Source organism: Mycobacterium sp. 134, assembly GCF_048282715.1.
Lineage (GTDB): Bacteria > Actinomycetota > Actinomycetes > Mycobacteriales > Mycobacteriaceae > Mycobacterium > Mycobacterium septicum.
In genome coordinates this window covers 2,092,934-2,150,413 of record NZ_JBLVUN010000008.1, presented here as the reverse complement: position 1 = coordinate 2,150,413, position 57,480 = coordinate 2,092,934, and the positions used below count along the sequence as shown (strand labels likewise).

The following is a 57,480-nucleotide window of genomic DNA, read 5'->3' as shown; positions in this document are numbered from 1 at the left end:
TCGGGTTCTGACGTCGTGTTCAAGCATGTTTCGCACGGTACGCAGCTGCAATGACCAGGGAAAGTACCTGTAAATGCGTATTTTTGTGTCCTTTGGCGGCCTCTTTTGCGAATGTTGTGAAACCCGACAGGGGTAGCCTCGTCAGCGGTGACCAAGACATTCGCCGGCGCCCGTCTGCGACGGCTGCGCGACGAGAGAGGCCTCACGCAGGTCGCGCTGGCACGTGCCCTGGGACTGTCGACGAGCTACGTCAACCAACTCGAGAACGACCAGCGTCCGATCACGGTCCCGGTGTTGTTGGCCCTGTCCGACCGATTCGATCTGCCCACCCAATACTTCGCCCCGGACGCCGACGCACGACTGGTCTCGGATCTGCGCGAGATTCTGGCCGACAGCCCGGCCACTACCGCACAGATCGAAGAGCTTGTCGCTCGGATGCCCGAAGTCGGCCAGACCATGGTGAGCATGCACCGCCGCCTGCACGACGCCACCGCCGAATTGGAGGCCGTGCACGGGCGGGCCAACCTGGATGCTCAGGCCGGTACCCAGCAGCCAATGCCGTTCGAGGAAGTGCGCGACTTCTTCTACGACCGCCGCAACTACATCGACCCACTCGACAGAGCGGCCGAGGACCTGTTCAACCGCCACCGACTGCAGATCGGCGGTCTGGACCGACAGCTGGCCGACCTGCTTTCCACCGAATTCGGCATATCGGTGATCGTGGACGACGGTGATGTGCTGGGTTCCAGCGTCAAGCGTCGTTACCAGCCCGAGGCCGGGACGCTGCACGTGGCACGGTGGTTGTTGCCCGGACAGCGTGCGTTTCAGCTCGCCACCCAGATCGCCCTGTTGCTGCACTCCGAGCTGATCAATTCCATCGTCGCCACCGACGATCAATTGAGTACGGAGGCACGGGATGTGGCCCGCATCGGGTTGGCCAACTACTTCGCCGGCGCCCTTCTGCTCCCCTACCGGATGTTCCTGGCCGCAGCCGAGGATCTGCGGTACGACATCGATCAGCTGGCCCGGCGCTTCGAGATGGGATTCGAAACCGTCTGCCACCGACTCTCCACCCTGCAGCGCCCGGACGCCCGCGGGGTTCCGTTCATCTTCGTCCGCACCGACAGCGCGGGAAACATCTCGAAACGCCAGTCCGCCACGGCCTTTCACTTCTCCCGGGTCGGCGGGAACTGCCCATTGTGGGTGGTACACCAGGCGTTCTCCCGTCCCGGCGAGTTCCTGACCCAAGTCGCTCAGATGCCCGATGGCCGCAGCTACTTCTGGGTCGCGAGAACCTCGTCCTCGGCACCGAGCCGGTACCTGGGCACACCCAAGAGTTTCGCCATCGGTCTGGGATGCGACCTCGCTTACGCCGACAAGCTCATCTATTCCGTGGGCATCGACCTCAGCGATCCCGAAGCCACGGTGCCCATCGGAGCGGGTTGCCGGATCTGTGACCGCCCGGCCTGTCCGCAACGTGCCTTCCCGTATGTGGGCAGGCCCGTGCACGTCGACCCGCAGACCAGCAGCAATCTGCCCTACTCACCGACAACCTGAGCAGGTGTGCAATCCACGAGGTCAATGCGGGAGAATGGGCCGGTGGAATGCGTGGTGGCACGGGAGGCGCTTTCGGCGCGCCTGGATGGGGAGCGTGAGCCGGTCCCCTCTGCGCGCGTCGACGAGCATCTGCGTGAATGCCGGGACTGCGCCGCCTGGTACGACAAGGCCGGATCCTTGGCCCTGCAACTGCGCGATCTGGCCAACACCGGACTGATCAGCACTGTGAGTGGACGCCCGAACCGCAGGACCCGTGCGCTGAGCGAATTCCGGCACCGGCTGAGCCCGCACCTGCTGACCACAGCAATCGTCGTCATCGGGATCGCCCAGGTGGGTTTGGCGATCGCGCAAGCGGCCGGCATCAATTTCGGGATGGTTGCCGCACATCACGGGTCGGCCAGCGGAGCCCACTTGCTGAACGAGTCCACGGCGTGGTCGGCGGCGCTGGGAATCGCGACCATTGCGATGGCCTTCCGACGCCAGATCGCGCCCGGTCTCGCCTGCGTGCTGGTGGTCTACTGCGCCTTCCTCGGCTATTACGTCGTGTCCGACGCGCTGGCGGGACTCGTGACCCCGGTCCGGATACTGAGCCATGTGCCGGTGGCGTTGGCAGCAATCGTGTCGATCTGGGCGTCGCGCACCAAGCGCCCGCACGATCCGTCACCCAAGGCGCGTGGTGACGACGACGAATCGGGCCCGGCCGCGCCGGCCCGTCGTCATCTCCGCGCAGCCGATGACCCCGCCGCCTGAGCCGCTACAACATCACCCCGAACATGATCGCCATGCCTGCAGCCATCATCGCCCGGCACAGCGTGCCGAAATGCGAGAACGGCGGCGTTCCGGCCTGCTGACGTGCCGCGAAGTAGCGGTGCAGCCACACGGCGGCGGCGATCACGAAACCGATGGTCAACAGCCAGTTGATGGCGGGGATCCAGAGCGGCTGCACCGAGGCGGGTTCCATGGCCATCGCCGTTCCGCCGCCGGGATGCCCGGCCATGTGCATCGCATGCATGTCGTGGCCACCCGCGGCGACCGTTTCTTCCTGGCGCGCAAGCACATTGCCGTTCATGGCGGCATACATCCAGGCCATCGCCAACATCATCGTGGCGTGATAACCGTCGACCACCCGTCCTTGGGTCGTCGCGGACCTGAGCAATCCGGCCAGGAACCAGACGGCGGCGGCAAGGAAGAAGTACATCGGGCCGAGTGTGGGCAGCTCGGCCCCACGCGGCCAGGCCATCACGATCATCGCGATGGCCATCGCCAGGTGGAGCAACAGGCTCACAGCAGCGCCCGGGCGGCCACGAGAGCCCAGCAGGGCATAGGTGCACTCAACCGCACTCAAGGCGAACAACACCGTTACCACCCAGCGGAGCGCGAGATCGGCGATCATTCGGGGTCCTGTCTTCAAGAGTGTCGGGCGCGGTCGTCCTCTGTCGTTGGTCGCGGATGCCGGCACCGAAGTTCCCGCACCCGTCAGCACTACGACGCATTGTCGTAGAATCGCATGGCCGCGACGTTTTGTTCGTTTCCGCGGCGGAAGGCCGGTTCGACTATGGCGCGTGTGCGCATGTCCACTGCGGCCGGGGTGTGGCGGGGACGCCTGACACTGCTCGGCATCGTCGCAGGTTGCACTGTGGTGCTGTTCATGAGCGCCGTGCAGCTGGGCGCACAGCGACTGGCCGCGGCGGGGATCGCCGACCCGGGAACGGCCACCAGCGCAGCTCGGCTGCTCGGACACTGGGCCGGCACCTTGGCGGGTGCGCTCTGCGTGGGAGCGCTCATCTGGATTGTGACGACCGCGACACCTCGCGACGACGGGCGAATCGACGCGGCGTCCTTCTCGGCGCATCTGCTCGTCGAGCGCATCGCCATCATCTGGGCCTGCTGCGCCACCGCGATGGTCGTGGTCTCGGCGTCCGCCGACGCCGGCATTCCCATCGGCCGGCTTGTCGCCGGTCCCGGCCTCGGCAGCACCATCGCGGCGTCAGAGGTCGCTCGCGGCTGGTGCGTGGCAGCGGTGTGCGCGCTGGTGTTGGCCGTCGGCGTGCGTTTCACTCTCCGCTGGATGGGTCATTGCGTGGCACTGCTGCCGGCGTTGATCGGCGTGGTCGCAGTACCGGTGACGGGCAATGCCGGGCAGGGCCCCGACCATGACATCGCCACCAGCGCCGTGATCGTCTTCGCAGTGGCCGTCGCGGTTCTGGCCGGAACGAAAATCGCTTCAACCGGGCTGCGAGACGTCGTGTTTCGACGCCGGGTCCAGGTGCTGCAGCTGACGTGCGGGGCGGTCGCCATCGTCTACGGCGCCGTGCTGGCCACGCTGATGTTGCGCGGCTTGCCGATCCTGGGGTCCGCCTACGGGCGGGCCGTGGTGGTCGCGGGGGTTCTGCTGGTACTGGTGTGGGCCGGAGACCTGGCGCTTCTTCTGACGCGCCGTACTCCGTCGCGGTTGATCGACACCGTGTCTGCGGGCGCGATGGTCGTTGTCACCGCCGCGTTGGCGCTCGCTGCGAACAGCGTTCCGCCCCGGTTCACCGTTCACGAGTTCTCCACGTGGGACATCTTTTTGGGCTATCAGCTCGACGAACCCCCGAGCCCGGTCACCCTGATCACCGAATGGCGGTTCGATCCGCTTATCGGGACGGCGGCCATCGTGCTCGGGCTGGGTTATCTCGTCGCGGTGGCGCGGCTGCGGCGACGCGGTGACCAGTGGCCGGTGGGACGCACGATCGCCTGGTCCCTGGGTTGCGCGGCCTTGCTGATCACCACGAGTTCCGGAGTGCGTGCCTACGGATCGGCGATGTTCAGCGTGCACATGGGTGAGCACATGGCGCTGAACATGTTCGTCCCGGTGCTGCTGGTCCTCGGCGCACCCGTCACCCTCGCTCTACGGGTCCTGCCCGCCGCGCCGAAAGGCGGAGCACCGGGGCCGCGCGAATGGTTGGTCTGGTTCGTACATGCGCCGGTGACACGGTTCCTGTCGCACCCGGTGACGGCCTTCCTCTTGTTCGTCGGGTCGCTGTACCTCGTCTACTTCACGCCCTTGTTCGACACCTTGATCAGGTACCACTGGGGCCACGAGTTCATGAGCGTGCACTTCCTGCTCACCGGCTACCTGTACTACTGGGGCATCATCGGCATCGACCCCGGACCGCGGCGACTCCCGTTCCTGGGGCGGCTCGGGCTCCTGTTCGCCGTGATGCCCTTCCATGCATTCTTCGGTATCGCCACCATGACGATGACGTCATCGCTGGGTGAGAGCTTCTACCGGTCTGTCAATCTGCCTTGGTTGCAGAGCATTTCGGATGACCAACACCTGGGCGGCGCCATCGCGTGGGGTTCCAGTGAGCTGCCGGTAGTCATCGTGGTGATCGCGCTGGTGGCCCAGTGGGCACGCCAGGATCGCCGGGCGGGAGCGCGTGAGGACCGCCACAGCGACCGCGGGTACGACGACGAACTCGATGCCTACAACGCGATGCTGCACGAACTGTCCCGCACCCGTCGCTGAACCGGCCCCGGGAACTAGTCGGCGGCGTCAGAACCGCAGGTGCAGTTGCTCCCGCAGGTGCAGTTTTCGCACGTACAGTTCGGGTTGTCGCACTTGGTCGACTCGACTGTTTCATTGCTGGTCATGCATATGAGGCTACGCCCGGTAGGTCTCGATCAGGCCGCAAAAGGAACTAATCTCGCTGTGCTCCCGACCAATCACCGGGGCCATCGAGATCCCACCGCACAACCATCCGTCGATCCCCCAGGTCGCCGGTCGGCAGTACCACGAGAGGTAGATGGATGCACTGCTCCCCCATGGTCAATGTCAGCCGGTCAAATGCGTTGATGAACGGGGTATCTCGATGACTTCGAGCAAGATCACCGCCACTGTCGAAACCGAGTTGCGGGCCATCGAGCGCCGGGTCTTCGAGGATGTGTGGATCAGCTCCGCACGGGCCCGGGTGCTGGGAGCACTTGCCACCGGCTTGGCGGCGACGGCCGTGACATTGCGCGTGACCGGCGACGTTTCCGCCGGCGCGACCCGCAACGGGTACTGGATATCCATGGTGGCGATCGCCCTGTTCACCCTGGCGGCTTCGGTGTCGGCTTTCGCCCTGGTGCGGCGCCGATTTCGGTGGTGCTGTCTGGCGACGTGCGCGTCAGCGCTGGCCACTGTGGACGGCGCGGGCGCGTTCTGGTGGCATCACACCACCCACACCGCCTCCTGGGTTCCGGCGGCACTGGGCACCCTGTGCGCTGCCGCATTGACCGCCACCTGGCTGGGTGTCTGCCTGGCCCCGCTGAACTCGTCTCAGCCGGACATGCGCGCCGCAGGCGCCGACGGCTGAGCATCCGAATCCCTCAACGAGTTCGCTTGCACTGTGCCGTAATTGCGCAGCCGCAGGCTGTTCGACACCACCAGGAAAGATGACACCGCCATCGCCCCACCGGCGATCAGCGGGTTCAGCAGACCTGCCGCGGCGATCGGGATCGCCGCGATGTTGTACCCGAAGGCCCAGATCATGTTGACCCTGATGGTCCGCATCGTCGCGCGGGCCAGACCCAACGCCTGCGGTACCGAATCGAGGTTGTCCCGGACCAGGATGATGTCGGCCGCGCCGATCGCCACGTCTGTTCCCCGGCCGATGGCCAGGCCCAGGTCGGCACAGGCCAACGCCGGGCCGTCATTGATCCCGTCGCCGACCATGGCCACCACCCGGCCCTGGTCGCGCAGCCTCTCGATCGCGCCGACCTTGTCCTCGGGCAGCACCTCGGCGACCACGTCGTCGATGCCCACCGCCGCGCCGATCGCGGCAGCCGTGGCAGCGTTGTCACCCGTCAGCAGCATGGTCTTCATGCCCTCGGCATGAAGGTGAGCGATGGCACCGGCCGCCGAGGGCTTGACGGCGTCGGCGACGCAGATGGCACCGCAGACGGTGTCGCCGGCGGCGACGAACACGACGGTCTGGCCCTGTGCCTCGCCCGACCTGCGGGCAGCCGCAAGATTGGCGGGCACCACGCGGTCCCGGGTCACCCAGGTGGGACGCCCGACGACCACGGCCACGCCGTCCACCGAACCGGCCACACCGTGGCCGGCGAACGCCTGGAAGTCCTCCACCGCGGCGATGTCACGGTCCGCGCAGGCGGTGACGATCGCATGGGCCACGGGATGTTCGGACGCCGACTCGACGGCCGCCGCATACCCGAGAACCTCGTCCTCGCTGCATCCGTCGGCCGCGACGACGGTGATGACCTGAGGTTGTCCGGTGGTCAGCGTGCCGGTCTTGTCGAACACGACCGTGTCGACGGCGCGAATCGCCTCCAAGGCGCGGTGGCCCTTGAGGAAGATCCCCAGCTGAGCGCCGCGGCCCGATGCCACCATCATCGCGGTCGGAGTCGCCAGCCCGAGCGCACAGGGACAGGCGATCACCAGGACGGCCAGCGCGGCCGATACCGCCCGGTTGACATCGCCGTCGGCCAACAGCCAGCCGATGGCGGTGGCCGCGGCGATCACGAGCACACACGGTACGAACACCGCGGCGATGCGGTCCGCCAGCCTCTGCGCGTCGGCTTTCTGCGCCTGTGCCTGCTCCACCAGGCGGACCATCCCGGCGAACCGGGTGTCGGGTCCCACGGCGGCGGCCTCGACGATGAGTCGGCCGTCGAGGACCACGGTGCCACCCACGACACTCGAACCTTCGTGTGTCTGCACCGGTTTCGACTCGCCGGTCATCGCGCTGACGTCGACCGCGGCCGCCCCGCTCACCACCAGACCGTCCGCGGCGATGGCCTCACCGGGACGGACGACGAAGCGCTGGCCTTCTTTGAGCTCGTCTGCGGGCAGCACCAGCTCGCCGCCGTCGGCAAGCAGCACCGTCACCGATTTGGCGCCGAGCGCCGCGAGTGCACGCAGGGCTCCCCCGGCGCGGGAGCGGGCCCGGGCCTCGAAGTAGCGGCCGGCGAGCACGAAAACCGTTACCCCCGCGGCGACCTCGAGGTAGATGGCGTCGCTACCGAGCAGCGCCTGCCATACGCCTGCGGCGTGGTAGGTCTGGTGGTCGAAGAAGATCGTGTACATCGACCACACGGTGGCGGCCGTGACGCCGATGGAGATCAAGGTCTCCATCGTCGAGGTGCCGTGCCGGGCGTTGCGAAGCGCACTCCGATGGAACGGCCACGCGGCCCACGTCACAATCGGTGCCGCCAACGCTGTGAGCACCCACTGCCACCCGGTGAATCTGGTGTCGGGCACCACGGCAAACATCACCGACAGATCCGCCAGCGGGATGAACAGCACGGCGGCTATCGCCAGGCGCCGGAGCAGGCTGCGGGCATGATCGGCATCGGGGTCGACGTCGGCCGTGGAACGCTCGACACGGGGGGCGGCCTGATAGCCGGCCCGCTCGATGACCGCGCACAGCTGCTCGACGCCGACGTCCGCGGTGGCTTCGACAGTGGCGACGCGTGTGGCGAAGTTCACTGACGCGCGCACGCCGTCGACCTTGTTGAGTTTGTTCTCCACGCGTGCAGCGCAGGCCCCGCACGACATTCCCGTGACGTCCAGCGCAATGCGCTGGGCCGCCTCTTTGTCGGGGACAGTTGCTGTCGTCACCACCACTCCCAATTGCTCACTCACCACACCGGTGGCATACGTCACCGATCAGATAGTCGCTTGGGCCCGATGCCGAGTTCCCGGGCGTCATCGAATAATGTCGATGGCTGTGACTACCGAACGCGGCGAGGACCACGTTACGCGGCTGGCCTTCGCCGCCGGCCGCGGTGACTCGGCGGCGCTCGAGCAGTTCATCCGGGCAACCCAGACCGACGTCTGGCGAACCGTCGCCTACTTGGGCGATTCAGGGTCGGCCGACGACCTGACGCAAGAAACCTTCATGCGCGCCATCACCGCGCTCCCCCGGTTCAGTGGCCGGTCGTCCGCCCGTACCTGGCTGCTGTCGATCGCCCGGCGCGTGGTGGTCGACCAGATTCGGCACAAGCAGAGCCGGCCGCGTACCCAGCACGGCGTGGACGTCGAACAGGTCCTCGAGAACTACCGCCCGGTCGGTGGCTTCGAGAAGATGGTGGAGATCCGCCTCCTGCTGGACGGACTGGACCCCGACCGGCGGCATGCGCTGCTGCTCACCCAGGTCCTCGGGTTGTCCTATGCGGAAGCCGCCGAGGTGTGTGGCTGCCCGGTGGGCACCATCCGTTCCCGCGTGGCGCGCGCCCGCGAGGATCTGATCGCGGCCGCCGAGCGGGACGACCTGACCGGCTAGCTCACCCGGGCAGGTTCTCAGCCGCCCATGTGCCCGACGGTCACCCAGCGGATGGCCTTGGCGACCATCGAGGGGCGCTTCTGGGGGGCTCCATCAGGCGTGGACTCCACGTCGTCGTCGACGGCGGTACGCTCCTCGGCGCGGTAACCGGCCTGCTCAACTGCGTCACAGAGGTCGGCGACGCTGATGTCGTGGCGGGCGTCGATGGTCGCGATCTTGGTGGAGATGTCCACCGAGGCATGTACTCCGTCGATCTTGTTCAGCTTGTTCTCGACCCGGCGCGAGCACGCTCCGCAGGACATGCCGGTCACGTCGAGCCGGATCCGTCTGGCGCGTGCTGCCTCGTCACTGTGTGCGGCTACGTCTGTCACTGCCATCCCTCACTGTCTGGTGGTGTCTGGTTGATAAGTCGTTGGACAATCGCGATGAGTTCCCGACCATGTCCGGGCGAGCAGTGCCCCCACGGGCGGCGGTGTCGCCACGAGCTCACGGACGGTATCGATTCCCAGCGGGAGAGCAGGATATGCGGCCAGGTACTCCGCATACGAGCGTCCACCGAGCCTCATACCCAAGCTGATCCAGGCGTCGATCACCGACCAGCGACGCGGATCGGCCTTCGCCCAATCACTTTCATCGAGCCGTCGCTTCCATTCGTGACTGTCGAGAGCCTCGGTGGCCACGGTGCCGAGCAACTCCCGGTACCCCACCGCCTGTCCGCGCAGCACATCGATCCCGCGGCCCAGCTCGTCGGGTCCGCCGAACTCCGGCAACCTGCCGAGAATGCTTGTCGCCGCCGCGCGGCCGGTCGTCACTTCTTCGGTCAATTCGACTGCCGGATAAGCCTGTAGGGCATGGCAGGCATCGGCGACCGACACCAGGATGTCGGCGGACCTGCGCAGCTGTGCCGGTGTCCCCAGGACCCGGGGCAGGCGCACGATTGTGAAGTCGAGCTCTCCGCCCATCCCGTCCACCGCCAACTCCCCGAGCGCTTTCGAGGCTGCGTACGGGTATGGCGCCTGACGCGGATCGACCACCTGCGGCGCGGCGGCATCCCCATTGACGACATACGTCGACAGGTGCACCAGCCTCGTACCGGAGGCCGCGCACGTCTGCGCCATGGCTGCCACCAATTCCACATTGGCGGAACGAAGTTCGCGATACGGGACCACCACGTTTGTGTTCCCGATGCAGTTGACGAGAGTCCGGGCTCCGGTCTCCCGGATCAGCGCTGCCAACCCGGCCGGACCGAACCCGGAGGCGAGGTGCTCGATCCGCACACCCGGCGTATCCCGGAGTTCTGTCCAGACCCGGTCGACGGGGGGTGCTGACCTCATGGCGAGCACCACATCGGGCCATGGCACGGCCGAGCGTGTCAGCTCCAGAATCGCCTCCGCGAAACCGGATCCCAGAATTCCGGACGCGCCCACAACCAGGATCGGTCCGTCGTCTCGACGGGCTGAGGATCGCCGTGGGCTCGACACCGCACGAGAGTCCCGCGCCGGTAATCCGGTGAAGTCGCGTTCGATCTCCTCGGCGGTGGCGCCGTCCATCCAGCCGTCGATCATCGACGCGTCATCCACCAGGTTGGCCGCGGTATCGGCGCTGATCAGATCCAGAATGGACACCTGCCGACCGAGATATCTGCGTGTGTCGGGCAGGATGCGGACCAGGTCCAGCGACCCGATGCCCTCGTACAGCAGCGACGTCCCGGGCATGATCGGGCGGCCCAGGTGAGCACTCCACATTCCGGCGAGACCCGCCGCCCGCTCGCCGGCGTCGGCGCACCCGCCCGGACCATCGGGTGACGTTGGCAGCCTTGCGGTGTCGATCTTCCCGTTGGATTTCCTGGGGATGCTCGCGACGCCGGAAATGACGAACGACGGGACCCGCGAATCCACCAGGATGCTGCGGATACTTGCTGCCGCAGCGGGGTCTTCGTCACCGACACGGGTCCGCCGTGTCTCGAACCAGACTCCCAGGCCCCCGTTGTGAAGCTCCACGGCGACGTCGACCACCGCCGGGTCCGCCGCAATCCGTCGGGTGAGCGCGGCGGTGTCGACGCGCTTGCCCGAGATCTTGACGAGTGCGTCCCTACGGCCTGCGAACACCGGGTACCCGGTGCCGTCCATCGCCACCCGGTCTGCAGTCGCAAAGGCGCGCTGCCGCCGGCCGTCGGCTGTGGTGACCAACCCGAAACCGGCACCGTCCACGCCGAGATAGCCGTCGGCAACCAGGTCCCCCACCACCACGACCTCACCGAAGGCGATCACCACCGTGTTCGGAACGATCGGCCGCCCCAGCCGAAGGCGTGCGTCGTGTCCGACCACCCGGCCGTGATCGATGATCGGCAGGTGGGTCACCACGACCGTGGTCTCTGTCGGGCCATAGCTCGACACCAGCGAGACATTCTCAGCGGCAGCGGTATCGACCCACTTGTCGACCGCGCTCGGGCGGACGGGCTCACCGCCGATCACAATCTGCCGTAGCCGAGAGTGGCCGATGCCGGTGATGGTGTCGACGTCCTCGCACCACAGATGCCACAACGCGGTGGGCAGATCCACGACGGTCGCGTCGCATGCCACCAGATCCTTGGCAAGCGCCTGCAGATCACCGGCTTTCACCGCCGCCGAACGGATGAGTGCCGCTCCGCTGACAGCGGCACCGAAGACCTCTTCGACGCTGATATCCGATGTCAGCGAGGCACATTGGAGGAGGGTGTCGCCCGGTCCCCAGCCATAGGCCCGAACCATCCCGACGCAGAACATCGCGAGCGAACCATGATTGACGTGCACGAGTTTGGGTTCGCCGGTCGATCCGGACGTGGGCATCACGTAGGCGGTTTTGGTGGAAAGATGCGGGTCCGTTTCGGTCTGCTCGACGCGGGCCTCGACCAGACGCCGACGCTCCCCGCCGATGCTTGTCGGGACGTTCGTCGACTCGACGTCGACGATGTGCGCTGAGATCCCGTTGCCGTATTCGTTGATTCGTTCGGCCCGCGCCACCACCTGATCGTCGCGGTCACAGACGGTGTAACCGCAGCCCGCCAGGTGACACGCGATCATGAGGTCAATCGTCTTGTCGGTGTCGTCGTCCGTGAACACCACCACATCGCCTGGTGCCACATTGTTTTCAATCAGCCAGGCGATCCAGGGATCGACGTGGGCGCGACGTTCGCGGCACTCGGCGACGGGCTCAGGTCGATGGAGAAACCAGGCGGGTACCACCGGCTCCGCGGGTTCGGGTGCCTGCGAATCCGAATGCAGTGTTCCGTCGGCGGCGACCACATGCCACTCGCCGACGGTCTCCGCGATCGGGGAATCCCACATCGTCGTCATGGATTTCAGGGCGGTAGCGACCCGGCCGGCCATACCTGCGCCGTTCTGCCGTGGCAGATCGGGTCTGTTCCAGATGTTGAGGGTGAGCGTGTGCCGTTGCTCGTCGAGCACAGCCGCGACGGTCATGCCCTCGATCGGGCCGATGTCCGACGTCACGGGCGCCTCAGCCAGGAACGGCGCCAGTTCGGGCGCACAGGGCTCCCGCAGAAAATTGAGCGTCAAGGTATCCACGGAGGTTGTCCGATTGATCGCCAGATACATTCGGCGGTATCGCTCTTCACGCAACCAGCGGCGCCGGCCGGCCCTGACATAGCCCCGATCCACCGCGCGCACGACGTCGGCCACCGATGCATACGGCACGAACCGGACTTGCTGCGCCATCGAGTTGACCAGACACGTGGCGACATCGAGGTCAGGGTCGCCGAAGCGGTTGTCGACCGCATGCACCAGAAGGCGTTCGGTGGCGTGATGAATACTCGCATCCACCGCCGTGGCCGCCGCCGCGACCAGAACGTTGAGCGGGACGCTCTCACGGTCTGCCAGGGCAAGGATCTGGTCGTAGTCGTCCCCGTGGATCACCGCGGATTCGGTCAGCACTCCCCTGGCCGCCGTTGCCGGAGCGTCGGCGCCGCGTCCGTGGCCCCTCTCCCCGGCGGCCGCCGTGAGCTCGTGCCGCACGACAGCGGTGAGTCGCTCGAGTGATTCGTCGACACGGTCTGCCTCCCGGCGATGCGCGGTGACAACATCGGCCAGGCCGGCACGGACACAAGCGCCGGCGGCCGGGCCGCCACCGGCGAGGAAGCGCCCCAGATGGGCTTCGATGATGCCGAGGGCTCCGCCATCGAGCAGGATGTGGTGCGCCTGGGCATCGAGACCCCTCACCAGGCCGCTGCCGTCGACATACACGGTGTAGCGCGCCAATGGCTTTGCGTGAACACCGGACCTCCACTCGTCGGCCAGCGTCGCGCTTTCGTCACCGCACACCCGAACAATGTCATCGGCGTCCAGCCAGGGTATGAGATCCGGGTATCCACCGGGCTCAGCCGACTGCGCCAGAACACACAACTGAACAGGATTGGCCAGAATGGTCTTCCGCAGGGCGGTCAGGAATTCCGCCTGTGGTACCGGCTCGAACCGATAACGCCTGCCGATCAGGTACAGGTGGGGATCGTCGTCCTGCGACACTCCATTGAAGATGTTCTGCTGGGATCGGCTCAGCGGAATACGTTGCGTATCCGGGCCTTCAGACAGGTTCACCCAGCTTCTCCAACTCCCGCACCCACCCTGCGATCGACAGGTTGTCCGCCAGCCGCCGCGGCACGTCTGACTCCCGATCGATGCCGAGCTGCTTCATCAACAGCACGAATCGAACCGAGTCCAGCCCGAGATCCCTGAGGTCTGTCGCATCGCCGTCGAGGAAATCGGATTCATCGACATAGAGCACCTCCGACAGCGCGGCCAGGACTCTGCTCCTCAGACACTCAGCCACCGGCTACCGCGCCCAGGGAGGCCCGCATGACCTTGCCGGACTGGGTCCGTGGAATCTGCTCAACGAACCCGATGGTCGAGGGCCTGGCCATCGGCTCCGACTCCTGCCGGAATCGCGCGGCGATGGCATGTTTGAGCTTCCTGGCTGCTGATTCATCCAGCGTCGTCGATGCGACCACCGCCAGCCCCACGAGCGCACCGAACTCCTCGTCGGGGATCTCGTAACACGCGGCCTCGCCGACGCCGGCAACCCCCTCGGCAATTCGATCGACCTCGTCGGGCGCGATGTTCACGCCCCCGGAGATGATCATCTCCGAGGACCTGCCCCGGATGTAGAAGTAACCGTCGTCATGGCGGTCGAGAAGGTCTCCGGTGTTCACCCATCCGTCAACCAGAACTTCGGCAGTCCGGTCGGGATTGTCCCAATACCCCAACATGCTCGCCGGCGACTTGATCCACAATGTGCCGGACGAGGCCGAGTCAGCGCCCGAACGCGAAGGAGGCCCGCTGCCGTCGCCATCCAGGTGAACTTCCACTCCGGGATAGGGCCGCCCTACCGCGCCGGCTTCGATTCTGGCGATCGACCCGTCACCGGTGGGGAGACACAGTGCGGTGCAGCCTGTTTCACTGAGTCCGTAAACTTGCGCGGTACGAACACCCGCTGCCTCGACAAACCTGACGTCGGAGGCGACCGCGCGGGATCCGCCATAGCCCACCATGCGTAGCGACGGCGGGACCGGCGTTCCGGTGGATCGCAGTTCGGACACCAGCCGGGTCAGCAACGTGGGAACCAGGCAAGTCGTCGCGACGTCATTCGCAGTGAGGATCTCGGCGATGGACGACGTATTCTCGCCGCCGGTGATGCACAGCCCGCCCTGCATCAGACAGTTGAGGATCCACCACAGTCCACCGATGTGAGTCGCGGGCAGCGGCGAGTACGTCGCCTCGCCGACGATCCAGTCAACCCAGGTCAGTTGCTCGCGCTGCAGAATGTCGGCGACGGAGTAAAAGGTCCGGTTGGGCAGCAGCACTGCTTTCGGGGTTCCTGTGGTGCCGCTGGTGAAGATCATCGCCAGCGGATCGTCCGCTCCCCCAACGGGAACAGGGGGCACCGCAGGTGAGAGCGGATCACCGGCGCGTCCGGCAGAGCCGTGGTCGATCTCGACTGCGAAGGCCGGGATCGCCTGGAGCGCATCTGACAACTCTTTGGTGTGCAGGCGACAGCCCGGTGCGATCAGTATCGCAGCGGGAGTGGTGATCTCGCCGAACCGGTCAATGGCCGCCGCAGGCATTCCGCCGTCCACCATGACCGCGACGGCGCCTACTCTTGCACAGGCCAAAACCGACAGATAGGTCTCGGGACCGTTGTCCGAGATGACGAACACACGGCTTCCTCGCGCGACCGACCGTGAGCCGAGAACAGCGGCGAGGCTGTCCACTTCGGCCATCAGGTCCCGGTAGCGAATGACGCTGGATCCGTCGCAGCGACGTAGGGCGATCGCGTCGGGACATTGTCTCGCCCTGTAGCCGATGCGTTCCAGCACCGTGGAAGGTGGGTGTGCCATAGCTGTGAAACCGCTCTCCGTGCAGGTGTCAGGGGATGTTCAGGGCAGCCAGTTCGACTTCGCCGGATGCAGCCCCACCGTCCTCATCCCAGAATTCGACGGTGCACGGAATCTTGAGATAGCGAATCGTTCGATCGACGACCTCGAAGTCCTTGCACAACAACCGTGCCGAAAACTTGTGGGACTTGATCGGGCGCTTGAACCGTGATGCCGTGGTCTTGATCAACATGCTGGGCAGCTGGTAGTTGAAGTAATCCTCGATCGACCAGCCCCGGAATTCGGGTATCACCTCGTTGAGGATCGCCGGAGCGAACGCGCTGTATGCGAGCTGGTTGAAGCACAGAACCCATTCGGCGGCGTTGAAGTGGCCGGTGTCGCGAATGTATGCGGGCTCTTTGATGCTGAAGTTCCCGACCGCCGACACTGAGGTCTCGGTGGCCTCGTACTCCGCGTCGAGCAGATAGCGGCACCCTTTGTAGGAATAGGGCTCCAGCACCTTTACCAGCAGTTCTTCGGGTATCGGCGCCATGCGTGTGATGCCGTATCCACCCGTTGCCACAGACAGCGTCTCGGCGATGCTCATGGTCATACCCCATATCCCGGTGTCGTGAGGCCGTCCAGCATGGTCAGCCGATGAGTCGTCAGTGTTCCCGGCGTCGTGCCGTGTTTCGCCCGGTGCATCAGGACCCGGTTGTCCCACAACACAACATCGCCGACCTCATAGTGTTGGGTATGGATGAACGGCGACATGAAATCCGGATCGAGTTGTCCGGTGGCAGCCATAAGTTGTTGCAGAACAGCAGGATCCAGCACATCTCCGTGCCCGTCCTCGATCTTGGTGGTGCCTGACGCGCAGATGTAGAGGATCTCCTGGCCGGTCTTCGGGTGCCTGATCACCGTCGGCCATTTGATCGGAGGTGTCGTCTTGGAGATCTCGTCCCAGACCTCGCCGATCGGCTTGTACACGTCATGCGGGCGAATCTTGATGTGGCGCCGTGGATCATGAGTTGCGAACGTGCCGCGAACCGGGTCACGCAAAGCATCCGGAAGGGACTCCCACACCTTGTTGAGGTCGATGAAATAGGTCCCGCGGTCGTTTCCTGGCACCGCCAGCGGCACCACCATCGAGAATGCGAACGGTTCGGGCATGAACATGTAGTCGATGTGCCAGAAGGCTCCGGTCCTGGGCACACCGTGCCCTTCCTCTGTCGAGGAAACGAAGATCTCCGGGTGGTCCTTGTGGTGATAGATCGGCTCGTAGTACGTGACGACGTCGCCGACGATTCGGCCCAACCGGAGGAACTCTTCCGGAGCAGGATGAACGTCTTTCAGAACGACCAGCTTGTGCTGATAGACGATCTCCCGAATCTCTTCCCGGGTGATGTCATCGAGATTCTTGGGGTCGATTCCCGTGACTTGCGCCCCGAGTCCCTCCCCTTTCACATTCAGCGTCATGTCTTCTCCTCGTGCGGCATTGCGCTGCGCCGTTGTGCGACTACAGAATTGGTCGAATCAAACCGGTTGAAAGTTCCCGCTATTCGCGTCGTCCATCTGAATCCCCCGACCAGGTACCGGGGAGCATCGGGACGGATTCCCCGCTGCCTGCCGGCGCATGCCGCACCAGCCCTGAGGCAGGTGCGCTCGAGGCGACCGGTGCGGCCCCGGAGAAGCCGAGGGTGGTGGCCCCGCTGTCGCTGGATGACGGCGACATGGGTCGGCTCAGGTCCTGGTCGTCGTCGGTGGCGCCCACGGTATCGGTGGGGGCCAGAAACTCGTACCGGTAGCTTCGGGCACGGTCACGTTTCCGGCCGGCCTGCCGTCGACGGCTGCGAGCGGCGGCAGCCGCCCGTGCCGCGGCAACGGTGGCGAGGATATCTGCCATGCCATCAGTGGATTTCGCACCGGACTTGGGCCCCGAGGCGACTCCCGGCGGATCCAGACCGGGGATGAGGTAGCCGGCGAACGGTGCGGGTGCCGAGCTCGGTGGACTGCTCGCGGCCGGCGCGCCAGAGCCGGATCCGCCGCCCTGAGGAACTGCGCTGGACACCCCGGCGGGGCCCAATGCCGCGCCGGCGCCGACGGTCGGGGCGACGCGGTGACCGGTGCTGACCTCGACGGGAGCAGGTGACACGCCGGGCGGTGGCACCTTGCCCTGCAGGAGCGCCAGTGCGCTCAGCGCGCTGAGAGCACTGAGCGCGGGCGCGAGGAACGGCAGCAGCAGTAGTGAATACGAGGCGTAGTACGGATACCAGAGCATGTCGTACAGCACCAGCGCGATGATCGCGAGTATGGCGGCCTCGGCCGGGTTGAATCCCAGTTGCTCGAAGAGCTGTTGAAACGTCTGCAGGAGTTGTTCGGGATTGCCCGCACCGGAGATCAGGTCGGAGATCAACTTCCAGATATCGCTGAGCGGCTGGTTGTCCGAGGTGGACACCGAGCCATTCTGCTGCTCGCCCTGCGCTTCGCCTCCCGGCGCGAGGATCGACGGGGCCGGCTGGGGTGACGGGATCGCCGCCGATGCGTTCGTCGCAATCGCCTGGTAGGTCATCATCACTTCGGCGGCCTGCAGCCACATCCGGACGTAATCGGCTTCGTTGAGGGCAATCGGTATGGTGTTGAGGCCGAAGAAGTTGGTGGCCAGGAGCACTCCGTGTGTGACATGGTTGGCGGCGAGCTCGGCCAGCGTAGGCATGGTGGCCAGTGCGCTGCTGTAGGCGGCCGCAACCGTTCCGTGCTGTGCGGCGGTGACGGCACTGTCGGCTGACGCCTGCTCCAGCCACGCCAGGTACGGGCCATGGGCAGCCACGTACTGCGCTGCGCTGGACCCTTCCCAGCTGCTGCCTTGCACCTCGGCCAGAATCTGTGTGAGTTCGGCTGCTGCCGCACTGTATTGAACGCTCAGTGCCTCCCACTGAGTCGCGGCGGCAAGAAGGGATCCGGGACCCGGGCCCGTGCTCAACTGGGCAGAATGCACCTCCGGAGGCACCGCCGGCCAGTACGGCGCAGTCACGTCATCACCTCCTCGCACGAGCGTCGACCGGCACCCCCGGGACCGGCACGCATTGCCGTGTCCTTGAGCTAGTCGGTCACCGCCCACAGAAAGTTCCCGAATCGTCGCGATCATCTGTCCACCGGGGCAACGACTCTCGACGCCACGGCGCGCACGTGCCATGAATCGGGCGGGAGGTACGGTCGTGCCATGCCAGTCGTCGACGCCCGTCACCTGACCGCGATATCCGAAACCGCGCTCCTGACCCTGCACCAGCGGGCGACCGAGGCAGCCAGGCCCGACGGCATCATCGAGGACCCGATGGCGGTCACACTGCGCGACAGCCTCGGCTATGACTACGAGCATTTCGGCCGGACCCACCAAGCAACCGCCCTGCGGGCCCTGGCGTTCGACGAGGCCTCACGCCGGTATCTGCGCTCACACCGCCGCGCCGATGTGGTTGCCCTTGCCGAGGGATTGCAGACCAGCTTCTGGCGCCTCGACAACGGTGAAATGACTTGGCTTTCAGTGGACCTGGAGCCGATCGTGCGGCTACGTCAGGAACTGCTCCCGCCGTCGGACAGGCTCCGCTACCTGGCACAGTCCGCGTTCGACCATTCGTGGATGGATCAGGTCGACGCCACCGACGGCGTACTCATCACCGCCGAAGGACTGTTCCAATACCTGGACCAGGAATCGGTATTCGACCTCATCGCGGCCTGTGCCGCGAGGTTCCCCGGAGGACAGCTGATCTTCGACAGCGTCCCGCGGTTTCTGAGCTGGTACTCGCAACGACGCGGCATCCGGCTCAGCAAGCAGTACACCGCGCCACCGATGCCGTTCTCGTTCACCGCCGACCGGTACGACGAGTTACGCTCCATCCCAGGCGTTCTCGCGGTGCACGAGCTCGACATGCCGGCGGGCCGGGGCAAGGTCTTGTCCCGTGCCGCGGGCCTGGTCTACCGATCCAAGCGGCTCGAGCGCTTCCGCGCCCCGACCAACGTCGTCGAGTTCGGTTAGCCGGACGAGCGTGGGTCTTGTGCACGGGAATCGACGCGATTGCGTGCACAAGACCCACGGTCGACGGCTCAGCAGGATTACCCGACGCCGATCAGCGCGGCGCGCGCCAATACCTCTTCGGCCTTCTTCACGTGGGCGGCGTCGACGAGTACACCCTCTACCCCGACCGCACCACGGCCCGCCGCCTCGGCCTCCCGGTAGGCAGCGACGTTGCGGTGCGCAAGGGCGATCTCCTCGGCAGATGGGGCGAACACTTCATTGGCGATCGGAACCTGGCTGGGATGGATGGCCCATTTCCCGGTGTAGCCGTAGAGCGACGATCTACGCGCCTCGGCCTCGTATCCGGCCACGTCCGCGTAGTCGGGATAGGGCGAATCGATGGCGTCGATTCCGGCGATACGTGCCGCGACCATGATCTTGTTGCGTGCGTAGGCCCAGAAGTCACCCGGGTAGTCGCCCATCGGCACGAAGTTGGTATCCACCCGCGCCCCCTGGGACAACGAGAAGTCCCCGACCCCGAAGATCACCGCGTCCAACCGCGGACTTGCCCGCACGATCTCCTCGGCGTTGGCCAGCCCCTCGACCTCCTCGATGAGCACCTCGAGCCGAATCTGTTTGGACAGCCCCAGTTTTTCCTCAAGCTGGGTAAGCAGCAGGTCGACCCACCAGACATCACGGGCGGTCTTGGCCTTGGGGATCACGATGGTGTCCAGCTGGGCACCGGCGTGGGTGACAACCTCGATGATGTCGTCGTGGCACCACTGGGTGTCCAGGCCGTTGATGCGGATTGCGCGGGCAGTGCGCCCCCAGTCGAGTTCAGTCAGCGCCCGGATCGCCTTGGCGCGTGATTCCACCTTGAGTCCCACCGGGGTGGCATCCTCCAGATCGAGGAATACCAGGTCGGCCCCGCAGGTGACACCCTTGACGAACATGTGGTCGTTGCAGGCGGGCAGGGCGAGCTCAGAGCGGCGGATCAGATCGGTCATTGTATGTGAATCCCTTTGCTTTGCTTACTGTTAAAGAACGCCGGCGGTGTGCAGATCATCGATTTCTTCGGCTGTCATGCCCAGCAGCTCGTGGTAGACCTCGGCATTGTGTTCGCCGAGGCGCGGGCCCAGCGAGTCCACCCTGCCTGCCTGCGCCGAGAACCGCGGGACCGGCGCCTGCACCGTCATGGCACCGAGTTCGTCGTCGGCGATCGATACGAACACTTCGCGGTGCCGCAGTTGTTCGTCGGCCACCAGGTCGGTGATCTCGTACACCGGCGCCGCGGCCACCTCAGCGGCGTCGAACACCGCCATCGCCTCCGACAAGGTGCGTGCGGCAACCCATTCCGCCACCACCGCGTCGACCTCGGCAGCGCGCGCCAGCCGGCGTTGCGGGTCGGCGAAATCCGCATCGGACACCAGGTCGTCGCGACCGATGGCACGAAAGACCCTCAGCGCCAGGCTCGGTGAACTCCCGGACATGGCCAGCCACCGCCCATCAGAGGTGCGGTAGGTGTTCCGGGGCGCCGAGATGTCCCAGCGGTTGCCTGCCCGGCGCGCAACGATACCGAGCTGGTCATAGCCGAGCAGATTCTGTTCCAGTAGGCGGGCCAGCGGATCCACCAGGTTGATGTCGATCAACTGCCCGCCGGCCCTGTGCACATCGCGGTGATACAGCGCCATCATGACTGCATACGCCGCGTTGAGCGACGCCACACCGTCGGCCAGCATGAACGGCGGGAGAGTCGGCGGACCATCGGCTTCGCCCGTCACGTTGGCGAATCCGCTCATCGCCTCGCCCAGTGTGCCGAATCCGGGCCGCTCGCTCTTGGGCCCGGTCAGCCCGTAACCGGTGATGTGCAGCATGACGATGCGGTCGTTGACCGCCCGTAACGATTCGTAGTCGAGACCCCACTTGGCCAGAGTCTGTGGCCGGGTGTTGACGATCACGACATCCGACTTCTCGGCCAGACGGCGAACCAGGTCCTGTCCTTCTGCCACGCGTAGATCGGCGGTGACCGATCTCTTGTTGCGGGACACGGACTTCCACATCAGCCCGACTCCGTTGCGCTGGTTTCCCCAGGTGCGGATGGGATCGCCTTGTCCGGGCTGCTCGACCTTGATGACGTCGGCACCGAATTCGCCCAGATAGGTCGCGGCCAGTGGGGCCGCAGCCAGCGTGGCGAGATCGAGAACCCTGATTCCGCTGAGCATGGCGCCCATCTATGACGCAGACCCGGTGAGGGCGCCGGCAGGCCGGTCCAGGCCCAGGTGGTCCCGCAAGGTGCTGCCGGAGTAGGCGGTGCGGAACAATCCACGGTGCTGCAGTTCGGGTACCACCATCCGCACGAAGTCCTCATAAGATCCCGGCGAATGCGTTGCAGCCATGACGAATCCGTCGCAGGCACCGCTGGTGAACCACTCCTCCATCTGGTCGGCCACCTGCTTTCCGGTACCGACGAAGCGGGGTCCTTGAAGCAGCGTGGCACGGTGCCCGGCCAGGTCGCGCACGGTCACCGTATCCCCACCGATGTGCGCGCGCAGGTTCTGCACCAGTCCGCGGATACCCGAGACCGAACCGATGAGCTCGTCGGTGACCGGATCGTCGAGGTCGTGCTGGGCGAAGTCGTAGTTCATCAGTTCCGACAGCAGGGTCAGCGACGCCATCGGGTCCACCAGATCGTTGAGGAACATGTCCTCGCGTTCCTTGGCATGGGATTCGGTCTCCCCCACCACGGCATAGGCCATCGGACAGATCCGGACCGATCCCGGGTCCCGGCCCGAGTCGGCGATGCGCTGCTTCTGATCGCTGTAGTGCGAACGCGCCACGTCGATGCCTGGATCGCCGGTAAAGATGAGATCGGCCCAGCGCGAGGCGAATTCACGGCCCCGCCCCGACGACCCGGCTTGGAGAATGACCGGGCGGCCCTGCGGCGTTCGCGGGACCGTCAACGGTCCGCGGGCAGAAAAGTACTGACCGACGTGACCGAGCTCGTGCACCTTGGCGGGGTCCGCGTAGCGACCCGAAACCCGATTGTGCTCGATCGCGCCGTCCTCCCAGGTGTCCCAGAGTCCCGCGACAACATCGAGAAACTCGTCGGCACGGTCGTACCGCTCGTCGTGGCCGAGGTGGGTGTCGAGGCCGAAATTCTGCGCTTCACTGTCATTGACGGAAGTGACCACGTTCCAGGCCGCACGCCCGCGGGACAGGTGGTCGAGCGTCGCAAAAGTCCGGGCGACGTGGAACGGGGCGTAGTACGTGGTCGAGTAGGTGGCGCCGAGCCCGATATGCGAAGTGGTCTGCGCGAGCACGCCGAGCACGACACTCAAATCCAATTTGACCGGGCGCGCGCCGTAGCGGACCGCCTCGGCGACCGAGCCTCCGTAGATGCCGGGCATTGCCAAACGGTCGTCGAAGAACATCAGGTCGAAACAGCCCTCTTCGAGCTGGCGGCCGAGCTTCGCATAGTACGACGCGTCGAGGTAACCGTGTTCGGTCGCTGGGTGACGCCACGAGCCGGCGTACACCGAAGTGCTTCCTGCCTGCATGAACGCCACGAGTGCCATCTGATCGGTACGCATGATCGGGAATCTAACATCTGATATATCAGATATCAAGGATGGTGTGCGTCATATCGGTACGCTGCACGGATGGCCTCGCTCGACATCTCCGGCACGGTGCGCGAACGCGCGGCCCGTGAACTGCGCGACCGGATCATCACCGGCACCTTGGCGCCCGGAACACGCATCGATCTCGACGCCATCACCGAAGAGTTCGCGACCAGCCGCACCCCGGTACGCGAGGCGCTGCTGGAGCTGTCGTTCGAAGGGCTGGTGCGCGTCGCCCCACGCAGCGGGATCACCGTGATCGGCGTCAACTCCGAGGACGTCACCGACAGCTTCACCATCCTCGGCGTGCTCACCGGCCAGGCCGCTGCCTGGGCCGCCCAGCGAGTCAAGCCCGACGAGCTCGCCCGACTACGCGAACTGGCGGCCGACGTCGCCCGCCGCTCGGGCGACGACACCATCGGCGAGGCCAACTGGCTGTTCCACCAAGAGATTCACCGTGCGGCGCACTCCCCACGGCTGCTGACCCAGATCCGGCAGGCGGCGCGAGTGGTGCCGTCAAACTTCTTGACGGTGTTTCCCGAGCATGAGAAGCACTCTCTGGACGAACATGAAGAGCTGCTCGACGCCTTGGAGGCCAAGGACGCCGAGGCTGCCCGCGCCATCGCCGAGCGCCACGTCCTGGAGGCCGGGCGCTCGTTGGCGGCCTGGCTAGAAGCTCAGGCCGCCACGAGCTGACCCGGTCCCCTATCCCGCGCGCACCTTCGCGGTGGCGGTGACCAGGTGCTTGAGCGACTCGGTTACCTCGTCGGTGGTCCGGGTCTTCAAGCCGCAGTCGGGATTCACCCAGAGCCGTTCGGCGGGAACCGCTTTGAGTGCCTCACGCAGCGACGCGGTGATCTCCTCGACGCCGGGCACCCGCGGCGAGTGGATGTCGTACACACCCGGGCCGACGCTGTTGGAGAAGCCGATGCTGTTGAGATCATCGAGCACCTCCATGTGCGAACGGGCCGCCTCGATCGAGGTGACGTCGGCATCCAGGTCGGCGATCGCTCCGATCACTTCACCGAACTCCGAATAGCACAGGTGGGTGTGGATCTGGGTGGAGTCAGCGACACCCGAGGTGGACAGCCGGAACGCGTCGACCGCCCAACGCAAGTACGCCTCTTTGTCTTTCGAGCGCAGCGGCAGCAGCTCGCGTAGCGCGGGCTCGTCGACCTGGATGATCGCGATGCCTGCCGACTGCAGATCCACGGTCTCGTCCCGGATCGCCAGGGCGACCTGGTTGGCAGTGTCGGCCAACGGCTGGTCATCGCGCACGAAGGACCAGGCCAGGATGGTGACAGGACCGGTCAGCATCCCCTTGACCGGCTTGTCGGTCAAGGACTGCGCGTAGATCGCCCAGTCGACCGTCATCGGCTGCTGGCGGGTGACGTCACCGAAGAGCACCGGCGGACGCACGCAACGGCTGCCGTACGACTGGACCCAGCCGTTCTTGGTGGCGAAGAAACCATCGAGCTGCTCGGCGAAGTACTGCACCATGTCGTTGCGCTCCGGCTCGCCGTGCACCAGCACGTCCAACCCCAGTTGCTCCTGCAGCCGGATAACCGATTCGACCTCGGCCTTCATCCGGTTGTCGTACTCAGCCTCGTCGATCTCGCCGGCCACCAGCGCGGCTCGTGCCTTGCGGATGTCGACGGTCTGCGGGAACGAGCCGATAGTGGTGGTCGGCAGCGACGGCAGGTTCAGTCGGGCATCTTGAGCCTTACGACGTTCGCTAGCGGCACCTCGGCTGATACCACCGGCCAGGACTGATTCCAGCCGAGCCCGGACGCTGTCGTTGTGAAGCCGGGGATCCCGCGCCCGCGACGCGGCCGCGAGGTTGGACGACTCGATCTCTGCGGCGACCTTTTCCCGGCCGTCGCGGAGTGCTACCGCAAGCGTGGCGACCTCGAAAACCTTCTCGGCACCGAAGGCCAACCAGCTGCGCAGCGCGTCATCGAGGCCATCTTCCGGATCGAGCGAGTACGGCACGTGCAGGGTCGAGCACGACGTCGACACAGCAACCGCCTTGGCGCTTCCGAGCAGCGTCGTCAGGGTGCCGAGCGCGCTTTCGAGATCGGTACGCCAGATATTGCGCCCGTCGACCACGCCCGCTACCAGCAGCTTGCCCTTCAGCTCGGGGACAGCTGCCAGTGCCTTGGCAGCGCCGGCCACCAAATCCACGCCAATTGCCTCAACCGGGGTACGGGCCAAGGCCGGCAACGCATCCGTGAGCTCACCGAAATAGGTTGCAACGAAGATGGCGGGGCGCTTTGCCAGCGCACCGAGCCGCGCGTAGGTACGCTCGGCCAGCTCCGCGGCATTGTCGAGCGCGTCTGTCACCAGCACCGGCTCGTCGAGCTGGACCCAGTCCACACCCTTCTCGGCCAGCGCTTCCAGTAGCTCGGCGTACACGCCGACGAGAGCGTCCAACCGGGAAATGGGTGCGTCAGCACCGTCGACTGCCTTGGACAACGCCAAGAAAGTTACCGGGCCGACAATCACCGGACGCGCCGAGACCCCTTGCGCGCGTGCCTCTTCGAGTTCACCGAGCACCTTGGCCGGATTCAGCGCGAAGGTGGTGTCCGGTCCGATCTCCGGCACGATGTAGTGGTAGTTGGTATCGAACCACTTGGTCATCTCCAAGGGCGGGATCTCGTCATTCCCGCGTGCCGCAGCGAAGTAGCGGTCGAGATCATCGGCGACGCCGTGGACTCGGTCCGGCAGACCACCGACGAGAACCGCGGTATCGAGCATCTGGTCGTAGTAGGAGAAGGTGTTGACCGGGACCGAGTCCAGTCCGGCCGCGACCAGCGATGCCCAGGTGTCGCGACGCAGGGTGGCGGCCACGGATTCGAGTTCTGCCCGGTCGATACGACCCGACCAGTACTTCTCGACGGCGCGCTTGAGTTCGCGGTTCGGCCCGATTCGGGGCGACCCGAGAATGGTGGCGGTGAAGGGTGCTGCGGTTGTGCTCATGACGACGTCCTTCAACATGCGGGGATGGCCACCGCCAGGAGACATCGAACCGAACGCAGCCACCCGCCACGAGTGAACCACTTTCGGCCACTGCCCATTCCGCGAGGCGATGAACCACCGGACGCGGCGCGCCCGGTACGGCTGGCAGGTCTTCGGACTCACAGGCACGCACGGAAACCGTGCACCTACTGGCCGTCGCTTCCCAGCCACAGTTCCCTGCGTGCCAGTGCTGATGACGGCGGTCGTTCCTGCATACCGCTGCGGGACAGTCCCGGATTCTCACCGGGTTCCCTCTCGCGTCGCATCTCAATCAGCATGCGGCGCTCGATGTCGGCACCGCAAACACCCCGGTACCGACAGACCAGCTGCGGGGCTCAGAGTACCCGCAGCGCCCCGGCGGGTACCGGTCAGCGCGGCATCGCAGCCTTGATCTTGTCCACCACATCGGCAGCCTGGGTCACCGACGAACCCGCGGGCTTACATGCCTGGATGTCCATGACGAGGTTGGCGGCCACGGCGAGGGCGCGCTGGCACGTCCGGGTCTGATCCCCTTTGGTGCGGGTGAAGGGCAGGATCAGCTCGTCGTCGGTCTTGGTGAGTTCGCCGCTCTTCCACTTGGGCAACGGTTCACCGTTGAGCGTGATGTTCACATTGTGGTCAGTGCACTTCGACCAGCGTTCCGCCGACTGACCGAGAAAGTCCTTGGCGTCCTGAGTCGACGGGAAGATCACCGCCGACTGCACCACCAGGTTGTCCCAATCGTCGTTGTCCGGCGAACGAAGCAGTACCTGGCGCATGGCGGTCCAGTGGTCTCCATAGATGGCGGACTCGTTCACCTGCCAGGCACCGAGGCAGTTCAGATTGGGCAGCAGGTTGCGGTGGTCGCTCATCTCGGTGACCGCAGGATGTGCCGTCATCCCTTCGGTCCCCATCACGGCATTGATCTCATCGGCGCTGAGCAGCAGCCCCTCGAGCGCCGACTTGGGTACCTCTTTCGGCGGACCCTGGGGTTTGTCACCGTTGCCGGCACAACTGGTGACCAGCAGCACGAGCATGAGCAACGAAATCGCAAGCCGGATCACGGCAATCCTTTACTGACGGCACGGTTGGCCGCGCATTTGGGTGGGTGAGTATCCGAGGTCGTGAATGCCGGTGCGCCCCGCCAGAACCTGATCAGGACAACGTGATCGAGTTCGCCGTCAGGCGTGGGTTCCCGCGGCGGCGCAGGCCATCTGCGCGTTGGTGGCATCGGTGTTGAGCTGGGAGGCCGTGTCATTGAGGGATTGACCACCGGTGCGCAGCCCCATCTTGAGGAGCAGCTTGGTGGCGCCGAAGGACCAGGACCGCATCGGGTTGGCGATGTCCGGGGAGAGCCCAGGTGTTCCTGCAGCGCTCATCGCCGAGGCGGCGGCTTCGCGCAGTGCGGTCCGGCCACTGGTGTTGGTCGTACTGATGGTCGGATCGCCGTAGTCGGGACGCTCCACGCCTTCGATCGAATCCGCGAAATCACCGTAGAACGTGGAAGCCGAATCGAGCGCGTTGGCGAACGTCGAGCAGGCCGTAACCGCAGGCACGCCAGGGTCATCCGTGGTCGCGACCGGCACCGATACCGGACCTGGGGCCGGCACACCGGCTGCCACCGGAGGTAACTCGGGAGCCACGGGCGCCGCCGGTCCCGGAACACCCGTCTCCTCGCCCGGTTCCGCGGCTGCCGCAGGCATGGCAGCGAACGCGATGCTGAATGCGATGAGTAGCGATGCAAACCCTCGCTCGTACACCTGAGACGACCTCAACGATTCCTCCGTCAGTCGGTAGCAGTTCGGCGCCGGGCGCCCACGGTTGACCTCCACGCCGCATCGACGCGTCACCCATACCCCCCGGATGCCCCTCACGGTCGGTGGTTGACATGTCCAAAAGGTGAACAACCGGCCAACCGGCTCCCTCCAAGCGTCGTCCATTGCGTGCCGCCAGCTGCCTTCCTTTCCTCATATATGTAATGCGCTGCGGCGCATGCTGTTTCCCAGCGACCTCACAGGTTCCAGGATTCCAGCTGGACGGGAATGCGGCGGCAACTGTTGGGTCGTTGTTCACCGTTTCGAAACGCGACCGGTTAATGATTCGTCGCGACAGATTCCTTGGGCCCTATGGCTTCTGACGACCACGGCGCGTCGCAGAACGGCAGGGCCCAGAACCACGAGAGGCGCAAGTTCACGCATGTTGAGTCGTTTTGCCACGCTGGCTGCAGTCTGCATGTTGGCCCCTGTAGCGATTGCGCCCCTCGCGTCGGCGGATCCCCCGCCCCCGCCGGACCCGGCCGCCCCCGTCGCTGCACCCGCCCCGCCGCCGGTGGACACCGGCGCTGTTCCGTCCTCGGCACCAGGTGTGCTGGACACCCCGGATGGCTGGCACGTCACCGTTGTCGGCTCCAATGAGACCCTGCTTCCGGTGGCACCACTGACCACCGCGGTGTCCTCACGCGAATACCTCGTCGGAGGGACCTTCACCGGAAAGGTCTCCGGTGGCGGTAAGACGAAGCTGACCGGTGGATCGCTGGAAGCCGGCGCCCAGATCGGCTGTGGAATCATCACGGACGAAACGGAAATCAACCCCGGCATCAGCTTCACGCCCGGCTTGAGAATTCCGTTCACCGGCGCCGCGAGCGACGTCAGCGGTGGTACCGGTATCAGCTTGCAGGGCAAGGTGTACCTCAAGCCGGGCACGGTCACCATCGTCCCGATCGACAAGAAGTCGTTCAAGGGATCGGGTACCCGCGTGACCGTCACGGGCGTCCGCATCAAGTTCGATCAGTGCGCCGGTCAGTCGTTCATTCGCACGTACGCGACTCTGACCAGCTCCACCGACAACACCGATGACGTCATCACCTATCTCGGTGTTACCAAGGCCGTCTGACCGCGGCCCGGACACGACACTGACCATCAATCGCTCTGATCACGACGCCGATCCCTCGGATTCGAAACTTACGAGAGGCACAAGTTCCCGCATGTTGAATCGTTTCGCCACTCTGGCCGCTGTTTGCATGTTGGCCCCGGTTGCGTTGGCGCCGTTGGCATCTGCTGACCCGCCACCACCGCCAGACCCCGCGGCACCGGCCGTTGATGCCGGCCCCCCGCCGGACAACGGACTCGTCGCATCGGCGGAGCCGGGCGTTGTCACGACCCCGGACGGGTGGAAGCTCACCGTCGCCGCGAAGGACGAGAGCCAGCTGCCGGTGGCACCGCTGACCACCGCCGCATCGTCTCGCGAATACCTCGTGGCAGGCACCTTCACCGGCACCGTCACCGGCGGCGGGTCCACCACGCTGTCCGGCGGCACGCTGGATACCGGCTACCAGATCGGTTGCGGTATCGAGCTGGGCCAGGTCCGCCTCATCGGCTCGATCGGCCTGAGCACGTCGGGCTCGACGCTGGCCGGCATCATCCCGACCGGTGTGAGCATGCCGATGTCGGGCACGCTGGAGATTCACCTCAAGCCCGGTACCGTCACCAACGTCTCGGTGAACAAGAAGACGTTCAAGGCGGCACCGGTACGCGTCACGGTGAAGGACGTCCACATCAAGATTGACGGCTGCACCGGTCAGTCCTTCCTGCGCTCGTACGCGACCCTGACCAGCTCCACCACCGACACCGACGACGTGGTCGCGTACTACGGCGTCACCAAGGCAGTCTGACGGGGAGCTGTGAAAGCGAAACACGAAGGCATGAGCGAGAACCCAGACGGCACGTACGCGGTCAAGAACGCGATGGCCACCCTCGCCGCAGCCGGGCTGTTTGTGGTCGGGGCGGCGGTTGCCTGCTCGGCAACCGCCGCCGCCGACCCGGCACCGCCGGAGGTTCCCGGCGCTCCCGCAGTTGCCGCCCCAGCCCCGGCCGTAGAACCACCTGCCCCGCCCGGGCCGGAGGTGCCGATCGTCGGTGCACCGCTCGGGCCGAACGGGTTGTCGGTTCTGGCGCAGACCGGTGCCGAGACGACACCGGGCAGGTTGGGCGCTCCCGGCGGGATCGACATGAGCCCGGGTGCACTGTTGGGGCAGTACGCGACGCCGTCGGCACCGGGCGGTCCGCCGCCCACCAACGCGCCCAACCTCAGGGCGTTCAACAACGGGAACTTCCTCCCGCAGAACGAGAAGCCGTCGGCACCCGGCCAGGGCACCGTGGTCGGCGTCGAACCGGGCCAGGAGAACGCGGATATCTCCGGGCTCGACTGGATGCGGCATATGCGCGAGATGTACCACAACGGGAACCTGCGTGGCGCAATGCTCGGCCAGACACCCAAAGAGCAACTCGGTGAACCGCTTCCGGGCACCGCTCCCCCACCGGGGACGAACATTCCGTCCGGTCTCGGTGAGAACCTCCCGGATCCGGCGGCGCCGCCGCCGGCGCCGGGAGTGCCGGCACCAGCACCTCCCGCACCGCCTGCTCCATGACACATTCGGGCAGCGTCCGGTAACCCCGGACGCTGCCCGATTTTTTGCCCTCGATACCGTCCGGCGAATATTTCGTCACTTCCTGTTAACTTTCTGTACACCGGGAATACACTGGCGAGTGACGGCCGGGGCTACCGGTGAGAGCGACAGCATGAGATCCGACCGCCAGGGAGGGTCGGGATGTTGTTCCATGCGCGATGTACGCAAATCACTGGACTGGCCGTGCTCATGCCGGCCGCTGTAATCGGGGTTGCCCCGCTTGCCGCGGCGGAGCCCACTGCGGGCAGCGGGCAGCGGGCCGACGAGACCATCTCGGCCCTGAGCGCCGAGGGTTACACCGTGGCGATCAACTGGGTGGGCGGCACCAGCACGCTGCCGCTGGACAGATGCCGGGTGAATTCGATCCACAACCCCAACCGTGGGGTGCCGGCCCTGCCGAAGACCTCGGTGACGGTCTACGTGGATGTGCAGTGCCCGGACGAGTCCGAGACATCCTGAAGCAGGTCACCTCGGCTCTCGGCGGATAGACTGGCGAAGCCGGTCCGATCGGGCCTGTCGGCCCGTTCGGCATCGGCTAGAACGCACCCGCGTTGGGCGCCGAGGTGGTGGCGTAGGGATTCGACATGGTCGTGGTCGGCGGCGCGGTCGTCTCCACCGGAACTTCTGGCGATGGCAGTGGCGCTGGCGCACTTGATGTTCCGATGTCTTCGCTGGTGCTCACCGGCGTCCTCGGCGAGGTACTGGTACGCGTTGTCGTCGACCGCGGCGACACCGGCTTCGTCGACGTCACCGGGGCGAGTCGCTCAGGCTGGGCCGGCAGCACCGAGTGGTGCGACGTCATGAGGATCGCGAACACCAGCGCACCGATGGCCACCACGCCACCGATCCCGGCGACCACGATCGCCGCGGTGGTCTCGTGCCACGGAGTTCTGGGCGGGCTGTCCTCTGCTGAAGCGGCGTGGCGGTCCAGATCAACTTCCGGCATGCGGCCCCGGGTCCCGCGCGGCGCCATTGAACGGAAAACCCGACAGCGACAACGCAATCAGCCAGACCACGCCCGCCAGCACGGCGAGATCCGCGACGTTGAACACCGGCATGGGGCCGATGGCCAGAAAGTCGACCACATGGCCCCGCAGCGGGCCGGGGGCACGGAAGAACCGGTCGACGAGGTTGCCCGCGGCGCCGCCCAGGATCGTCCCGAGGCCCAGCGCCCACCACGGTGAGCGGACATGCGCACCGATCCAGGCGATGGCCGCAGCCACGGACAGGACGACGATGGTCAGCATCACGGTCCGGTCCGCGGCCATCGACAATGCCGCACCCGAATTGCGGGTGAGCTCGCACGCGAGCCAGTTGCCGAGCAACGGGACGGCGCGGCCGGGTTCGAGCATCCCCACAGCCAGAGCCTTGGTCCCCACGTCGAGCAGACAGACCGCACCGGCGGCCAACAACAGCAGACGGCGCCGCGTCGGCCGCACCGACCCGGCGCCCGGGGCGCCAGAAATACCGGCGATGTCGGCCGTCACCGAATCATTGTCCGCTCGCGAAAGCCGGATCGCTGGGCGACGCGGCTGACGTTTCGGTGAACATTTGTGGCGGACCAGGGTTTCGCTCGACCACCTCGGCACACAAACGACAACGATCGTTAGGCTAACCTAACGCAATGACCTTCTTCGATGAAGCTGCGTACGGGACCGGTCAGCCGCAGCCGCGGTGATCACCTACAAGCCGGCGGCCCCACCGACCGGACCCGTCCGACGCCGCCGCGGTTTCGGGCTGGCGATCGCTGCCACGCTACTGACGGCAATGTGTTTGGCCAGCCTGGCAATCGGCACCGAGAACGTGTCCCTACCAACGGTCTGGCACGCCGTCACCGACTACCGCGACATCGGCGACCAATGGATCGTGCATGACCTGCGGATCCCCCGCACGGCGCTCGCACTGCTCGTCGGGCTCGCCCTGGGTTTGTCGGGCACACTCATCCAGGCGGTCGGACGGAATCCGTTGGCTGACACCGAGATCCTCGGCATCAACGCCGGCGCGGCGTTGTTCGTCGTCAGCGCAATCGCCTTGTTCGGCCTGACCGGCATCTGGACCTACATCTGGTTCGCCTTTGCCGGAGCGCTTTTCGCGATGGCGGTCGTCTATCTCGTCGGCATGACCGGCCGGGTCACCGTCACCCCGGTGCGGGTTCTGCTCGCAGGCGTGGCGGTGGGCGCCGTGCTCGACGGCATCGGATTTGTCGTGCGGTTACGCAATCCCCGCGCCTTCGACAACATGCGCTTCTGGGACGCCGGGGCGCTCGATGGCCGGTCTCTTGAGGTGGCGGCGGCCATCAGCCCGTTCATCGCCCTCGGTGCGGTGCTGTGCGTCATCGTCAGCCGCTCACTCAATGTCACCGCCCTCGGTGAGGACCTGGCGAAGAGCATGGGCGGCAATGTCGCACGCACACAAGCCCTCAGTCTCATCGCCGTCACCCTCCTCGCGGGGGCCGCGACCGCAGGTGCGGGGCCGATCGGCTTTGTCGGCCTGATGGTTCCGCATGCCGTGCGGCGATTCACCGGCCCGGATTGGCGCTGGATCCTGGCGTACGCATGCTTCGTGGCGCCTGCACTTCTGCTGGCGGCCGACATCGTGGGCCGCGTGATCATCCGGCCCGCCGAACTACCCGCCGGCATCGTCACCGCGTTTCTCGGTGCGCCGGTGCTGATCTGGCTGATCCGTCGCCGTGGGACGGATCGCGGATGAGCGTCGAGTTCGGTCACCGCCAGGTTGTCCTGCGCTCCCCCAGCACATCGGCCCGGGCATCGTGGCGCTCGATCCTCGTGGTGGCTTCGCTTCTGGCCGCTGCCGTCGTCATCGGTGTGATCGCCGTCGGATTCGGCAAGTACACCGTCGCGCCGCTGGAGGTACTGAAGGTTCTGCTCGGCGCCAACACGTCGTTCGACCGCGTGGTGGTACTCGAATGGCGAATGCCGCGAACCGTGATGGCGTTGCTGGTCGGTGCCGCGCTGGGTGTCTCAGGTGCGATCTTCCAGGCACTGACCCGAAACCCGCTGGGCAGCCCCGACATCATCGGTGTGAACACCGGCGCCTACACGGGAGCATTGATCGTCATCGCCGGGTTCGGCGGCGGCTACTACGCCGTCGCGGCCGGCGCGTTGGTGGGCGGCCTGATCACCGCACTCGCGGTGTATCTGCTGGCCTACCGCAACGGACTGGCGGGGTACCGGCTGATCGTGGTGGGTATCGCGCTGGGCGCGGTCCTGAGTTCGGTAAACCAGTGGATCGTCATCAAACTCGACTTTCACGCGGCGGTGACCGCATCGGTGTGGCAGCAGGGCGCCCTGAGTGGGTTGAGCTGGGTGCAGGTCGTTCCGATGACGATCTGCCTGCTGGCCATCACCGTCGGACTGGTGGCGCTGGGCCCGCAGCTGCCGATACTGCAGCTCGGCGATGACGCGGCAGGCGCTCTCGGGGTACATCCTGACCGAGCGCGATTGGCCTATCTGGTCGCCGCGGTGGCCCTGGTGGCGCTGGCTTGCGCCGCCGCTGGACCGATCACGTTCATCGCACTGGCGGCCCCGCAACTCGCGCGCCGGCTGACTGCCAGTGCGGGCGTCGGCCTGATGCCGTCCGCGGCAATGGGCGCTGTCCTGCTTCTCGGCAGTGACGTCATCGCCCAACATCTGTTCGGCGGCAACGAACTCCCGGTCGGTGCGGTGACGGTGTCGCTGGGCGGCGCCTACCTGATCTATCTGCTTGTCACGCAGGCACGTAAACGGTGAAGGGACCATGCACATGGAGGGCAGTCGGCTACGTGCCAACCACCTGTCGATCGGCTACGAGGACAACACCGTCATCGCCGGCCTGTCGGTGCAGGTGCCTGACGGACAGGTCACCGCGATCGTCGGCCCCAACGCGTGTGGCAAGTCCACCCTGTTGCGAGGACTGGCCCGGCTGATCAAACCGTCCGGCGGCCAAGTCGTTCTCGATGGCCAGGACATCGCGTCCCTGCACACCAAGGAGGTGGCCCGGAGACTGGGCCTGCTCCCTCAGACATCGATCGCCCCCGAGGGCATCACGGTGGCCGATCTCGTGTCCCGAGGCCGCTTCCCACATCAGAAGGTCATGCGACAGTGGTCGGCCGACGACGAAGCCGCGGTCGCCGATGCGATGGAGCAGACCGGGGTGACGGAGTTGGCCGGCCGGCTGGTCGACGAGCTGTCCGGCGGTCAGCGGCAACGGGTCTGGGTGGCAATGGTGCTCGCCCAGCAGACCCCGCTGATCCTGCTCGACGAGCCGACCACCTATCTCGACATCGCCCATCAGGTGGAGTTGCTCGACTTGTTCGCCAAGCTCAATCGAGAGCAGAGCCGCACGGTCGTCGCGGTCTTGCACGACCTCAACCACGCGTGCCGCTACGCCGATCACATCGTCGCCATGAAGTCCGGGAGTATTGTCGCCCAGGGTGATCCGGCTGCGGTCATCACCGAGGAGTTGGTCGAGGCCGTCTACGGCCTGGCGTGCCAGATCATCGAGGACCCGCAGACCGCGACGCCGCTGGTCATCCCGCGGGCGTCTGCCTACACCAGGAGGTCGTCGTGAGTTCCGGTACGGCGGTGCTGCGCCGCACCGTAACCCGCAATATGCGCTGGTTGATTCCCGGTACCGCACTGACGTCACTGCATCAGGTGTGTGAGGCCGCGGTGCCGGTGCTCATCGGGGTGATCGTCGACCGCGCGGTCGGCACCGGGAGCGTGCCGGCCATCATCGCCTGGATCGCGGTGCTGGCCGCCCTTTTCCTCGTGCTGTCGGTCCTGTGGCGGTTCGGGTCCCGGCTGCTGATGTATGCGGTCGCGCGCGAATCGCACCTGTTGCGCATCGAGATCAGCGCCAAGCTCCTCGACCCCCTGGGCATCCAAACGGATTTCAAAGCCGGTGAGCTGCTCTCGATTTCGTCGGCGGATGCCGATGAAACCGGCTACGTCATCGACTACCTGCCACGCGTCGCCGGCGCGGTGGTCGCCACAGTCGTATGCGGCGTCGTGCTGCTGAGCATCGACCTGCCGCTGGGGCTGATCGTGCTGTTCGGTATTCCCCTCGTAGTGTCCGCACTTCAATTGAGTGCACCGCTGATCGCCCGGCGTGTAGAGGAACAGCAGGCAGAGGTGGGGCGGGCCACGGCGTTGGCCACCGATCTGGTCAGCGGGCACCGGCCGTTGCAGGGCATCGGGGCGCAAGCCAATGCCGCGGCGCGCTACCGCGTGGCCAGCCGAACATCGCTCGCCGCCACCTTGCGCGCCGCCCGGATCGAAAGCGTCCAGGAAGGTGTGGCGGCAGCAGCGGGAGCGCTGGCGGCAATGACGGTTGCCGTCGCGGCGGCCTACTTCGCACTGCACGGCGACCTGTCACTGGGCCAGTTGATCACCGTGATCGGTCTGGCACAGTTTCTGATCGAGCCGTTCTCCACACTTGCGATCGTGCCGAGTTGGGTGGCCGAGGCGCGGGCCTCGGCCAATCGAGTCGCGGCGGTGCTGAATTCCCCAACCCTCCATTCCCTCGATCCCGCGACCGCAGCGCCTGAGGAGGTACTCCCCGGTGCCCTGACCGCACACCTCGAGGGCTGGACCCTGCAGCTTCAGCCCGGCGAATGCGTGGCGGTGCTGACTGCTGACGCGCGCGACGCGACGACGCTGATCGACGTGCTTTCGGGCCGGGTGCGGTCAACCGCTTCGGTGCATGCCGGCGGGCACCCGATCGGTGCGTTCAAGCACGGCGAGCGACGCCACAGACTGCTCGTCGAGCACCACAACGGTGAACTCTTCACGGGCACACTGGAATCCAACCTGCGCATCGGCGCGCAGGGCCGAGACACCGGGCCCGCGCTGGCAGCCTCGTGTGCGGCCGATGTCGTCGAACTTCATCCCGACGGACTGTCGCACCCCGTCCTGGAGCGCGGAGCAAGCCTGTCCGGCGGTCAGAGACAACGCGTGACGCTGGCCCGGGCATTGGCCGCCGACCCCGACATCCTGGTCCTGCACGATCCGACCACCGCGGTCGACGCCGTCACCGAACAGGCCATCGCCGACGGCATCCGGCGGCTGCGGCCGCCCTCCGGTCGTACCACGCTGATCATCACCAGCAGTCCCGCTCTGCTTGCCACCGCCGACCGCGTTGTCGTGGTGGCAGACGGCCGGGTGCGCACGGAGGGAACGCATCGCGAGCTGTCCGACTCTGACCCCGTCTACCGAAAGTTGGTGTCCCGGTGACGATCAGCGAATCGATCACCCCACCTGTCCTGCCCGTGGCCTCAGCCGCGCGCAGTCGTCGGTGGCTCGTCGCCGAACTGCGAACCAGGCCGGCCCGGACCACCGCAGCGTGCGCAATCGGACTTGCCGCGGCAGCCGTCTCCACGGTGCCGGTCTACCTGCTCGGTACGCTCGTCGACCGAATCCGAGACGGCGCCACCGCGGGCAGCCTCGCAGGCCTGGCGGCGTTGATCGGGGTGTCCGCTGTTCTCGGTGGCTTGGGCACCGGACTGTCGGCGTACCTGATCAACCGGCTCGGCGAGCACACGGTCGCCGACCTCCGCGAGGACGTGCTCGCCCGGGCCTTGAACCTCCCGGCCACCACGATCGAGGAGAGCGGCCGGGGCGACCTGCTGTCGAGGGTCGGCCCTGACGTCGCCGCGGTGGCCAAAGCGGTGTCACAGGTATTGCCCACCATGTTCAATGCGCTGTTTCTCGGTGTCATCACGCTTTTCGCGATGGGTAGCCTGGATTGGCGGCTGGGTCTGGCCGGCGCGCTGTGCATCCCCGCCTATGCGGCCGGGCTGCGGTGGTTCCTGCCCCGATCAGCACCGCTGTATGCCGAACAGCGCATCGCGACGGCGCAGCGCACGCAGCTAACCATGGAGTCCGTCCAAGGCGTCAGAACCATTGACGCCTACGAAATCCACGCCCAGCACCTCGCCGGGATCGAGGATGCATCGGGCCGCGTGCGGGACCTCTCCGTGACGGTTTTCACCCTGTTCACCCGCTTGGTCGGGCGCGTCAACCGTGCCGAGTTCATCGGATTGTCAGCGACATTGGTGGTCGGATTTCTACTGGTGCGGTCCGGTTCGGTCACCATCGGCGCGACGACGGCGGCCGCTCTGATGTTTCACCGGTTGTTCAACCCGATCGGCATGCTCATGTACAACTTCGACGAGATCCAGGCCGCGGCAGCATGCCTGGCGCGGCTCGTGGGAATCGTCGACCTGCCCGTGCCCGCCGGCCGGCCCGGCTCCGCGACCCCGGCCGGGTCCGACGTCGAGATCCGCGCACTGTCGTTCCGCTACAACGCCGGACCTGAAGTCCTGCAGGATGTTTCCCTCAACATTCCGGCCGGGACCCGATGCGCGCTGGTCGGCTCCACTGGTGCGGGCAAGAGCACGCTGGCCGCCATCGTGTCAGGTCTGTATGCGGCCACCCGGGGAAACGTCGAGATCGGCGGTGTTGCGGTGGGCGACATCGATCCCCGCCAGTTGCGTCGCTGGGTCGCCACGGTCACACAGGAGATCCACGTTTTCTCCGGTCCGCTCATCGATGATCTGCGCCTGGTGGCCCCGGAGGCCACGCGCGACGAGATCTGGGATGCCCTTCGCGTGGTCGGCGCGGACGACTGGGTCGAGGCCCTCGACGCGGGACTCGACACCCCCGTCGGGGAGCAAGGCGTATCCCTGACCGCCGCCCAGGCCCAGCACATCGCGCTGGCGAGACTGGTGCTGGCCGACCCCGCGGTGGTCGTTCTCGACGAGGCGACCGCCGAAGCGGGTTCGGCTCATGCCGTCGAGCTGGAACGCGCGGCCGCCGCGGCGACCGAGGGCCGAACAACGTTGATCGTCGCGCATCGGCTCACCCAGGCTGCCACGGCTGACCAGATCGCGGTGATGGAGGGCGGGCGCATCGTCGAAAATGGGACGCACACCGAGCTTCTCGGGCGGGGCGGCCGCTACGCGCAGCTGTGGGCCGCGTGGCGTGCGCCCGGGTAGATCAGCCGTTCGACAGGTCGGTCACCGGACGACCGTTGAGCGCATTCGCCAGCTGTGGGGTGAGCACATCGAGTGAGTAAAGCAGGGCGCTGGGCCCGCTGTAGGTCAGCGCGCCGTTGAGGTTGGACTCGAAATTCGTGTACAACGTACGGCCGTCACGAACCACCCCGAGGCGGGCGAAGGCCGGCGAGGCCAGCATCTGATCTTTGGTGGCGCCGGCGACGAACAGCACGTCGCGATCGAGCAAGTCGAGTTTCTCCTCGCTGACATCACCATCGACATCCTGGGTCTTGAAACCGAGCGCGTTGAACACCGCTCGCCGAGGATCGTTCTGCGGCAACAGGTAGTGCCCGCCGTTCTCCGGTCCCTGATCGACCACCAGCGTCTTGCCGTCGAATTCCGGATTGGTCTTGCGTGCCTCGTCGATCCGGCCCTGGACCTTCTCGACGAGTGCTGCGGCCTCCGCTTCCTTGCCCAACGCCTTACCCGTGGTCAACAACTGGACCTGCCACGGAGTCTCCTCGTCGGCGTAGTCAGCGGACTGGATCACCGTGGGCGCGATCTGGGAGAGCCGGTCGTAGGTCGGTTGATCGATCGACTCGTAGATGGCGAAGATCAGATCGGGCTTCTGCGCCGCGATCGCCTCGAAGTCGATCTCGTCGCTGCCCCAGGTCGGGATGGCCTTGCCTCCAGTGGCCGAGGCAACCCACGGATAGTTGCCGTAGTTCTCCTCGAAGTCTCTGGTGCTCACCGGGATCACGCCGAACGGCAGCACGAAGTCCTGATCGGTCCACCCGACGGTGACCACGCGCTGTGGAGCCGAAGGCACTTTCGTCTCACCGAACTTGTGCGTGATGGTTACGGCATCTGCCTGCGGCGTCTGGTTCTCGCCGGACCCACAGGCGGTCAGCAAGCCCACCGACATGGCGACTGCCGCAACGACGCGGCCCCAATGACCCAATTTCACCCGCACATTTCCCCCTCAGCCCGACGACTCCGACGGAGCATAGCTTGGTTAGGCTAGGTTTACCTGCCTTGCGGCAGGGCCGCCGGGCCTCACGTGACGCTTACGGGGCCATGCGCACGGAGGTTAGGGTGACTTCGTGCCGGATTCAGTGTTGGTCAGCGTCGACGATCACATCGCAGTCATCACCGTCAACGACCCGGATCGCCGCAACGCGGTGACCTTCGAGATGTCGGCAGCCCTGCGCGCCGCGGTCGAGGGCGCCGAGGCCAACCCCGATGTACACGCCGTGATCGTCACCGGGGCCGGCAAGGCGTTCTGCGCCGGTGCCGACCTCACCGCGCTGGGCGAGGCCACCGAGGACGGACTCCGCAAGATCTACGACGGGTTCCTGGCGGTCGCCAATTGCACCCTCCCGACGATCGCCGCGGTCAACGGAGCCGCCGTCGGCGCCGGCCTCAACCTGGCGCTGGCCGCCGACGTCCGGATCGCCGGGCCGAGCGCGCTGTTCGATCCGCGGTTCCAGAAGCTCGGCATCCATCCCGGCGGTGGCGCCACCTGGATGCTGCAGCGAGGCGTCGGCCCGCAGGTGGCCCGGGCGGCATTGCTGTTCGGCATGCGCTTCGACGCCGAGTCCGCTGTGCGCCACGGGCTGGCGCTGTCGATCGCCGAGGATCCGGTGGGCGCCGCCCGCATGCTTGCCGCGGGGCCCGCAAGCGCTCCGCGCGACGTGGTGATCGCGACGAAAGCCTCGATGCGGGCCACCGCCAATCCCGGGACGGTCGACATCGACCAGCACGGGACCGCCGTCGACATCGAACTCGGTCCGCAGGCGCGCTCCATCGAATCTCCGGAATTCGCAGAGCGTTTGGCCGCAGCCAAGCGCAAGTAGCAGCTACAGGTCGATCAGGGCCAACTCCGGCGCCTCGATCAGCGCACGCAGGTCACGCAGGAACGCGGCCGCCATCGCGCCGTCGACGATGCGATGGTCGAAGGCACAGGTCAGTGACATGGTGGGACGGGCCACCACAGCCCCGTCGACCACGACCGGCCGCGGTTTCATCGAGCCCATCCCCAGAATGGCCGCCTCCGGATAGTTGATCACCGGTACGCCGTCGTCCAGTCCGAGCGCGCCGAAGTTCGACACCGTGAACGTCGACCCGCTCAGCTCGGCCGGGCTGAGCGTTCCGGCTCTCGCCTGCTCGATCAACCGGGCCACCGCTGCGGCCAGCTCGCGGGTAGTCATCGATTGCGCGTCGCGGACCACCGGGACCAGCAGTCCGCGCGGTGCCGCCACACCGAAACCCAGGTGTACAGCCGGATGCCGGTGAATCTGAGGGCCTTCGGCGGTTTCGAGCCATGTGGAGTTCAGCATCTGATGGCGCCCGAGCGCCAGGACCAGCAGCCGCAGAGTCAGCACGAACGGCGTGGCAGGCAGTTCCGCATCGGCGGCCGTCATGCGGTCACGCAGCCGCAGCAACGCGGAGCAGTCCACCTCCACCCGGGCGTGCGCATCGGGTATTTCTTTACGCGACAACGACATCCGTCGCGCCATCGCGGCTTGCACGCCGCCGACGTCGACGATGTCCGAACTGCCCGCGGCGGCCAGCACATCGCCACGGGTGACGATCCCCTCGGGGCCGGATCCCGGTGCCAGCTTCTGGAGGTCGACATGCAGGTTGGCGGCCAGTTTGCGGACCGGCGGTTTGGCGCGCGCCCGCGGGCTGCCCGTCGCCGTTCGCCTGCTTACATCCATCGTGTCGTCGGTGCCGTAACCAACCAGGACGGACTTACGCGGTGTACCGCCACTTTTCGTGGTTCCGGCTGCAGCAGCGGCCGACTCACGGGTGTCGATCCGGACCAACAGCGACCCGACGGTCAAGGTATCCCCCGCCGCACCGCCGAGCTCGAGCACCTGGCCGGCGAACGGGCTGGGGATCTCCACCTCGGCCTTGTTGGTCTCGACCGTGCACAGCGTCTGATTGAGCTCGACGGCGTCGCCCACGGCGACACTCCAACTCGTGATCGTGGCGTCCTGCAGCCCCTCACCGAGGTCAGGGACCAGGAACTCCCGGTTCACGGCTGGCCCACCGCATGCTCGACGCAGTCGAGCAAACGATCCACGCCCGGCAGCCACACCTTCTCCAGCCGGGCCGGCGGATACGGCGTGTCAAAGCCGGTGGCACGCAACACCGGTGCCTCAAGGTCGTAGAAGCACTCCTCGGAGATCCGGGCAGCCAGTTCGGCCCCGAAGCCCAGCGTGCGGGGCCCCTCATGCATCACGACGGCCCGGCCGGTGCGCCGCACCGAGGCGGCGACGGTGTCGAAATCCAGCGGGTTCAGTGAACGCAGATCGACAACCTCCAGGCTCCAACCGCGTTCGTCGGCCAGATCCGCGGCGCTGAGCGCGGTGGCGACCAGGCCGCCGTAGGTGATCACGGTGACGTCGGTTCCGTCGCGCCGCACCATCGCGCGGCCGATCGGCGGAGCGGGCGCACTGGTGTCGACGAGTTCGCGTGCCCAGTAACGTCGCTTGGGCTCCAGGAAGATCACCGGGTCGGCGCTGCTGATCGAGTGCCGCAGCAGCCAGTACGCGTCGGATGGGGTGGACGGTACGACCACCTTGAGCCCGGCCGTGTGCAACCAGTACGACTCGGTGGACTCCGAGTGGTGCTCGACCGCGCCGATACCGCCGAACGACGGTATCCGCACCGTCACCGGCATGTTGACGTCCCCGTGCGTGCGCATCCGGTACTTGGCCAGGTGACTGGCGATCTGGTCGAAGGCCGGATAGCTGAACCCGTCGAACTGGATCTCCGGCACCGGGGTGAACCCGCGGATCGCCAGACCGATCGCCACACCGATGATCGCCGATTCGGCCAGGGGTGTGTCGAAACACCGCTCGGCACCGAAGGTCTCGGCCAGCCCCTCGGTGACCCGGAAGACGCCGCCCAAGGTGGCGACATCCTCGCCGAACACCAGCACATGGTCGTCGGCGACCATCGCATCGTGCAGGGCCCGGTTGATCGCCGCCACCATGGTCAGTTCGGCCGTCACCGGCAACGCGGTCGGCGGTGCCGCCACGTCGGCAGACGCGACGTCCGGCTCCCACGGCTCCGGCGAATCACCTTGAGCGGCAGGCCGATCGATGATCAGTGTCATGAGTATCAGGCCTCCTTCGCCAGTTCGGCCGACAACTGATCGCGTTGGCGTGCCAGATCCGGGGTGATCTCGGCGTAGACGTTGTCGAACAATTCGGCCGGATCGACGTCTGGCGCCCCGACGAGCGCGTCACGCAATTCGGCGCACAACCGTCGTGAGCGTGCGGCGACGCGTTGCTCCAGCCGGTCGTCGAGCACGCCGGCGTTCTGCAGATAGGTGCGATACCTCGCGATCGGATCGCGCGCAAGCCACTCGTCGACCTCATCGGCCGACCGGTAGCGGGTGGGATCGTCGGAGGTGGTGTGCGGCCCCACCCGGTAGGTGATGGCCTCGATGAGCGTCGGGCCCGAGCCCGCCCGGGCCCGCTCGGCCGCCTCGGCCATCACCGCGTAACAGGCCAGGACATCGTTGCCGTCGACACGGATGCCCGGCATGCCGTAGCCGATGGCCCGGTGCGCGATGGACGGCCCGGCCTGCTGCTTGCTCACCGGAACCGAGATCGCCCATTGATTGTTCTGCACGAAGAACACGCACGGTGCGTTGAACACCGAGGCCAGGTTCAGCGCCTCGTGCACATCGCCTTCACTGGTGGCGCCGTCCCCGAGGAACGCCACCGTGACCGAATCCTCACCGAGACGCTGCGCCGCCATCGCGGCGCCGACCGCATGCAGCCCATGGGTGCCGATCGGAATCGCGATCGGGGCGACACAGCGGTTGGTGAACTCCAGCCCACCGTGCCATTGGCCGCGCCATACCGCACCCACTTGCGCCGGGGTGATCCCGCGCAGCAAGAACGCCCCGATCTCCCGGTACTGCGGGAACAGCCAGTCGGTTTTCCGCAGGCAGGCGGCCGCCCCGATCTGGGCGGCCTCCTGGCCGCGGCACGACGCGTACAGGGCCAGCTCGCCCTGGCGTTGCAGATTGACGAACTCGACGTCCAGGTCACGGGCCACGACCATCGATTCGTAGAGCCAGGCCAGTGTCTCGTGAGGCAGATCGCGGCTGTAGCGCGTTTCGCTCGTGGGAGACCCGTCGGCGTCGACCAGACGCACCGGATCCATGTCGACACTCAGGGGTGCCGAGAACCGCTCAGCCATACCGCCTCCTTCTCGGGTGACGGCATGTCGCGCCGCCAGTCCATGAGGTGCTCAGAGCGGCGGCGGTACGCGCAAAACCCCTGGTGAGAGGCCTCCGGCTAGATGCCTGGGTGTGGCGCTAGCTGGACGATCCGCTCGGCCCGTCGCAGCACTGGGGCATAGCGCCATTATGCGCCCGAATCCGATGCGGCCACGCTCATCGCCGGTTATGGAATGGAGGCGTGTCGTTTTCCCGGCGCGAGCAGTCCCCCGCAAGCGGGAGGGGCCCCAGCTGCGGTACCCGAAATCAGTGGTTTTGGGTACCCACGCGTCTGTTCGCGAGTGAAGCTAGGGGGCCAGCGCGACGATGCGCTCGGCACGCCGAAGAACGGGGGCGTCGACCATCAGACCGTCGTGCTGGAAGACGCCACGTTCGGTTGCCACCCGGTCGAGCACCGCCCGCGCCCAGGCGATCTGCTCATCGGTCGGTGCATAGGCCGAGCGGATGACGGCGACCTGAGTCGGGTGGATCGCCACCTTGGCATCGAAACCGACGGCAACGGCGTCGTCGGACTCCGCCCGCAGGCCGTCGAGATCCTTGATGTCGAGGTACACCGAGTCCAGTGCCAGCTTCCCGTAGGCCTTGGCCGCCAGCAGGGTCTGCGACCGCACGTGCTGGGCGACGTCGCGGTAGGTACCGTCGGGCCAGCGGTTGGCGGTGCCGCCCGTGACCGCGAACAGATCCTCCGCGCCCCACATCACCGCGAAGGCGTTGTCAGGCTGCACCAGCTCCGCCACCTTCAGCGCGGCGAGCGGGGTCTCGATCAATACCACGACGTCCAGCGGGGCCAGGGCTCTCACCTGGTCGACAGCCTCGGTCTTGGCCAGCATCACGGTGGTGTAGTCGGTGGCCGAGACCGCCTTCAGGTCGAGCTCGTGGTCGGCGGTGCTGGTCGGGTTGACCCGCACCACTGTGCGCGCCGGATCCAGCGGGGTGTCGATCAACGCCTGACGCGCGGCCGGTCGGTCCTTGGCCGCGCACCCGTCCTCGAGATCGAGGATCACCACATCGGCTGCTGCCGCGGCCTTTTCGAACCGCTCGGGACGGTCAGCCGGGCAGAACAGCCAACCCGGGCCCGGTGCGCTCAAGCCAACTCGCTCCTCGCGTGCGCGGTGAGCCATCAGGAATCCCCCTCCGGACGCATCCGCACCATGGTCTTGCGCGATGCCGTCGCCACGACGTCACCGTGCTGGTTGCGGCCGGTGTGGGCGAAGGTCACGATGCCCTCCCCCGGCCGGCTCTTCGATGCCCGCTTCTCGGTGATCTCGGTTTCGGCGTACAGCGTGTCACCGTGGAAAAGCGGCTTGGGGAAGGCGATCTCGGAGAATCCGAGGTTGCCGACGATGGTGCCCTGGGTCAGCTGCGCCACCGACAGGCCGACGAGCGTCGACAGGGTGAACATCGAGTTGACCAACCGTGCGTTGAACGGCGGCAACGCATCCGAGAACGCCGCGTCCAGGTGCAGCGCCTGGGTGTTCATCGTCAGCGTGGTGAACAGCACGTTGTCGGCCTCGGTGATGGTGCGCCCGGGACGGTGCAGGTAGCGCACCCCGATCTCGAACTCCTCGAACCACAGCCCGCGCTGCTCTATCACCTTCTGGGACGCTTCTTCCCCTGCGCTCACAGGCCCGCCTCCCGCGCGATCAGCATCAGCTGCACTTCAGTTGTCCCCTCGCCGATTTCGAGAATCTTGCTGTCCCGGTAATGCCGCGCCACCGGGTATTCGTTCATGAAACCGTAGCCGCCGAAGATCTGGGTGGCATCGCGGGCATTGTCCATCGCGGCCTCGCTGGACACCAGCTTGGCCACCGATGCCGCCTTCTTGAACGGCTTGCCGGACAGCATCAGCGCGGCGGCGTCGTAGTACGCGGCGCGGGCCGTGTGCGCCCGGGCCTCCATCCGGGCGATCTTGAAGGCGATGGCCTGGTACGTGCCGATCGCCGCCCCGAAAGCCTGACGTTCCTTGGCGTACTTCACACACTCGTCCACGCAGCCCTGCGCGACGCCGACCGACAGCGCCGCGATGGCGATGCGGCCCTCGTCGAGGATGCGCAGGAAGTTGGCGTAGCCGCGACCGCGCTCGCCGAGCAGGTTCTCGGCGGGCACGCGGACGTCGTCGAAGCTCAGGGGGTGGGTGTCCGAGGCGTTCCAGCCGACCTTGTTGTAGGCCGGTTCGGCGGTGAACCCTTCGATGGGCACCGGCACCAGGATCGACGAGATCTCCTTCTTGCCGCCTTCGCGCTCACCGGTCACGGCGGTCACGGTCACCAGCTTGGTGATGTCGGTGCCGGAGTTGGTGATGAACTGCTTGGAGCCATTGATCACCCAAGTTGATCCATCCGATTTGGCGGTGGTCTTGGTGGCGCCGGCATCACTGCCACCGCCGGCCTCGGTCAGACCGAACGCACCCAGCGCCTTGCCGCTGGCCAGCAGCGGCAGCCACTCCTGCTTCTGTGCTTCGTTGCCGAAGCGGTAGACCGGCATCGCGCCCAACGAGACCCCTGCCTCCAGCGTGATGGCCACGCTCTGGTCGACCTTGCCGAGTTCCTCCAGGGCCAGGCACAGCGCGAAGTAGTCGCCGCCCATGCCGCCGTACTCCTCGGGGAACGGCAGACCGAACAGTCCCATGTCGGCCATGCCGTCCACGACCTCGTAGGGGAACGAATGTTCCTCATCGTGCTTGGCGGCCACCGGAGCGACCACGCTCTGGGCGAAGTCACGGACGGTCTTGGCCAGTTGCGCATAGTGATCCGGCAGCGTTCCGGTCGACAAAAAGTCGCTCATTGCTCGTTCTCCTGTGTGTGAGCGGTGATTCGAGCCAGCGGCTGACCCACCTTGACCTGGTCGCCGACGGCGACGAGTAGTTCGGCCACACCGTCGATCGGTGCGGTCAGGGCGTGCTCCATCTTCATCGCCTCGACGGTGACCACCGTGGTCCCGGCCGTCACCTCGGCGCCGTTCGTGACACCCACGGCGACAACCGATCCCGGCATGGGGCTGACGAGTTCGGCGTCGCCGCTGTGCTCGTCGTCGGGGCGCACCGGAGCCTCACGCACCTCCTCGACGACATAGCTGTGTCCCGCGCCCGCGAGCCAGAGCTGACCGACGCCCCCGCTCAGCTGCGTGCTGACCAGGTACTCGGTCCGCAGGCCATCGAGAGTGACGGTGAACCGGTCGCCGACGAATGCCGCACTGACAGTGTGTGTTTTGCCGTTCTCGACCGTGGCGGTGGCCCGCTCCGGGGTTCCGGCCAGGTACACGTGGTCGGTGCGCTCCCCCGCCCGCAGCCGGAACGCGGCCGGGGCGCGCTCCCCGACCCGCCAGCCCGTCGGGCGGGCCCACAGGCAGTCACCGGCCTCCGACCAGTCGTTGACCCACTGGTAGGCCGCCGCCGCGATCAATTCCGCGTCGCCGATCACCTGGGGCGCGAAATCCGGTGCGCGACGGTCCAGCAGGCCGGTGTCCAAGCGGCCCGCGGCCACATCGGGATCGGCCAGCAGGAAGCGCAGGAACTCGGTGTTGGTGGTCAGTCCCAGCACCGCGGTGTCGGCCAGCGCCCGATCCAGCTTGTGCAGCGCCGCGGTCCGGTCGGCGGCGTGGGCGATGACCTTCGAGAGCATCGGGTCGTAGTCGCTACCGACGACTGTGCCTGCGGCCAGGCCGGAATCCACCCGCACGCCCGGCCCGCTGGGCTCACGCAGCCCGAGCACCGGGCCGCCGGTGGGCAGGAAGCCGTTGGCGGGATCCTCCGCATAGACCCGCGCTTCCACGGCATGGCCGGTCATGACGATGTCGTCCTGGCCGATGGCGAGCTTCTCACCGGCCGCGATCCGGACCTGCTGCTCCACCAGGTCGACTCCGGTGACCATCTCGGTGACCGGATGTTCGACCTGCAGCCGGGTATTCATCTCCATGAAGAAGAACTCGTCGGGTGCATCGGCGGACACGATGAATTCCACGGTGCCTGCACCCGTGTAATCGACACTACGCGCGGTATCGCAGGCGGCCGCACCGATGCGCGCCCGGGTGGCCGGGTCGAGCAGCGGCGACGGCGCCTCCTCGATGACCTTCTGATGCCGGCGCTGCAGGCTGCATTCCCGCTCGCCGAGGTGGATCACGTTTCCATGGCCGTCGGCCAGCACCTGCACCTCGATGTGCCGGGGCCGCAACACAAATCGCTCTAGGAACAAGGTGTCGTCGCCGAAGGCGGCGGCGGCCTCGCGGCGGGCACTCGTCAACGCCGCAGGCAGATCGGCGGCCTGCTCGACCACCCGCATGCCCTTGCCGCCGCCACCCGCCGACGGCTTGACCAGGACAGGGAAACCGACCTCGGGCGCCCCCGCGATGAGATCCTCATCGGTCAGGCCCGGACGCGATATGCCCGGCACAACCGGGACGCCGAACGCAGACACCGCGGCCTTGGCCGCGATCTTGTCACCCATGGTGGCGATCGCCGATGCGGGCGGTCCGATGAAGGCGATACCCGCGGCCTGCAGTGCGGCGGCGAACTCGGCGTTCTCGGAGAGGAATCCGTAGCCGGGGTGTACCGCCTGCGCACCGGTGCGCTTCGCGGCCGCGACGACCGCATCGATGTTCAGATAGCTCTGCCGCGCCGCGGCCGGCCCGATGTTGACCGCCACGTCGGCCTCGGTCACATGCCGGGCACCGGCGTCGGCGTCGCTGAACACCGCGACCGAGCGGATTCCCATCTCACGCAAGCTGCGGATGACCCGCACCGCGATCTCGCCGCGGTTGGCGACGAGGACTGTGTCAAAAGTTGTCATCTGAGCATCACATCCGGAATACGCCGTAGGAGACCGGCTCCAGCGGAGCCTGGCCGACAACCGAAAGAGCGAGTCCGAGCACGGTTCTGGTGTCGGCCGGGTCGATCACCCCGTCGTCCCACAGCCGGGCCGTCGAGTAGTACGGGTTGCCCTGATACTCGTACTGGGCCCGGATCGGTGCCTTGAACTGTTCTTCCTCCTCGGCGGTCATATCGCCGCGCACGGTGGCCAGCACCGATGCCGCCTGCTCGCCGCCCATCACCGAGATGCGGGCGTTGGGCCACATCCACAGGAACCGCGGCGAATACGCGCGCCCGCACATGGAGTAGTTGCCCGCGCCGTAGGAGCCGCCGATCACCACGGTCAGCTTCGGCACCCGGGCACAGGCCACCGCGGTGACCATCTTGGCGCCGTGCTTGGCGATGCCCGAGGCCTCGTAGTCCCGGCCGACCATGAACCCGGCGATGTTCTGCAGGAACAGCAACGGTGTCTTGCGCTTGTCGCACAGCTCGATGAAATGCGCTCCCTTGAGCGCGGATTCACCGAACAACACGCCGTTGTTGGCGACGATGCCGACCGGGTGGCCGTGGATGCGGGCGAACCCCGTGACCAGGGTGGTGCCGTACTCGGCCTTGAATTCGTTGAACTCGCCACCGTCGACGATGCGCGTGATCACCTCGTGCACGTCGTAGGGCACGCGGGCGTCGACCGGAACCACGTCGTAAAGCTCGGCCTGGTCGGCGACAGCATCCACGGTGGGTGTCACGGCCCACGGCGGCGCCTCGGCGGGACCCAAGGTGGCGACGATGTTGCGCACGATCCGAAGCGCGTCGCGATCGTCGTGGGCCAGATGGTCGGTGACGCCCGAGGTCTTGGAGTGCAGGTCCCCGCCGCCGAGCTCCTCGGCGGTGACGACCTCACCGGTGGCGGCCTTCACCAGCGGCGGACCGCCGAGGAAGATCGTGCCCTGGTTGCGCACGATGACCGCCTCGTCGCTCATCGCAGGCACATAGGCCCCGCCCGCGGTGCACGATCCGAGCACGGCGGCGATCTGCGCGATGCCCTGCGCGCTCATGGTGGCCTGGTTGTAGAAGATGCGACCGAAGTGTTCGCGATCCGGGAACACCTCGTCCTGGCGCGGCAGAAATGCACCGCCGGAGTCGACCAGGTAGATGCACGGCAGCTTGTTCTGCAGCGCGATCTCCTGGGCCCGCAGGTGCTTCTTGACCGTGACCGGGTAGTACGTGCCGCCCTTGACGGTGGCGTCGTTGGCGACGATCAGGCATTCCCGGCCGGACACCCGGCCGATGCCGGCGATCATCCCGGCGCCCGGACATTCGTCGTCGTACATCCCGTCCGCCGCCAGCGCGGCGATCTCCAGGAACGGACTGCCCGGGTCCAGTAGGCCGTCGACGCGGTCGCGGGGCAGCAATTTACCCCGGTCGACATGACGTTGACGGGCGCGCTCGGGGCCGCCGAGGGCGGCGGTGGCGAGCTTGGCGCGCAGCTGGCCAACCAGCGCCAGATGCTCGTCGCGGTGCGATGACAAGGCAGCTCCCATTTCGGTTAATGACAACTAACTCGTGATAGGTTAGTTTTCATTAACTGAGTTGTCTACCCTCCGGAGGCGCCATGTCCGACAGCGCCGTCACCCGTCGCAGTAAGGCCAAGTCCGATCGCCGCGGCCAGCTGATCGCTGCCGCCGAACGGCTTGTGGCCGAACGCGGTTATCTCGCGGTGCGCCTGGAGGACATCGGCTCGGCCGTCGGAATCAGCGGTCCGGCCATCTACCGGCACTTCCCCAACAAGGAAGCCCTGCTGGTCGAACTGCTCGTCGGGATCAGTACCCGTCTGCTCGCCGGGGCACAGGAAGTCACGGCGGCCGACGAAGATCCCGCCGACACACTGAACAGCCTGGTGGACTTCCACCTCGACTTCGTCTTCGGCGAATCCGATCTGATCCGCATCCAGGACCGCGACCTGGCCCACCTGCCCGATACGGCCCGACGACAGGTGCGCCGCGCCCAGCGGCAGTACGTGGAGATCTGGGTGACGGTCCTGACGCGGCTCGACCCGAACCTGGCCGAGGACGATGCCCGGGTGATGGCCCATGCCGCGTTCGGCCTGCTGAACTCGACCCCGTACAGCGTGAGACCCGCTGCACCCAAGACGCATTCACGCGCGGTGCTGCGCCGGATGACGCTGGCCGCGCTCACCGCGAGCTAGTCGCCGAACGCCTTGATCAACCAGCGGGTCATGGCATCCACCAAGACCGCGCGGTTCTCGCGCTTGATGATCTCGTGACCGTCGTCGGCGAACGTCAGCATCTCCACGGTGCGGCCCAGCGCACGCAACGCGTCGAACATCTGTTGCGATTCGCTCGGCGGCACGTTGGTGTCGTTGGCACCGTGCACCAGCAGCAGCGGCGCAGTCAGCGCGTGTGCCCGCAGCAGCGGCGACAGCCGCTCCAACAGCTCCCGGTCGCCGACCGGATGACCGTATTTCGGATACGCCGCCGCCGCGATCCACGGCTCGGTGTTGCGGTAGAAGGTGTTCAGATCGCTCATGCCGCAGATGCTGATCCCTGCCGCGAACAGCTCCGGGTGAAATGTCAACGCCGCCTGGGTCAGATAGCCGCCATAGGACCAGCCGCAACAGGCGATTCGGTCGGCGGCGGCGTAGCCGTTGGCGACGAGGTAGCTCACGCAGTCGGCGACGTCGTCGATGGCCGCGAACCGCAACTCCTTGTCGTCGGCATGCATGAACGCCCGACCGAATCCACCGGATCCGCGCACGTTCGGTGTCAGCACGGTGATCCCGGCTTCCAGCAGCTGCGGATAGAACTCGTTGTAGTCGGGTCGCGACTGCCCCTCCGGCCCGCCGTGCAGAAAGATCATCGCCCCGATCGGTTCTGCGTCAGGTTCGTACAACCAGGCGTTGAGTTCCAGCCCGTCGCGCGCGGTGATTCGCGCCAAAGTCGGTGTCCCGGTGAGCGGACCGACGCTCGGATCGCGGTCGATCCGCTCCCATTCGCGGGTGCGCGGGTCGACGAGTTCGACCGTGGGAGGCAATGACGGCCCCTGGACCGTCATCGCCACCATGGAGCCACCGGCACTGATGCTCAATTCGGTGGCGACCATGCCGGGGAACGGAATCGGCTCGGACAATGTCCCGTCGGCGTACTGAAGGATCTGAAGCTCGCTGCAACCGTCGATGTTCCACAGCATCGCCACCGTCGACAGATCATCACTGACCACGAACTCGTCGAGCTCATAACCGGGACGCTCGGCAACGACGTGATAGCCGACCCCGTCGGCGGTGACGGTCACTTCGAGCAGGCGGGCATGCGACGCCCCGTTCTCGCTCCGGATCAGCGCCCGCACATAGCCATCCGTGCTGTCGGAACTGTAGGACTTGGCCGGTTCGACCAGTGACATCGCGTCCCCGTCGAACCCGGTGCGCAGCCGGCGGGGTTGGTGATCGTCGAGGATCACGCCGATGTCGGTGGTCGAGCCCGGATCGTAAGGCAGCAGACCGATTTCGGTGAGCCCCCACAGCATGATGAGCTCCCGGTAGCCGCGTGGGCCGACCCGCACCAGCGAGGCGCCGGCCCATGAATCCACCAGGCGGCCACCCGAACGGCGATCGAGAACGATGATGTCCCCCGAGGCGGGGTCGATCAGGCAGGAACTACCGACGCCGTCCTCGCCGGTCAGAATCGCCGCCACCTGTGTCCCATCCCAACCGATCAGTTCCGCGGTGCCCTCGGCGACGTCGGGCGACCAGTGATCGATGCGGCGCGCGTCCCGGTCATCCGGGTCGGTGGTCACCACCCAGATCTGGGTGCGCGACGCACCGTCGGGAGCCACCTCGCAGGCCAGCCAATGGCCGTCGGCGGAATGGATGACTTTCGTCACGGGACCGGCCACGGGCAGTTCGACGTCGCGCGAGGAGCTGGCGCGCCATCCGCGTAGGAAGCGCTGCACCGCCCGTGGATAGCCGCCATCGTCGACCAAGTGGGCGAATGCCGTCGCATCCGGTGACAGCGACGCGCCGTAGTTCACCCGCACATGCCGATCCGCGGCCACCTCGCGTCCTCCCGTCACTTGTGAAGTCCTCTCCAGCATCTCTCATCATCGCGCAATCGCCCGGGACCTCGGTCGCAGCGGACTGAGCATCCGCACAGGTACCCTCGCAGCCATGAGGTGGGCATGACCGATTCACCACGCCGCGACGGGTCCGAACCGACCCAATCTTTCGGTAGCGGCTATCCCGTGGACTATCCGGATCCGGCGTACTCGAACCAGCCGCCGTATCAGGGCTCGTACCCGGCTGTACCCCAAGCGGTGCCGCCGGCCGGCCCCTCGGCGTCCAACCCCACCCAACAGCTGCCGCCCTACCCTCCCTACGGATACGACCCCTACGCAACCGGCCAGCCGCCCGGCGGACCCACTCCGCCGCCGGGTGCACCGACCCCGCCGGAGCCCGACGATCACGAACCCCGGCTGTGGCTCTGGGTCCTGGCCGCGGTGGCGGTCCTGGTGGTCCTGGGCCTCGTGATCGCACTGGTGATCGCCAACGGATCGAGCCAGGAGACCGTGGTCGCACCGCAGATCACCCCGCAGCCGGGCTTCACCACGTCGCCGACGGCGCCCACGACAACCACGCGTGCGCCCCGGCCGCTCCCGCCGCCCACTGCCACCTCGCCCACGGAGACCACGCCGGGACCCACCGAGACCGTCACCTACGAGGTCACCGGTGAGGGCAGGGCGATCAACATCACCTACCTGGACACCGGCAACATGCTGCAGACCGAGTTCAACGTCCCGCTGCCGTGGAGCAAGCAGGTCGAACTCGCCGCACCCGCGACAGAAACCGCCAGCGTCAGCGTCGTGAACTTCGGCCCTGACGTCGCGTGCACGGTGACAGTCAACGGTGTGCAGACCCAGCATCGCACCGGGTCGGGCATCACGATCTGCGTCGGAACGCCCTGACCCGTCGACTCAGGGAGTCGGTACGGCGGCGTTGGAGTGCCGCGCGGGCACCCGCACCGCGAGCATGCCCGCCAGCCCCACGGCCAGCACCAGGACCAGGCCGCCCATCCCGGCACGGTCGGTGCCGAACAGGTCGATGAAGGTGAAGAACAGCCAGGGCGCCAGGAAGGACGCCGCACGTCCGACGGTCGTGTACAGCCCGAACGCCACGCCCTCTTTGCCATCCGCGGTGATCCGCAGCATCAAGGTGCGCGCCGAGGACAGGGTCGGCCCGATGAACAGGCACAGCAGCAACCCGCACACCCAGAACGACACGGGCCCCGACAGCACCAGCAGCGCCAGACCCACGACGATCAGGCAGACCAGTGATCCGACGATGACGGGCTTGGAACCCACCCGATCATCGAGCTGGCCACCGGTGACAGCCCCGAACGCCGCGACCACACACGCGCTGATCCCGAACAACAGCACGTCGGCCTCGGAGATCCCGTAGACGTTCACCCCCAGCACGGCTCCGAACGCGAACACTCCGGCCAGCCCGTCGCGGAACACCGCACTCGCCACCAGGTAGTAGACGACGTTGTGGTCGCGTCTCCACTCCCCGCGGATCTCGGCCCACAACTTGCGGTAGGCGCCGAAGAAGCCGACGCGTTCGACCGGGCCCGCGTCCGTCACCCGCGGCACCATCACGAACACCGGCAGCGCGAACAACACGAACCAGACCGCGGTGAGCAACATCACCGCCCGCACGTTCTGTCCATCCGCGGCCGGGATGCCCAGCAGCCCGCGGGTATCCCCGTCACCGGCGATGAACCCGACGTAGGCCAGCAGCAACAACACGACGCTGCCTGCGTAACCCAGCGCCAGACCGAGGCCGGAAATCCGCCCGGACGTCGCAGGCGTGGACAGTTGTCGCAGCATGGCGTTATAGGGCACGGTGGCCAGCTCGTTGCACGCGGCGGTGCATGCCAGCAGCACGAGCCCGGGCATCAGATACCGGTGGTCATCGCGGATCAGGCTCATCGCCGCGGTGAACACGACGGCCGCACCGGTCATCACGGCCAGCACCCGGCGCCGCCGTTGCGGCGCATCGACCCAGATACCGGTGACCGGAGCAAGCAGGGCCACCACGAGACCGGCGACGGTCATGGCCCGGCCCAGCCAGCTGGCCGGCGTGGTGTCTCCGGGCAGGTCCGAGCCGACGCTGCCGGTCAGGTACACCGAGAACACAAAAGTGACGGCGATTGCGTTCAGGCCCGTCGCGCCGCAGTCCCACAATGCCCACGCGAGCACCCTCGCCCGCCCGGGGTTAGTCATGACCGCCACCTTATGGGTTTCGGCTCCTTCTAGGATTGGCGCCATGCCAGTACCCGCACCCAGTCCGGATGCCCGTGCCGTCGTCACCGGCGCCTCGCAGAACATCGGCGAAGCGTTGGCCACCGAACTCGCTGCCCGCGGCCACCACCTGATCATCACCGCGCGACGCGAGGACGTGCTGACGTCCTTGGCGCAGCGCCTCACCGAGCGCTACGGGGTGACCGTCGAGGTCCGCGCCGTCGACCTCGCCGACCCGACGGCCCGCGGCGTCCTGTGCGACGAACTGGCCCAGCGTGAGATCTCGATCCTGTGCGCCAACGCGGGGACCGCGACCTTCGGCCCGGTCGCCGACCTGGATCCGGCCGGCGAGAAGGCCCAGGTGCAGCTGAACGTTCTCGGCGTGCACGATCTGGTGTTGGCGGTGCTGCCCGGAATGGTGAAGCGCGGCTCCGGCGGCATCCTGACCTCGGGTTCGGCGGCAGGCAATTCACCGATCCCCAACAACGCCACCTACGCGGCGTCCAAGGCCTTCGCCAACACGTTCAGCGAGTCGCTGCGCGGCGAGCTCAAAGGCGCGGGCGTGCACGTCACGGTGCTGGCGCCGGGCCCGGTGCGTACCGACCTGCCCGACGAGTCCGAGCAGTCCCTGGTCGAACGGCTGATCCCCGACTTCTTGTGGATCTCAACCGAATACACCGCCAAGCTGTCGCTGGACGGCCTGGAGAAGAACAAGATGCGCGTCGTGCCCGGCGTGACATCCAAGGCCATGTCGATGGCCAGCGGCTACGCGCCGCGCGCCATCGTCACCCCGATCGTGGGCGCCGTCTACAAGAAGCTCGGCGGCGGCTAGGAATTCTCTGCCGAGTCTCCGGCGAGTCGAGATTGCACTGAGGGCTGTGGTTCTTGCCGAACCACAGCCCTCAGTGCAATCTCAGCGGCCCAGCCTGATTCGCCGCTCAGCGGCCCCAGCCTGATTCGCCGCTCAGCGGCTCCAGCCTGATTCGCCGCTCAGCGGCGGCGCCCCGTCCCGAAGATGCTGCGGGTGATCTCGCGGCCCAGGACGGTGCCCGCCGAGCGCATGGCGCTCTTGAACGCAGAGCTCTTGAGCACCTGCTCGAGCATTCCCGGCTCTTGCGGTTGCGCCGGGGCCGGCATCGCCTCGATGTCCCCCGAGGCCTCGACGCCACCGAAGCCGCCCGGATCGTCGGCGCTCGGCGGCGGGGCCAGCTTGGCCGCCAAACGCTCGTAGGCCGAATCGCGGTCCACGGTCTGGCCGTAGGTGGCCTGCAGCGGGCTGGCCTGGGCCGCGGCCTTGATGGCGTCGTCGCCGATCGCGGCCATCAGCGATCGCGGCGCCCGCATGCGAGTCCAGGCCACCGGCGTCGGGGCGCCGTGCTCGGACAGCACCGTCACGATCGCCTCGCCGATACCCAACGAGGTCAGCGCCTTCTCCAGGTCATAGACGTCGGTCTTCGGGTAGGTCCGGACGGTCTTCGACAGCGCCTTCTGATCATCCGGGGTGAAGGCACGCAAGGCGTGCTGCACCCGCGCACCCAGCTGCGAAAGCACGTTGTTGGGGACGTCGGTCGGCAGCTGCGTGCAGAAGAACACGCCGACCCCCTTCGAGCGGATCAGCTTCACCGTCTGCTCGACCTGCTCCAAGAACGCCTTGGACGCGTCGGCGAACAGCAGATGCGCCTCGTCGAAGAAGAACACGAGCTTCGGCTTGTCGACGTCACCGACCTCGGGCAACGTGGTGAACAGATCGGCCAGCACCCACATCAGGAACGTCGAGAACATCACCGGCCGCGCGGCCTGGGCTCCCAGCTCCAGCAGGCTGATGATGCCGCGGCCTTGCGCGTCGGTACGCAGGAGATCCTTGGGCTCGAGCTCGGGTTCGCCGAAGAACGTGTCGGCGCCCTCGGCCTCCAGGTTCACCAGTGCGCGCAGGATCACCCCGGCCGTGGTGGCCGACACCGCGCCCAGCGCCTTGAGCTCGGGCTTGCCCTCGTCACTGGTGAGGAACTGGATCACCGACCGGAGGTCCTTGATGTCCAGCAGAGGCAGCCCCTTCTGGTCGGCCCAGTGGAAGATCAGGCCGAGCGTGGACTCCTGAGTCGCATTGAGCCCCAACACCTTCGACAGCAGGATCGGGCCGAAACTGGTGATGGTGGCGCGCACCGGGACGCCGATGCCCTCGGTTCCCAGCGACAAGAACTCCACCGGGAAGGCGGTCGGCGCCCAGCTGTCACCGGTGTCCTTGGCGCGCTGTTCGGTCTTCTCGTTCGACTCACCGGGCTTCGACAGCCCCGACAGGTCACCCTTCACGTCGGCCATCACCACCGGGACGCCCGCCGCCGACAACTGCTCCGCGATCACCTGCAGCGTCTTGGTCTTGCCGGTACCCGTGGCACCCGCGATCAAGCCGTGCCGGTTGACCGTGGCCAACGGGATGCGGACCTGAGCAGTCGGATCGACGACGCCGTCGACTACGACGGTTCCCAACTCCAGTGCCTGGCCTTCGACGGCGTAACCGGCAGCTATCTGCTGCGCAGGGGTGCCTGTCGATTCGGTGGTCATGCCGCGGTCCTCCCAGTTTTCGCGTACGAGCCAATCGGGGTCTGACACTACTTGTCAGGCGGCGCGCGCGGTGGGTGTGACGGCTCGTTGTCACGTGTAGGAATACTGTGGATCTTCGTGCGAGACGAACTTGTATGGATCGACTGCGAGATGACCGGCCTGGACCTCAAGTCCGACCGGCTGATCGAGATCGCGGTTCTGGTCACCGACGCCGACCTGAACATCCTCGGTGACGGCCTCGACGTGGTCATTCACACCGACGACGA

The 57,480-nt window shown here is 66.6% G+C and carries 51 protein-coding genes and 1 riboswitch (2 of these 52 only partly in view); of the genes, 21 read left to right on the top strand and 30 right to left on the bottom strand.

The features are described from left to right. Positions 1–27 carry the 5' end (the start) of a 2-methylcitrate dehydratase PrpD gene (gene prpD, locus ACNQVK_RS15120; RefSeq protein ID WP_418030155.1) on the bottom strand. It extends 1,479 nt beyond the left edge of the window, so the window shows 27 of its 1,506 coding nt (coding positions 1–27); its start codon is at positions 25–27; its stop codon lies off the left edge, out of view. A 120-nt stretch (positions 28–147) separates the two neighbouring features. Between prpD and ACNQVK_RS15115 the strand changes: the two genes are divergently transcribed. Both ACNQVK_RS15115 and ACNQVK_RS15110 read left to right on the top strand, forming a co-directional pair. Then, a complete protein-coding gene (locus ACNQVK_RS15115; RefSeq protein ID WP_418030154.1) occupies positions 148–1,557 on the top strand; it encodes a short-chain fatty acyl-CoA regulator family protein in 1,410 nt (469 codons plus the stop codon). 42 nt (positions 1,558–1,599) lie between these two features. Then, positions 1,600–2,307, top strand: a complete 708-nt coding sequence (locus tag ACNQVK_RS15110; protein WP_418030153.1) for a zf-HC2 domain-containing protein — start codon at positions 1,600–1,602, stop codon at positions 2,305–2,307. A 4-nt stretch (positions 2,308–2,311) separates the two neighbouring features. Here ACNQVK_RS15110 and ACNQVK_RS15105 read toward each other — a convergent pair whose 3' ends face one another. Next, the gene (locus tag ACNQVK_RS15105; protein ID WP_418030152.1) at positions 2,312–2,950 is read right to left on the bottom strand and encodes a DUF5134 domain-containing protein; all 639 of its coding nucleotides are present in this window, start codon (positions 2,948–2,950) and stop codon (positions 2,312–2,314) included. Between the two features lie 177 nt (positions 2,951–3,127). Between ACNQVK_RS15105 and ACNQVK_RS15100 the strand changes: the two genes are divergently transcribed. Both ACNQVK_RS15100 and ACNQVK_RS15095 read left to right on the top strand, forming a co-directional pair. Further along, positions 3,128–5,068 (top strand): cytochrome c oxidase assembly protein, encoded by a 1,941-nt coding sequence (locus ACNQVK_RS15100; protein WP_418034170.1) that lies wholly within the window; start codon positions 3,128–3,130, stop codon positions 5,066–5,068. Positions 5,069–5,411: 343 nt separating this feature from the next. Further along, a complete protein-coding gene (locus ACNQVK_RS15095; RefSeq protein WP_418030151.1) occupies positions 5,412–5,897 on the top strand; it encodes a hypothetical protein in 486 nt (161 codons plus the stop codon). Here the strand turns inward: ACNQVK_RS15095 and ACNQVK_RS15090 are convergent. Continuing rightward, a complete protein-coding gene (locus ACNQVK_RS15090; RefSeq protein WP_418034169.1) occupies positions 5,861–8,161 on the bottom strand; it encodes a heavy metal translocating P-type ATPase in 2,301 nt (766 codons plus the stop codon). The genes ACNQVK_RS15095 and ACNQVK_RS15090 overlap by 37 nt on opposite strands. 97 nt (positions 8,162–8,258) lie before the next feature. Here ACNQVK_RS15090 and sigC point away from each other — a divergent pair, with 97 nt between their 5' ends. Then, complete coding sequence (gene sigC, locus ACNQVK_RS15085) at positions 8,259–8,825, top strand: RNA polymerase sigma factor SigC (RefSeq protein ID WP_418030150.1); 567 nt, start codon at positions 8,259–8,261, stop codon at positions 8,823–8,825. Between the two features lie 17 nt (positions 8,826–8,842). Here the strand turns inward: sigC and ACNQVK_RS15080 are convergent, their stop codons facing one another. The 7 genes from ACNQVK_RS15080 to ACNQVK_RS15050 all read right to left on the bottom strand — a co-directional run bounded on the left by ACNQVK_RS15080 (position 8,843) and on the right by ACNQVK_RS15050 (position 18,223). Next, a complete protein-coding gene (locus tag ACNQVK_RS15080) occupies positions 8,843–9,196 on the bottom strand; it encodes a cation transporter (RefSeq protein WP_418030149.1) in 354 nt (117 codons plus the stop codon). Between the two features lie 9 nt (positions 9,197–9,205). Beyond that, positions 9,206–13,417, bottom strand: a complete 4,212-nt coding sequence (locus ACNQVK_RS15075; RefSeq protein ID WP_418030148.1) for an AMP-binding protein — start codon at positions 13,415–13,417, stop codon at positions 9,206–9,208. Then, entirely contained in the window at positions 13,404–13,637 is a 234-nt protein-coding gene (locus ACNQVK_RS15070; RefSeq protein ID WP_235732916.1) for an acyl carrier protein, read from the bottom strand. The genes ACNQVK_RS15075 and ACNQVK_RS15070 overlap by 14 nt, the downstream gene beginning before the upstream one ends. Positions 13,638–13,641: 4 nt before the next feature. Then, the gene (fadD10, locus tag ACNQVK_RS15065) at positions 13,642–15,213 is read right to left on the bottom strand and encodes a fatty acid--CoA ligase FadD10 (RefSeq protein ID WP_418030147.1); all 1,572 of its coding nucleotides are present in this window, start codon (positions 15,211–15,213) and stop codon (positions 13,642–13,644) included. Positions 15,214–15,241: 28 nt separating this feature from the next. Next, complete coding sequence (locus ACNQVK_RS15060) at positions 15,242–15,796, bottom strand: FcoT family thioesterase (protein WP_418034168.1); 555 nt, start codon at positions 15,794–15,796, stop codon at positions 15,242–15,244. Positions 15,797–15,798: 2 nt separating this feature from the next. Then, the gene (locus ACNQVK_RS15055; RefSeq protein WP_418030146.1) at positions 15,799–16,668 is read right to left on the bottom strand and encodes a TauD/TfdA dioxygenase family protein; all 870 of its coding nucleotides are present in this window, start codon (positions 16,666–16,668) and stop codon (positions 15,799–15,801) included. A gap of 79 nt (positions 16,669–16,747) precedes the next feature. After that, complete coding sequence (locus tag ACNQVK_RS15050; protein WP_418030145.1) at positions 16,748–18,223, bottom strand: PPE domain-containing protein; 1,476 nt, start codon at positions 18,221–18,223, stop codon at positions 16,748–16,750. Positions 18,224–18,412: 189 nt separating this feature from the next. Here ACNQVK_RS15050 and ACNQVK_RS15045 point away from each other — a divergent pair, with 189 nt between their 5' ends. Continuing rightward, on the top strand, positions 18,413–19,222 hold the full coding sequence (locus ACNQVK_RS15045) for a class I SAM-dependent methyltransferase (protein WP_418030144.1): 810 nt from the start codon (positions 18,413–18,415) through the stop codon (positions 19,220–19,222). 77 nt (positions 19,223–19,299) lie between these two features. Here the strand turns inward: ACNQVK_RS15045 and ACNQVK_RS15040 are convergent, their stop codons facing one another. From ACNQVK_RS15040 to ACNQVK_RS15030, 3 genes are read right to left on the bottom strand one after another with little or no spacing between them, the layout of a single operon-like run. Next, a complete protein-coding gene (locus tag ACNQVK_RS15040) occupies positions 19,300–20,208 on the bottom strand; it encodes an HpcH/HpaI aldolase/citrate lyase family protein (RefSeq protein WP_418030143.1) in 909 nt (302 codons plus the stop codon). 30 nt (positions 20,209–20,238) lie between these two features. Further along, entirely contained in the window at positions 20,239–21,423 is a 1,185-nt protein-coding gene (locus ACNQVK_RS15035) for a CaiB/BaiF CoA transferase family protein (protein ID WP_418030142.1), read from the bottom strand. Between the two features lie 9 nt (positions 21,424–21,432). Beyond that, the gene (locus tag ACNQVK_RS15030) at positions 21,433–22,791 is read right to left on the bottom strand and encodes an LLM class flavin-dependent oxidoreductase (RefSeq protein WP_418030141.1); all 1,359 of its coding nucleotides are present in this window, start codon (positions 22,789–22,791) and stop codon (positions 21,433–21,435) included. A 69-nt stretch (positions 22,792–22,860) separates the two neighbouring features. Here ACNQVK_RS15030 and ACNQVK_RS15025 point away from each other — a divergent pair, with 69 nt between their 5' ends. Continuing rightward, on the top strand, positions 22,861–23,514 hold the full coding sequence (locus tag ACNQVK_RS15025; RefSeq protein WP_418030140.1) for a GntR family transcriptional regulator: 654 nt from the start codon (positions 22,861–22,863) through the stop codon (positions 23,512–23,514). A gap of 9 nt (positions 23,515–23,523) precedes the next feature. Here the strand turns inward: ACNQVK_RS15025 and metE are convergent, their stop codons facing one another. From metE to ACNQVK_RS15010, 3 genes are all read right to left on the bottom strand, one after another. Continuing rightward, positions 23,524–25,797, bottom strand: a complete 2,274-nt coding sequence (gene metE, locus ACNQVK_RS15020) for a 5-methyltetrahydropteroyltriglutamate--homocysteine S-methyltransferase (protein ID WP_418030139.1) — start codon at positions 25,795–25,797, stop codon at positions 23,524–23,526. A 125-nt stretch (positions 25,798–25,922) separates the two neighbouring features. Further along, positions 25,923–26,127, bottom strand: a riboswitch (cobalamin riboswitch). Positions 26,128–26,204: 77 nt separating this feature from the next. Beyond that, positions 26,205–26,879: a sensor domain-containing protein gene (locus ACNQVK_RS15015; protein WP_418030138.1), complete on the bottom strand. Its 675-nt coding sequence runs from the start codon at positions 26,877–26,879 to the stop codon at positions 26,205–26,207. Positions 26,880–26,996: 117 nt separating this feature from the next. Further along, positions 26,997–27,518: a hypothetical protein gene (locus ACNQVK_RS15010; RefSeq protein ID WP_418030137.1), complete on the bottom strand. Its 522-nt coding sequence runs from the start codon at positions 27,516–27,518 to the stop codon at positions 26,997–26,999. A gap of 493 nt (positions 27,519–28,011) precedes the next feature. Between ACNQVK_RS15010 and ACNQVK_RS15005 the strand changes: the two genes are divergently transcribed. The 4 genes from ACNQVK_RS15005 (at position 28,012) to ACNQVK_RS14990 (ending at position 30,739) form a co-directional block, all read left to right on the top strand. After that, positions 28,012–28,707 (top strand): MspA family porin, encoded by a 696-nt coding sequence (locus tag ACNQVK_RS15005; RefSeq protein ID WP_044522512.1) that lies wholly within the window; start codon positions 28,012–28,014, stop codon positions 28,705–28,707. A 91-nt stretch (positions 28,708–28,798) separates the two neighbouring features. Next, on the top strand, positions 28,799–29,485 hold the full coding sequence (locus tag ACNQVK_RS15000; protein ID WP_409551487.1) for an MspA family porin: 687 nt from the start codon (positions 28,799–28,801) through the stop codon (positions 29,483–29,485). A gap of 30 nt (positions 29,486–29,515) precedes the next feature. Beyond that, positions 29,516–30,241, top strand: coding sequence for a hypothetical protein (locus ACNQVK_RS14995; RefSeq protein WP_418030135.1), 726 nt, complete (start codon positions 29,516–29,518; stop codon positions 30,239–30,241). A 228-nt stretch (positions 30,242–30,469) separates the two neighbouring features. After that, a complete protein-coding gene (locus ACNQVK_RS14990; RefSeq protein ID WP_418030133.1) occupies positions 30,470–30,739 on the top strand; it encodes a hypothetical protein in 270 nt (89 codons plus the stop codon). A 76-nt stretch (positions 30,740–30,815) separates the two neighbouring features. Here the strand turns inward: ACNQVK_RS14990 and ACNQVK_RS14985 are convergent, their stop codons facing one another. Continuing rightward, positions 30,816–31,226 carry a hypothetical protein gene (locus ACNQVK_RS14985; RefSeq protein ID WP_418030132.1) on the bottom strand — a complete coding sequence of 137 codons (411 nt, stop codon included), beginning with the start codon at positions 31,224–31,226 and terminating at the stop codon, positions 30,816–30,818. Beyond that, complete coding sequence (locus tag ACNQVK_RS14980) at positions 31,213–31,767, bottom strand: signal peptidase II (RefSeq protein ID WP_418030131.1); 555 nt, start codon at positions 31,765–31,767, stop codon at positions 31,213–31,215. The genes ACNQVK_RS14985 and ACNQVK_RS14980 overlap by 14 nt, the downstream gene beginning before the upstream one ends. Positions 31,768–31,954: 187 nt before the next feature. On the opposite strand from ACNQVK_RS14980, the gene ACNQVK_RS14975 reads away from it, so the two are divergent. The 5 genes from ACNQVK_RS14975 to ACNQVK_RS14955 are packed head-to-tail and all read left to right on the top strand — an operon-like array spanning position 31,955 to position 38,276. Next, entirely contained in the window at positions 31,955–32,989 is a 1,035-nt protein-coding gene (locus ACNQVK_RS14975; protein WP_418030130.1) for a FecCD family ABC transporter permease, read from the top strand. Beyond that, positions 32,986–34,029: a FecCD family ABC transporter permease gene (locus ACNQVK_RS14970; RefSeq protein WP_418030129.1), complete on the top strand. Its 1,044-nt coding sequence runs from the start codon at positions 32,986–32,988 to the stop codon at positions 34,027–34,029. The genes ACNQVK_RS14975 and ACNQVK_RS14970 overlap by 4 nt, the downstream gene beginning before the upstream one ends. Before the next feature lie 13 nt (positions 34,030–34,042). Continuing rightward, positions 34,043–34,849 carry an ABC transporter ATP-binding protein gene (locus ACNQVK_RS14965; RefSeq protein ID WP_418030128.1) on the top strand — a complete coding sequence of 269 codons (807 nt, stop codon included), beginning with the start codon at positions 34,043–34,045 and terminating at the stop codon, positions 34,847–34,849. A gap of 41 nt (positions 34,850–34,890) precedes the next feature. After that, positions 34,891–36,513, top strand: coding sequence for an ABC transporter ATP-binding protein (locus ACNQVK_RS14960; RefSeq protein ID WP_418034167.1), 1,623 nt, complete (start codon positions 34,891–34,893; stop codon positions 36,511–36,513). Further along, positions 36,510–38,276 carry an ABC transporter ATP-binding protein gene (locus ACNQVK_RS14955; RefSeq protein ID WP_418030127.1) on the top strand — a complete coding sequence of 589 codons (1,767 nt, stop codon included), beginning with the start codon at positions 36,510–36,512 and terminating at the stop codon, positions 38,274–38,276. Before ACNQVK_RS14960 ends, ACNQVK_RS14955 begins: the two co-directional genes overlap by 4 nt. A 1-nt stretch (position 38,277) precedes the next feature. On the opposite strand, the gene ACNQVK_RS14950 is transcribed toward ACNQVK_RS14955, so the two are convergent. Further along, positions 38,278–39,243 (bottom strand): iron-siderophore ABC transporter substrate-binding protein, encoded by a 966-nt coding sequence (locus ACNQVK_RS14950; protein WP_418030126.1) that lies wholly within the window; start codon positions 39,241–39,243, stop codon positions 38,278–38,280. A 136-nt stretch (positions 39,244–39,379) separates the two neighbouring features. On the opposite strand from ACNQVK_RS14950, the gene ACNQVK_RS14945 reads away from it, so the two are divergent. Further along, positions 39,380–40,132: an enoyl-CoA hydratase gene (locus tag ACNQVK_RS14945; RefSeq protein ID WP_418030125.1), complete on the top strand. Its 753-nt coding sequence runs from the start codon at positions 39,380–39,382 to the stop codon at positions 40,130–40,132. Positions 40,133–40,135: 3 nt separating this feature from the next. On the opposite strand, the gene ACNQVK_RS14940 is transcribed toward ACNQVK_RS14945, so the two are convergent. From ACNQVK_RS14940 to ACNQVK_RS14905, 8 genes are all read right to left on the bottom strand, one after another. Continuing rightward, entirely contained in the window at positions 40,136–41,320 is a 1,185-nt protein-coding gene (locus ACNQVK_RS14940) for a dihydrolipoamide acetyltransferase family protein (RefSeq protein ID WP_418030124.1), read from the bottom strand. Continuing rightward, positions 41,317–42,402, bottom strand: coding sequence for an alpha-ketoacid dehydrogenase subunit beta (locus tag ACNQVK_RS14935; protein ID WP_418030123.1), 1,086 nt, complete (start codon positions 42,400–42,402; stop codon positions 41,317–41,319). The genes ACNQVK_RS14940 and ACNQVK_RS14935 overlap by 4 nt, the downstream gene beginning before the upstream one ends. A 5-nt stretch (positions 42,403–42,407) precedes the next feature. Continuing rightward, on the bottom strand, positions 42,408–43,499 hold the full coding sequence (gene pdhA / locus ACNQVK_RS14930) for a pyruvate dehydrogenase (acetyl-transferring) E1 component subunit alpha (protein WP_418030122.1): 1,092 nt from the start codon (positions 43,497–43,499) through the stop codon (positions 42,408–42,410). 327 nt (positions 43,500–43,826) lie between these two features. Beyond that, the gene (locus tag ACNQVK_RS14925; RefSeq protein ID WP_418030121.1) at positions 43,827–44,660 is read right to left on the bottom strand and encodes an HpcH/HpaI aldolase/citrate lyase family protein; all 834 of its coding nucleotides are present in this window, start codon (positions 44,658–44,660) and stop codon (positions 43,827–43,829) included. Then, complete coding sequence (locus ACNQVK_RS14920) at positions 44,660–45,163, bottom strand: MaoC family dehydratase (protein ID WP_418030120.1); 504 nt, start codon at positions 45,161–45,163, stop codon at positions 44,660–44,662. The genes ACNQVK_RS14925 and ACNQVK_RS14920 overlap by 1 nt, the downstream gene beginning before the upstream one ends. Continuing rightward, a complete protein-coding gene (locus ACNQVK_RS14915) occupies positions 45,160–46,323 on the bottom strand; it encodes an acyl-CoA dehydrogenase family protein (protein ID WP_418030119.1) in 1,164 nt (387 codons plus the stop codon). The genes ACNQVK_RS14920 and ACNQVK_RS14915 overlap by 4 nt, the downstream gene beginning before the upstream one ends. After that, positions 46,320–48,323, bottom strand: a complete 2,004-nt coding sequence (locus tag ACNQVK_RS14910) for an acetyl-CoA carboxylase biotin carboxylase subunit (RefSeq protein ID WP_418030118.1) — start codon at positions 48,321–48,323, stop codon at positions 46,320–46,322. Before ACNQVK_RS14910 ends, ACNQVK_RS14915 begins: the two co-directional genes overlap by 4 nt. A gap of 7 nt (positions 48,324–48,330) precedes the next feature. Then, positions 48,331–49,884 (bottom strand): carboxyl transferase domain-containing protein, encoded by a 1,554-nt coding sequence (locus tag ACNQVK_RS14905; RefSeq protein WP_418030117.1) that lies wholly within the window; start codon positions 49,882–49,884, stop codon positions 48,331–48,333. 71 nt (positions 49,885–49,955) lie between these two features. Here ACNQVK_RS14905 and ACNQVK_RS14900 point away from each other — a divergent pair, with 71 nt between their 5' ends. Beyond that, positions 49,956–50,549: a TetR/AcrR family transcriptional regulator gene (locus tag ACNQVK_RS14900; protein WP_044522461.1), complete on the top strand. Its 594-nt coding sequence runs from the start codon at positions 49,956–49,958 to the stop codon at positions 50,547–50,549. Here the strand turns inward: ACNQVK_RS14900 and ACNQVK_RS14895 are convergent. Further along, positions 50,546–52,450 (bottom strand): alpha/beta fold hydrolase, encoded by a 1,905-nt coding sequence (locus tag ACNQVK_RS14895; RefSeq protein ID WP_418030116.1) that lies wholly within the window; start codon positions 52,448–52,450, stop codon positions 50,546–50,548. The genes ACNQVK_RS14900 and ACNQVK_RS14895 overlap by 4 nt on opposite strands. Positions 52,451–52,534: 84 nt before the next feature. Between ACNQVK_RS14895 and ACNQVK_RS14890 the strand changes: the two genes are divergently transcribed. Beyond that, positions 52,535–53,317 carry an MmpS family transport accessory protein gene (locus ACNQVK_RS14890; RefSeq protein ID WP_418030115.1) on the top strand — a complete coding sequence of 261 codons (783 nt, stop codon included), beginning with the start codon at positions 52,535–52,537 and terminating at the stop codon, positions 53,315–53,317. Between the two features lie 9 nt (positions 53,318–53,326). Here ACNQVK_RS14890 and ACNQVK_RS14885 read toward each other — a convergent pair whose 3' ends face one another. After that, complete coding sequence (locus ACNQVK_RS14885; RefSeq protein ID WP_418030114.1) at positions 53,327–54,634, bottom strand: MFS transporter; 1,308 nt, start codon at positions 54,632–54,634, stop codon at positions 53,327–53,329. A 43-nt stretch (positions 54,635–54,677) separates the two neighbouring features. On the opposite strand from ACNQVK_RS14885, the gene cmrA reads away from it, so the two are divergent. Next, a complete protein-coding gene (gene cmrA / locus ACNQVK_RS14880; RefSeq protein ID WP_409551510.1) occupies positions 54,678–55,484 on the top strand; it encodes a mycolate reductase in 807 nt (268 codons plus the stop codon). Between the two features lie 158 nt (positions 55,485–55,642). On the opposite strand, the gene ACNQVK_RS14875 is transcribed toward cmrA, so the two are convergent. Then, entirely contained in the window at positions 55,643–57,214 is a 1,572-nt protein-coding gene (locus ACNQVK_RS14875; protein ID WP_418030112.1) for a helicase HerA-like domain-containing protein, read from the bottom strand. Positions 57,215–57,331: 117 nt separating this feature from the next. Here ACNQVK_RS14875 and orn point away from each other — a divergent pair, with 117 nt between their 5' ends. Next, positions 57,332–57,480 carry the beginning of an oligoribonuclease gene (orn, locus tag ACNQVK_RS14870; protein WP_418030111.1) on the top strand. 499 nt of this gene lie beyond the right edge of the window, so the window shows 149 of its 648 coding nt (coding positions 1–149); it begins with the start codon at positions 57,332–57,334; the stop codon falls past the right edge of the window.

Excerpts from the sequence above, each read along its gene's own strand:
- ACNQVK_RS15105 (WP_418030152.1), bottom strand. The coding sequence starts at position 2,950 with ATGATCGCCGATCTCGCGCTCCGCTGGGTGGTAACGGTGTTGTTCGCC.
- ACNQVK_RS15100 (WP_418034170.1), top strand. The coding sequence starts at position 3,128 with ATGTCCACTGCGGCCGGGGTGTGGCGGGGACGCCTGACACTGCTCGGC.
- ACNQVK_RS15095 (WP_418030151.1), top strand. The coding sequence starts at position 5,412 with ATGACTTCGAGCAAGATCACCGCCACTGTCGAAACCGAGTTGCGGGCC.
- sigC (WP_418030150.1), top strand. The coding sequence starts at position 8,259 with ATGTCGATGGCTGTGACTACCGAACGCGGCGAGGACCACGTTACGCGG.
- fadD10 (WP_418030147.1), bottom strand. The coding sequence starts at position 15,213 with ATGGCACACCCACCTTCCACGGTGCTGGAACGCATCGGCTACAGGGCG.
- ACNQVK_RS15060 (WP_418034168.1), bottom strand. The coding sequence starts at position 15,796 with ATGAGCATCGCCGAGACGCTGTCTGTGGCAACGGGTGGATACGGCATC.
- ACNQVK_RS15055 (WP_418030146.1), bottom strand. The coding sequence starts at position 16,668 with ATGACGCTGAATGTGAAAGGGGAGGGACTCGGGGCGCAAGTCACGGGA.
- ACNQVK_RS15045 (WP_418030144.1), top strand. The coding sequence starts at position 18,413 with ATGCCAGTCGTCGACGCCCGTCACCTGACCGCGATATCCGAAACCGCG.
- ACNQVK_RS15040 (WP_418030143.1), bottom strand. The coding sequence starts at position 20,208 with ATGACCGATCTGATCCGCCGCTCTGAGCTCGCCCTGCCCGCCTGCAAC.
- ACNQVK_RS15035 (WP_418030142.1), bottom strand. The coding sequence starts at position 21,423 with ATGCTCAGCGGAATCAGGGTTCTCGATCTCGCCACGCTGGCTGCGGCC.
- ACNQVK_RS15030 (WP_418030141.1), bottom strand. The coding sequence starts at position 22,791 with ATGCGTACCGATCAGATGGCACTCGTGGCGTTCATGCAGGCAGGAAGC.
- ACNQVK_RS15025 (WP_418030140.1), top strand. The coding sequence starts at position 22,861 with ATGGCCTCGCTCGACATCTCCGGCACGGTGCGCGAACGCGCGGCCCGT.
- metE (WP_418030139.1), bottom strand. The coding sequence starts at position 25,797 with ATGAGCACAACCGCAGCACCCTTCACCGCCACCATTCTCGGGTCGCCC.
- ACNQVK_RS15010 (WP_418030137.1), bottom strand. The coding sequence starts at position 27,518 with ATGCCTGCGGCAGCCGCGGAACCGGGCGAGGAGACGGGTGTTCCGGGA.
- ACNQVK_RS15005 (WP_044522512.1), top strand. The coding sequence starts at position 28,012 with ATGTTGAGTCGTTTTGCCACGCTGGCTGCAGTCTGCATGTTGGCCCCT.
- ACNQVK_RS15000 (WP_409551487.1), top strand. The coding sequence starts at position 28,799 with ATGTTGAATCGTTTCGCCACTCTGGCCGCTGTTTGCATGTTGGCCCCG.
- ACNQVK_RS14995 (WP_418030135.1), top strand. The coding sequence starts at position 29,516 with ATGAGCGAGAACCCAGACGGCACGTACGCGGTCAAGAACGCGATGGCC.
- ACNQVK_RS14990 (WP_418030133.1), top strand. The coding sequence starts at position 30,470 with ATGCCGGCCGCTGTAATCGGGGTTGCCCCGCTTGCCGCGGCGGAGCCC.
- ACNQVK_RS14985 (WP_418030132.1), bottom strand. The coding sequence starts at position 31,226 with ATGCCGGAAGTTGATCTGGACCGCCACGCCGCTTCAGCAGAGGACAGC.
- ACNQVK_RS14970 (WP_418030129.1), top strand. The coding sequence starts at position 32,986 with ATGAGCGTCGAGTTCGGTCACCGCCAGGTTGTCCTGCGCTCCCCCAGC.
- ACNQVK_RS14965 (WP_418030128.1), top strand. The coding sequence starts at position 34,043 with ATGGAGGGCAGTCGGCTACGTGCCAACCACCTGTCGATCGGCTACGAG.
- ACNQVK_RS14960 (WP_418034167.1), top strand. The coding sequence starts at position 34,891 with ATGCGCTGGTTGATTCCCGGTACCGCACTGACGTCACTGCATCAGGTG.
- ACNQVK_RS14935 (WP_418030123.1), bottom strand. The coding sequence starts at position 42,402 with ATGACACTGATCATCGATCGGCCTGCCGCTCAAGGTGATTCGCCGGAG.
- pdhA (WP_418030122.1), bottom strand. The coding sequence starts at position 43,499 with ATGGCTGAGCGGTTCTCGGCACCCCTGAGTGTCGACATGGATCCGGTG.
- ACNQVK_RS14925 (WP_418030121.1), bottom strand. The coding sequence starts at position 44,660 with ATGGCTCACCGCGCACGCGAGGAGCGAGTTGGCTTGAGCGCACCGGGC.
- ACNQVK_RS14915 (WP_418030119.1), bottom strand. The coding sequence starts at position 46,323 with ATGAGCGACTTTTTGTCGACCGGAACGCTGCCGGATCACTATGCGCAA.
- ACNQVK_RS14910 (WP_418030118.1), bottom strand. The coding sequence starts at position 48,323 with ATGACAACTTTTGACACAGTCCTCGTCGCCAACCGCGGCGAGATCGCG.
- ACNQVK_RS14905 (WP_418030117.1), bottom strand. The coding sequence starts at position 49,884 with ATGGGAGCTGCCTTGTCATCGCACCGCGACGAGCATCTGGCGCTGGTT.
- ACNQVK_RS14900 (WP_044522461.1), top strand. The coding sequence starts at position 49,956 with ATGTCCGACAGCGCCGTCACCCGTCGCAGTAAGGCCAAGTCCGATCGC.
- ACNQVK_RS14895 (WP_418030116.1), bottom strand. The coding sequence starts at position 52,450 with ATGCTGGAGAGGACTTCACAAGTGACGGGAGGACGCGAGGTGGCCGCG.
- ACNQVK_RS14890 (WP_418030115.1), top strand. The coding sequence starts at position 52,535 with ATGACCGATTCACCACGCCGCGACGGGTCCGAACCGACCCAATCTTTC.
- ACNQVK_RS14885 (WP_418030114.1), bottom strand. The coding sequence starts at position 54,634 with ATGACTAACCCCGGGCGGGCGAGGGTGCTCGCGTGGGCATTGTGGGAC.
- cmrA (WP_409551510.1), top strand. The coding sequence starts at position 54,678 with ATGCCAGTACCCGCACCCAGTCCGGATGCCCGTGCCGTCGTCACCGGC.
- ACNQVK_RS14875 (WP_418030112.1), bottom strand. The coding sequence starts at position 57,214 with ATGACCACCGAATCGACAGGCACCCCTGCGCAGCAGATAGCTGCCGGT.